The sequence below is a fragment of the Mesorhizobium sp. M8A.F.Ca.ET.218.01.1.1 genome (assembly GCF_004791165.1).
GTDB lineage: Bacteria > Pseudomonadota > Alphaproteobacteria > Rhizobiales > Rhizobiaceae > Mesorhizobium.
Genome location: NZ_SRUZ01000002.1, coordinates 657,866 through 715,536 on the forward strand (window position 1 = coordinate 657,866; position 57,671 = coordinate 715,536).

40 protein-coding genes, 9 pseudogenes and 1 riboswitch (1 of these 50 cut by a window edge) are annotated in these 57,671 nt (G+C 60.4%); of the genes and pseudogenes, 29 read left to right on the forward strand and 20 right to left on the reverse strand.

Going from position 1 to position 57,671, the window contains the following annotated elements; genetic code table 11:
• Window positions 1-294: 294 nt before the first annotated feature.
• Window positions 295-423, forward strand: a pseudogene (locus tag EN861_RS36210) (LysR family transcriptional regulator); the annotation flags it as partial.
• Between the two features lie 104 nt (window positions 424-527).
• Here EN861_RS36210 and EN861_RS09495 read toward each other — a convergent pair.
• Window positions 528-674, reverse strand: a pseudogene (locus EN861_RS09495) (multicopper oxidase domain-containing protein); the annotation flags it as partial.
• Window positions 675-1,667: 993 nt separating this feature from the next.
• On the opposite strand from EN861_RS09495, the gene EN861_RS35365 reads away from it, so the two are divergent.
• Complete coding sequence (locus tag EN861_RS35365; RefSeq protein WP_024504272.1) at window positions 1,668-1,937, forward strand: hypothetical protein; 270 nt, start codon at window positions 1,668-1,670, stop codon at window positions 1,935-1,937.
• Between the two features lie 594 nt (window positions 1,938-2,531).
• Here the strand turns inward: EN861_RS35365 and EN861_RS09505 are convergent.
• The gene (locus EN861_RS09505; protein WP_024504271.1) at window positions 2,532-3,485 is read right to left on the reverse strand and encodes a TauD/TfdA family dioxygenase; all 954 of its coding nucleotides are present in this window, start codon (window positions 3,483-3,485) and stop codon (window positions 2,532-2,534) included.
• Here EN861_RS09505 and EN861_RS36215 point away from each other — a divergent pair.
• The 3 genes and pseudogenes from EN861_RS36215 to EN861_RS09520 all read left to right on the forward strand — a co-directional run.
• Window positions 3,400-3,585, forward strand: a pseudogene (locus EN861_RS36215) (pyridoxal-phosphate dependent enzyme); the annotation flags it as partial. The gene EN861_RS09505 and the pseudogene EN861_RS36215 overlap by 86 nt on opposite strands.
• A 275-nt stretch (window positions 3,586-3,860) precedes the next feature.
• Window positions 3,861-4,024 (forward strand): annotated as a pseudogene (locus tag EN861_RS09515) (thioredoxin domain-containing protein); the annotation flags it as partial.
• 41 nt (window positions 4,025-4,065) lie between these two features.
• A complete protein-coding gene (locus EN861_RS09520; protein ID WP_024504270.1) occupies window positions 4,066-5,520 on the forward strand; it encodes a glutamate synthase subunit beta in 1,455 nt (484 codons plus the stop codon).
• 464 nt (window positions 5,521-5,984) lie between these two features.
• Here the strand turns inward: EN861_RS09520 and EN861_RS36220 are convergent, their stop codons facing one another.
• Window positions 5,985-6,350, reverse strand: coding sequence for an extracellular solute-binding protein (locus EN861_RS36220; RefSeq protein WP_245454714.1), 366 nt, complete (start codon window positions 6,348-6,350; stop codon window positions 5,985-5,987).
• A gap of 1,054 nt (window positions 6,351-7,404) precedes the next feature.
• On the opposite strand from EN861_RS36220, the pseudogene EN861_RS09530 reads away from it, so the two are divergent.
• Window positions 7,405-7,625, forward strand: a pseudogene (locus tag EN861_RS09530) (insulinase family protein); the annotation flags it as partial.
• A 57-nt stretch (window positions 7,626-7,682) separates the two neighbouring features.
• Window positions 7,683-8,741, forward strand: coding sequence for a class I SAM-dependent methyltransferase (locus EN861_RS09535; RefSeq protein WP_024504268.1), 1,059 nt, complete (start codon window positions 7,683-7,685; stop codon window positions 8,739-8,741).
• Between the two features lie 606 nt (window positions 8,742-9,347).
• Here EN861_RS09535 and EN861_RS09540 read toward each other — a convergent pair.
• From EN861_RS09540 to EN861_RS09550, 3 genes are read right to left on the reverse strand one after another with little or no spacing between them, the layout of a single operon-like run.
• A complete protein-coding gene (locus tag EN861_RS09540) occupies window positions 9,348-10,403 on the reverse strand; it encodes a hypothetical protein (RefSeq protein WP_126057630.1) in 1,056 nt (351 codons plus the stop codon).
• Window positions 10,400-12,466 carry a hypothetical protein gene (locus EN861_RS09545; protein WP_126057629.1) on the reverse strand — a complete coding sequence of 689 codons (2,067 nt, stop codon included), beginning with the start codon at window positions 12,464-12,466 and terminating at the stop codon, window positions 10,400-10,402. The genes EN861_RS09540 and EN861_RS09545 overlap by 4 nt, the downstream gene beginning before the upstream one ends.
• 2 nt (window positions 12,467-12,468) lie before the next feature.
• Complete coding sequence (locus tag EN861_RS09550) at window positions 12,469-13,926, reverse strand: metallophosphoesterase (protein ID WP_126057628.1); 1,458 nt, start codon at window positions 13,924-13,926, stop codon at window positions 12,469-12,471.
• A 59-nt stretch (window positions 13,927-13,985) separates the two neighbouring features.
• On the opposite strand from EN861_RS09550, the gene EN861_RS09555 reads away from it, so the two are divergent.
• The gene (locus tag EN861_RS09555; RefSeq protein ID WP_186815491.1) at window positions 13,986-14,315 is read left to right on the forward strand and encodes a hypothetical protein; all 330 of its coding nucleotides are present in this window, start codon (window positions 13,986-13,988) and stop codon (window positions 14,313-14,315) included.
• A gap of 21 nt (window positions 14,316-14,336) precedes the next feature.
• On the opposite strand, the gene EN861_RS09560 is transcribed toward EN861_RS09555, so the two are convergent.
• Window positions 14,337-17,021, reverse strand: a complete 2,685-nt coding sequence (locus EN861_RS09560; RefSeq protein ID WP_126063811.1) for an AAA family ATPase — start codon at window positions 17,019-17,021, stop codon at window positions 14,337-14,339.
• A gap of 671 nt (window positions 17,022-17,692) precedes the next feature.
• Between EN861_RS09560 and EN861_RS09565 the strand changes: the two genes are divergently transcribed.
• From EN861_RS09565 to EN861_RS09575, 3 genes are read left to right on the forward strand one after another with little or no spacing between them, the layout of a single operon-like run.
• Complete coding sequence (locus EN861_RS09565) at window positions 17,693-23,656, forward strand: DUF3320 domain-containing protein (RefSeq protein ID WP_126057627.1); 5,964 nt, start codon at window positions 17,693-17,695, stop codon at window positions 23,654-23,656.
• 13 nt (window positions 23,657-23,669) lie between these two features.
• Window positions 23,670-24,794 (forward strand): DNA repair exonuclease, encoded by a 1,125-nt coding sequence (locus tag EN861_RS09570; protein ID WP_126057626.1) that lies wholly within the window; start codon window positions 23,670-23,672, stop codon window positions 24,792-24,794.
• Entirely contained in the window at window positions 24,791-27,424 is a 2,634-nt protein-coding gene (locus tag EN861_RS09575) for an ATP-binding protein (RefSeq protein WP_126063810.1), read from the forward strand. The genes EN861_RS09570 and EN861_RS09575 overlap by 4 nt, the downstream gene beginning before the upstream one ends.
• A 21-nt stretch (window positions 27,425-27,445) precedes the next feature.
• On the opposite strand, the gene EN861_RS09580 is transcribed toward EN861_RS09575, so the two are convergent.
• From EN861_RS09580 to EN861_RS36225, 3 genes and pseudogenes are all read right to left on the reverse strand, one after another.
• Window positions 27,446-27,823 carry a DUF5615 family PIN-like protein gene (locus EN861_RS09580; protein WP_126057625.1) on the reverse strand — a complete coding sequence of 126 codons (378 nt, stop codon included), beginning with the start codon at window positions 27,821-27,823 and terminating at the stop codon, window positions 27,446-27,448.
• Between the two features lie 4 nt (window positions 27,824-27,827).
• Window positions 27,828-28,478, reverse strand: a complete 651-nt coding sequence (locus EN861_RS09585; RefSeq protein ID WP_126057624.1) for a DUF433 domain-containing protein — start codon at window positions 28,476-28,478, stop codon at window positions 27,828-27,830.
• Between the two features lie 533 nt (window positions 28,479-29,011).
• Window positions 29,012-29,534: pseudogene (locus EN861_RS36225) on the reverse strand (SMC-Scp complex subunit ScpB).
• Window positions 29,535-30,432: 898 nt separating this feature from the next.
• On the opposite strand from EN861_RS36225, the gene EN861_RS36775 reads away from it, so the two are divergent.
• The 11 genes and pseudogenes from EN861_RS36775 to EN861_RS09650 all read left to right on the forward strand — a co-directional run.
• Entirely contained in the window at window positions 30,433-30,894 is a 462-nt protein-coding gene (locus EN861_RS36775; protein ID WP_306283303.1) for a hypothetical protein, read from the forward strand.
• Between the two features lie 662 nt (window positions 30,895-31,556).
• A complete protein-coding gene (locus EN861_RS09600) occupies window positions 31,557-31,784 on the forward strand; it encodes a hypothetical protein (protein WP_245454713.1) in 228 nt (75 codons plus the stop codon).
• A gap of 121 nt (window positions 31,785-31,905) precedes the next feature.
• A riboswitch (TPP riboswitch) is annotated at window positions 31,906-32,022 on the forward strand.
• 103 nt (window positions 32,023-32,125) lie between these two features.
• Entirely contained in the window at window positions 32,126-33,961 is a 1,836-nt protein-coding gene (gene thiC, locus EN861_RS09605) for a phosphomethylpyrimidine synthase ThiC (protein WP_126063809.1), read from the forward strand.
• Complete coding sequence (gene thiO, locus EN861_RS09610) at window positions 33,958-34,959, forward strand: glycine oxidase ThiO (RefSeq protein ID WP_126057621.1); 1,002 nt, start codon at window positions 33,958-33,960, stop codon at window positions 34,957-34,959. Before thiC ends, thiO begins: the two co-directional genes overlap by 4 nt.
• On the forward strand, window positions 34,928-35,125 hold the full coding sequence (gene thiS / locus EN861_RS09615) for a sulfur carrier protein ThiS (RefSeq protein ID WP_126057620.1): 198 nt from the start codon (window positions 34,928-34,930) through the stop codon (window positions 35,123-35,125). The genes thiO and thiS overlap by 32 nt, the downstream gene beginning before the upstream one ends.
• A gap of 1 nt (window position 35,126) precedes the next feature.
• Entirely contained in the window at window positions 35,127-35,900 is a 774-nt protein-coding gene (locus EN861_RS09620) for a thiazole synthase (protein WP_126057619.1), read from the forward strand.
• Entirely contained in the window at window positions 35,897-36,502 is a 606-nt protein-coding gene (locus EN861_RS09625) for a thiamine phosphate synthase (protein ID WP_126057618.1), read from the forward strand. The genes EN861_RS09620 and EN861_RS09625 overlap by 4 nt, the downstream gene beginning before the upstream one ends.
• Window positions 36,493-37,308: a hydroxymethylpyrimidine/phosphomethylpyrimidine kinase gene (locus tag EN861_RS09630; RefSeq protein WP_126057617.1), complete on the forward strand. Its 816-nt coding sequence runs from the start codon at window positions 36,493-36,495 to the stop codon at window positions 37,306-37,308. Before EN861_RS09625 ends, EN861_RS09630 begins: the two co-directional genes overlap by 10 nt.
• 627 nt (window positions 37,309-37,935) lie before the next feature.
• Complete coding sequence (locus tag EN861_RS09640) at window positions 37,936-38,160, forward strand: DUF982 domain-containing protein (RefSeq protein WP_245454712.1); 225 nt, start codon at window positions 37,936-37,938, stop codon at window positions 38,158-38,160.
• A gap of 531 nt (window positions 38,161-38,691) precedes the next feature.
• Window positions 38,692-39,324: an Hsp20/alpha crystallin family protein gene (locus EN861_RS09645; RefSeq protein ID WP_126057616.1), complete on the forward strand. Its 633-nt coding sequence runs from the start codon at window positions 38,692-38,694 to the stop codon at window positions 39,322-39,324.
• Window positions 39,325-39,353: 29 nt separating this feature from the next.
• A pseudogene (locus EN861_RS09650) lies at window positions 39,354-40,136 on the forward strand (sensor histidine kinase); the annotation flags it as partial.
• Between the two features lie 298 nt (window positions 40,137-40,434).
• On the opposite strand, the pseudogene EN861_RS09655 reads toward EN861_RS09650, so the two are convergent.
• A pseudogene (locus tag EN861_RS09655) lies at window positions 40,435-40,717 on the reverse strand (transposase); the annotation flags it as partial.
• Complete coding sequence (locus tag EN861_RS09660; protein ID WP_126057615.1) at window positions 40,617-40,829, reverse strand: hypothetical protein; 213 nt, start codon at window positions 40,827-40,829, stop codon at window positions 40,617-40,619. The gene EN861_RS09660 and the pseudogene EN861_RS09655, both read right to left, overlap by 101 nt.
• Window positions 40,830-40,951: 122 nt before the next feature.
• Here EN861_RS09660 and EN861_RS35375 point away from each other — a divergent pair.
• Window positions 40,952-41,465 (forward strand): annotated as a pseudogene (locus tag EN861_RS35375) (transposase); the annotation flags it as partial.
• Between the two features lie 314 nt (window positions 41,466-41,779).
• On the opposite strand, the gene EN861_RS09670 reads toward EN861_RS35375, so the two are convergent.
• Window positions 41,780-44,362 carry an EAL domain-containing protein gene (locus EN861_RS09670; protein WP_126057614.1) on the reverse strand — a complete coding sequence of 861 codons (2,583 nt, stop codon included), beginning with the start codon at window positions 44,360-44,362 and terminating at the stop codon, window positions 41,780-41,782.
• A 422-nt stretch (window positions 44,363-44,784) separates the two neighbouring features.
• Between EN861_RS09670 and EN861_RS09675 the strand changes: the two genes are divergently transcribed.
• The 5 genes from EN861_RS09675 (at window position 44,785) to EN861_RS09680 (ending at window position 49,827) form a co-directional block, all read left to right on the forward strand.
• Window positions 44,785-47,256: a hypothetical protein gene (locus EN861_RS09675; RefSeq protein WP_245455307.1), complete on the forward strand. Its 2,472-nt coding sequence runs from the start codon at window positions 44,785-44,787 to the stop codon at window positions 47,254-47,256.
• Window positions 47,237-48,148 carry a shikimate kinase gene (locus tag EN861_RS36630; protein WP_281041211.1) on the forward strand — a complete coding sequence of 304 codons (912 nt, stop codon included), beginning with the start codon at window positions 47,237-47,239 and terminating at the stop codon, window positions 48,146-48,148. Before EN861_RS09675 ends, EN861_RS36630 begins: the two co-directional genes overlap by 20 nt.
• A complete protein-coding gene (locus EN861_RS36235; protein WP_245454879.1) occupies window positions 48,117-48,578 on the forward strand; it encodes a hypothetical protein in 462 nt (153 codons plus the stop codon). The genes EN861_RS36630 and EN861_RS36235 overlap by 32 nt, the downstream gene beginning before the upstream one ends.
• Window positions 48,579-49,233: 655 nt before the next feature.
• Window positions 49,234-49,389, forward strand: a complete 156-nt coding sequence (locus tag EN861_RS35380; protein ID WP_189343589.1) for a hypothetical protein — start codon at window positions 49,234-49,236, stop codon at window positions 49,387-49,389.
• A gap of 15 nt (window positions 49,390-49,404) precedes the next feature.
• The gene (locus EN861_RS09680; RefSeq protein ID WP_135863279.1) at window positions 49,405-49,827 is read left to right on the forward strand and encodes a hypothetical protein; all 423 of its coding nucleotides are present in this window, start codon (window positions 49,405-49,407) and stop codon (window positions 49,825-49,827) included.
• A gap of 622 nt (window positions 49,828-50,449) precedes the next feature.
• Here EN861_RS09680 and recQ read toward each other — a convergent pair.
• Both recQ and EN861_RS09690 read right to left on the reverse strand, forming a co-directional pair.
• A complete protein-coding gene (recQ, locus tag EN861_RS09685) occupies window positions 50,450-52,294 on the reverse strand; it encodes a DNA helicase RecQ (protein WP_127275628.1) in 1,845 nt (614 codons plus the stop codon).
• Between the two features lie 204 nt (window positions 52,295-52,498).
• Window positions 52,499-53,041: a hypothetical protein gene (locus tag EN861_RS09690; RefSeq protein WP_135863281.1), complete on the reverse strand. Its 543-nt coding sequence runs from the start codon at window positions 53,039-53,041 to the stop codon at window positions 52,499-52,501.
• Window positions 53,042-53,155: 114 nt separating this feature from the next.
• On the opposite strand from EN861_RS09690, the gene EN861_RS09695 reads away from it, so the two are divergent.
• On the forward strand, window positions 53,156-54,577 hold the full coding sequence (locus EN861_RS09695) for a coniferyl aldehyde dehydrogenase (protein WP_127275630.1): 1,422 nt from the start codon (window positions 53,156-53,158) through the stop codon (window positions 54,575-54,577).
• 153 nt (window positions 54,578-54,730) lie between these two features.
• Here the strand turns inward: EN861_RS09695 and EN861_RS09700 are convergent, their stop codons facing one another.
• The 5 genes in view from EN861_RS09700 to EN861_RS09720 are tightly spaced (at most 22 nt apart) and all read right to left on the reverse strand, a layout consistent with a single transcriptional unit that may run on beyond the window.
• A complete protein-coding gene (locus EN861_RS09700; RefSeq protein WP_127275631.1) occupies window positions 54,731-55,069 on the reverse strand; it encodes a cupin domain-containing protein in 339 nt (112 codons plus the stop codon).
• Window positions 55,070-55,079: 10 nt separating this feature from the next.
• Entirely contained in the window at window positions 55,080-55,844 is a 765-nt protein-coding gene (kduD, locus tag EN861_RS09705; RefSeq protein WP_127275632.1) for a 2-dehydro-3-deoxy-D-gluconate 5-dehydrogenase KduD, read from the reverse strand.
• Window positions 55,841-56,692, reverse strand: a complete 852-nt coding sequence (gene kduI, locus EN861_RS09710) for a 5-dehydro-4-deoxy-D-glucuronate isomerase (protein WP_127275633.1) — start codon at window positions 56,690-56,692, stop codon at window positions 55,841-55,843. The genes kduD and kduI overlap by 4 nt, the downstream gene beginning before the upstream one ends.
• A 22-nt stretch (window positions 56,693-56,714) precedes the next feature.
• Entirely contained in the window at window positions 56,715-57,488 is a 774-nt protein-coding gene (locus EN861_RS09715) for a FadR/GntR family transcriptional regulator (protein ID WP_127275634.1), read from the reverse strand.
• A gap of 11 nt (window positions 57,489-57,499) precedes the next feature.
• A protein-coding gene (locus EN861_RS09720) for a TRAP transporter large permease (protein ID WP_127275635.1) crosses the window boundary here: on the reverse strand, window positions 57,500-57,671 show its final stretch. Its footprint extends 1,109 nt past the window's final position; 172 of the gene's 1,281 nt are visible here — the last part of the coding sequence; the start codon falls outside the window, past its right edge — the gene reads right to left on this strand; it ends in the stop codon at window positions 57,500-57,502.

Here is a 57,671-nt window from a genome sequence, read left to right on the forward strand (position 1 = left end):
CATCACGCTTGGGCAACTGACAAAGCCCAATGCTCATAAAGCCGGATCAGGTCCGGCCGGTGTGTGGCGTAGGTGCAGTATGACGATGTGAGCCGCTACACCGTGCGCGTCTCCCAGTCTGTCCATAGACTCGGAAGAAGTCGGACCCGGTCAGTTGCAACTCCCTTTCCCAGCACTCCACTGCCCGGTAGAGCGCATGAAAAATCTCCTTTCGGGCGGTTTCTGTTCTGCCCATGCAGGATTCCAGAACATTGATGAAATCGTTTGTTTCGATGAAAGGCATCCACACTTTGGATGGTTGACACGCGTTTCAAAGATCGTGAACTACATCTCGTCGTTGTGCTCGACGCACTCCCGACAGAGCGCAACCTCATGGGCGCGGCATGCAGGATTAACCGAGCCCAGCCGGTCATGAGTGCGGCCGGCCGGGTCGGGCGATAGGCAGTCATGCCCTGCCCTTCCTGCGGGTCAAGCACTCCGAAAAAACATTTCCCCCATAAATGCTAGATCTTCCGTTGCCTTTTCGCGGGCTTCTGCGTGAGGTGAGGCACGCCATCCATGGCATGTGGCACACGCACGCGATGCCAGTGCACGGTCGTTTTCTCGGCAAGGCCGTTCTCTACCTCGACCCGCACGCGCTCGCCCTGACGGACCCGGATTTCCGGGCCTGGAACGGGCCTTCGGCGCGCAATCGAGCCCGGTTCACCCGGCCCAATGGCGTCCACTTTGGGGGCGCATGCACTGCAGACCCGCTGGACCTGATCCGGGAGAGGATGGGCGCGGCGATTGGAATAGCTATGAAAGCGCATCGGACCGTGGAACTGCGCGCGCAGACTTTCGGAGGAAGGCTCGCTTTTAAACGTTATCGTGCAACTCTGACCGTTCTTCGCCTTGGCGGGTGCCGCGGAAGAATCCCGGGTTCTGCGAGCGCTGCGAGAACACCTGCGGTCGATCCTGTACCACAATCTCGCGAAGCTCGATGCTCTCTACAAACGATGTCTTGGATTCTCACGCCCTTATTTCAGCACTTCGCTCGCTTGCCCGACTCGGCCGCGGTCAGCCTTCACCGCCAATTTTATTGGCGCAGCGACGTTCCTATCGGTTCAGGCGAAGCTTCTTGAACCTGCCGCTCTCTCGTTGCCCTGGCACGATTAATCGTCCTCTCAGTCTGTCATTGGCGGAGTCGCTCCTGAGGCGCGCGCCGGCGAGTTCGAGGAGCGCGTGGCTATCTCCTCGGTCCAGCCGGATTCCGCTGCGCGCTCAGCCAATTCCTGGAAGGCCGATTCCAAGGCGAGCTGGCATTGAAGGCCGCGGTCCGGATGGTCGACTAGCTTGGTTCCACGATCGCAATGCTTGATCGCTTCATTGCAGGCCATGGGCTCTCGCCCTCTCCTTTTGCCACACGAGGCGCCAGCTCACGTGTTGTGCGCCCCGGCAACCGCTTTCACCAGCCGCTCCAGCGATCCCGCGCGCTCCAGCTCCGCAAAGAATGATGCGGCGTGACGCTACCCAGCCGGTGCTTCTCGGCCATTTGCACACATAGGGATAGTCGACCATGAAATCGGACCGAGGCGAGGCGTTGGACGTTTCAGTCTTGGTCTGAATGCGCCGCCCACGAGCCGATCGGCCTTCTCGATGATTTGGCGCACCCTCGTTGTCGACAAGCCATGTTCCTGAGCCAGGTCGGCGAAACTCTTGCCCTTCAGAAAGCCGTCGACCAGGGCTATGTTCCTATCGACGGTCGGCTAAATCCCAGCAGGCGCGCGCAGTTTTCCGGCATCATTCCGTTTGTTCATCCGCTTGTCCGCGCCCCCTGCAAATCCTACCGGGCCAAATCGGTGCTTGGAAGACCCACTCATGTCATGGCCTCGGGAAAGTACAAGGCCGACGGTTATGTGAATACGAAAGATGCTGGCGATCACCATGATCGTTGGTGACCGCTGACCTCCCCAATGTCGGCTTCGACGGCACACCGGGAGCTCTCGGCAATGTTGAATAATTCCGTTTGAAGATGGTTGACTTCGTCGTCGAGGCTCGATCCATCAGGATCGGTATCGACGATTCTATATTTGAGAAACCCAAATTCGTTTGACTCGCGCAATTCGCTGTACGGCGTATCATCGCAAGCGCGGGATTCCGACATCCTGCGAAGTGCCCGCGTTGCTGGAATCGATTTTGCGGAAGTAAAAAGGCCCCGGCGCTGGGTCGGCGCGCAGGGCCTTCAGGCATGTACGAGCTACCAGCATGTCCAGTTATGATCGTGCGCTATCATAATGAACAAACGGTGAATGATCGCTATCCGAGGTGCAGGGCGGGCGAGATGGTGGGGCGGTGGGGGACCTGTACCGCTGCAGCGGGGCCACGAGCAGCGACTCGAGCCATGCGCCACGCTGCAGGACCTCGATTTCGGGCCAAGCCTCGAGCCCGCAACTCGCCTTGCTTCTCGGAAATCATAAGGCTTTGTGGGGCGGTTAAGCAGCGCGATATGGCCGCGGCGATACGAAGTTTTCATCTTTACCCTGTTCAGACGGTCAGGCTGCCTTCGCCGCCGGCTTGGCTGCCTTGACATGGGTTATACTGCGGCGACCGTCGACGCCGATCGGAACGTCACCGTCAACCGTAGCGCGACGCACAACCCGGTGCTGGTCGCCATAGTCGTTGACCGCATAATGCTGGTTAGCACGGTTGTCCCAGATAGCGACGTCGCCTACTTGCCAGCGCCACCGCACGGTATTTTCCGGGGCAGTGACGTAGGACTGGAACACCTCGTAGAGTTTGGCGGAATCGCTCTTGGAAAGGCCGACGAGGCGCTGCACGAAATTGCCGAGCAGCAGCGACTTCTCCCCGGTTTCCGGATGGACGCGCACGACCGGATGCTCGGTCTCGTAGATCGTCGATGTGAAAACTTCCTCGAAGTGCTTCTTCTCTTCGGCTGTGGCGCGCGGGCGCACGGCTGCGTAGTCGTAGGCATTGCTATGAATAGCCCACAGATTGTCCGCCAATATTTTGAGCGGCGCCGGCAGATTCTCGTACGCGGCGTGCGTGTTGGACCAGATCGTGTCGCCCCCCGCCGCCGGAATGACGACGCCACGTAGGACCGAGAATTTCGGATAGGCATCGACGAAAGTCACATCGGTATGCCACTGGTCTGCCCTGCCACCGCCACGGCCGGAATCGAGATTGAGGATTGAGGCCGTGCCGGCTGCCGGCCCCTGCGTGGGATGAGGTACAAGGTTACCCAGACGCCGCGCGAACAATTCCTGCTCCGCATCGTCGAGATGCTCCTGGCCGCGGAAGAAGATCACCTTGTGTTTTAGAAGAAGCTGGTTGATGGCTGCTATCGCTGCGTCCGAAAGGTCTCCACCAAGGCGAACTCCTCTGATTTCAGCTCCAACACGGCTGGTCAGCGGTACAACGTCGGAGTCAGGAATTCTCTTCGTCAAGCTCGAAAGCCAAAATCCCGGCGGATCGATCAAGGATCGCATTGCGTTGTCGATGATCGTTAATGCCGAACAGCGTGGCCAGCTCGCGCCGGGCGGTACAATCATCGAAGCGACCGCTGGCAACACAGGGCTCGGCCTGGCCTGGCGGCACGAAGCGCGTGATCGCGTGTCCAAAAGCTGACAGCGTCAGACAAATGTCAGGTTCATTACAACCAACATCTGGGCACTGACGAGGTTTTTCGAAGCAATGGGCGCTAACTGCGCGCTGAGCGCGTTGGCATGGCTTTTGAGACTGAGTGACTGTGACTGCACTTAATGGGGCAAGACGAGCGATGCGCTCCTCCCTGAACCCGTGTGCCGTCTCTGAGAGGAAACCAGCTCGTGCAGAAACCTTTGGAAATAGCTTTGGACCGCAACGTGGTATTGCAGATGGAGTCCCCGGCTCCTTCGATTAGAGTCGAGAACTGGCTGCATGGCGAGCCCCTCACGAGCTTTGAGCCCGGCAAGTGTACATAGTCGAATTTTGGGCAACTTGGTGCGGCCCATGTGTGGACGGGATGCCCCATCTGATCCAGCTGCAGGGCGTCGCCAGGCGCGCCATCTGGACAGCAGGAGCTGGACTATGGGCAAGGTAACAGGCTTTCTCGAAATCGACCGGCAGGTGCACAAGTACCAGCCGGCCTCCGACCGCATCCGGCATTTCCGTGAATTCACGCTGCCGATGTCGGACAAGGAGGTCGAGAAACAGGCCGCGCGCTGCATGGATTGCGGCATTCCGTTCTGCCACGGGCCAACGGGCTGTCCCATCCACAACCAGATCCCGGACTGGAACGACCTCGTCTACAATGGCGACTGGGACAATGCGATCCGCAACCTGCATTCGACCAACAATTTCCCGGAATTCACCGGCCGCATCTGCCCCGCACCTTGCGAGGAAGCCTGCACGCTGAACCTCGAGGACATTCCCGTCGCCATCAAGACGGTCGAGCAGGCGATCGCCGACAAGGCTTACGAGACCGGCCATATCAGGCCCTATCCGCCGGAGAAGAAGACCGGCAAGCGCGTCGCCGTCATCGGCTCCGGCCCGGCCGGCATGTCGGCTGCCCAGCAGCTCGGCCGCGCCGGCCACGACGTCCATGTCTATGAGCGCGAGAGCCGGCCCGGCGGGCTGATGCGTTACGGCATTCCCGACTTCAAGATCGAGAAGCACTATATCGACCGGCGCATCGAGCAGATGCAGGGCGAGGGCGTCACCTTCCATTGCGGCGTCAATGTCGGCGTCGACAAGCCGGTTGCCGAGCTGCTCGCCGAACATGACGCGGTGCTTTATTGCGGCGGTTCCGAAACGCCGCGCGCGGCCGGCATTCCCGGCGACGATCTCGGCGGCGTGCATGACGCGATGCCCTATCTGGTGCAGCAGAACAGGCGTGTCGGCGGCGAACCGATCCAGTCGGTGGCGTGGCCGTCGCATCCGATCCTCGCCGGCGGCCAGCATGTGGTCGTCGTCGGCGGCGGCGATACCGCGTCCGACTGCGTCGGCACCGCCTTCCGCCAGGGCGCGGTCCGCGTCACCCAGCTCGACATCCGTCCGCAGCCGCCGGAAAAGGAAGACAAGCTTTCGGTCTGGCCCTACTGGGCGACCAAGATGCGCACCTCGTCCTCGCAGGCCGAAGGCGCCGAGCGCGAGTTTCAGGTGGCGACGCTCGAGTTCATCGGCGAAGACGGCCAGCTGACCGGGGTCAAATGCTGCGAGGTCGACGAAAAGCGCAAGCCGATCGCCGGCAGCGAATTCGTCATTCGTGCCGATCTCGCGTTCATCGCCATCGGCTTTGCCGGGCCAGCCGCTCGCGGGCCGGTGTCGGAACTGGCCGGCCAGATGAAGATCGCCATTGACAGCCGCCGCTCGAAGAATGTCGAGGCCAATGACCGGGACTACAGGACCAGCGTCGAAAAGCTCTATGCGGCGGGCGACGTGCGGCGCGGCCAGTCGCTGGTCGTCTGGGCGATCCGCGAGGGCCGCCAGGCGGCGCGCGCCATCGATGAGGCGCTGATGGGATCGAGCGTGCTGCCGCGCTGAGTCCGTCTCGAGACCCTACTTGTGCGGCCACCTGAAGGCGCTTTCCGCCCTTCCGCTGCCCCGGGCAGCTTACGGACTGATCGCCGTGGTCGTTTCGGTTGTGGCCCCGGCCGCAGGCTGCCGCCTTGGCGGCCAAGAAAAATCGTCGGCGCGGCCGGGCGAAGCAGCGCTGGGTTTAAGTGCTTGGGGTGACACGGCGTGATCTCCGCCGTTGGCGGGAACAGGGCAGTGCAATAGTACTGCCCTGTTCCTTTTGATCAGAGGCCAGTGCGGATTTCTTCGGCAAGCGCCCTCAACGTCGTCTCGACGTCATCGCCGTTTGCCATCTTCTGCATCGCCACGGCCCATGCGTTCATGGCTTCGCCGAAGCCGACACGCGGTGTGAAAGCCAGCGCGGCTTGATCCTGTATCTTTTTGAAGCTGTCAACGAAGTTGTTGAACTCGGGCTGCGAAGCGTACTTAGTCTAGGTATCGTCCTGCCAGGTCGACGTGCGCGGCGGATTGACGAGCTGGCCAGCAAGGGCACCCTTGAGCGCCACCTGCTTGGAGGTGGCCCACGGGATGAACAGCCAGGCCGTGCCCTTCTTTTCGGAAGCCGCGTTCATGGCGAGAGCCCAGATCCAGATGTCAGAATCCAAGCTCGTGGCGCTCGGTGCGTGCAGCGGCGGAGCGAAGGCGATCTTGCCGGATGCCGGCTTCCCCGCAACATCGTTCCAGAAGCCGAACATTTTTGAGTCGATCGTCATCGCGGTGCGGCCGGACGAGATGCCGTCCACGACCTGGTTCCAGTTATCATTGGCGAAGGAAGGAGCCGCGCACTTCTTGATCATGTCCGAATGTAGTCGTATCCAGCATCGGTAAGCTTCGGATCACTCAGGTATTTGTCCAGCAGGCGCCACTCGGAGCGAGGTCCTACGCGGGCTGAATGCCAGTGCCGAACACATCCCATGCTGGCGACTTCGTCGTCAGTTGGATCGTCATCTTGTTCCAGTAAGAATCGTCTGGGTAGAGTTCCGGCGTGACCTTGATGCCGGGTCAGCTTCTCGAACTCCGGAAAGTTGCGCAGCGAGAGCATCCGCATAGGGGTGGATGTCGTAGGCCCAAGTTATGCTGGTCCCTTCGAATTGACGCCAGTTCACGGTGTCGGCAGCGGCCGAATTAGTGAGCGATGCCGAAACGGCAAGAAACGCCAAGTCAAAAGCAAGCTGTTTGCGTAGCGACGCGCACCTGTAACGAGTACGGGGAATGAGCGACCCATGTAATCCTCCCTGGGGCATTTTGCCAATTTTTGGGTCCACTCCTCCATCCCGAGTTTGCTCATAGCCACAATAAGCGGTTTCCAACGACCTCGCTCTGAATGCACCAGGCCAACTGGGTAAAAACGGGTAACCGGCACTTAAAGGCGATGTAGTATCGCCACCAGAAATACTGCTCCGTGGTGCTGGCCTTTGCCTGGGGGCGCAACACGGCAACTACCCGCTCAAAACGGTTGGTCCTCTACCTCTTATTCACCGTCGCTTTCCTCGCGGCCTAACCCGGCCGGAATATCCGTTGCCAGAAAAAGGCCTCGCGGCCGGTTCGAGGCGCATCCCTCCTCCGAAGCAGCACGCTCAAGTATCGTCACAAGCCCCGAGCGCTTCGCGTTCGGCGATGTCCAAATTCCGACAATGTCGGATACAGTCAGATCTACTGGATTGCGTTTGAATGGTTTTCTCATTTGGCACAGTACATGCGGGTCATCCGCAAAACACGTGACCGACCAACAAGAGTTCGCATGATCACCTTACCACAACATACAGCCGCCGCGGAACAATCACTTGGCCCCTGATCGCCCGCCCCGGCACCACAACCGGAGTCATCGATGTTCTGACAGGCTGCCCAAGGATACCTGCTGCAACAGGGCTTGCCCTGGTGACGACCACTCCGGCTCCGCCGGTTACCGACGAGGGCAAAGTGACGGATTTCCTGCTTTTCAACGGCATGGAGGTGGCTGTCATTCCCGACCACCGCGCCGCTCGTCACCGATATGGTCTGGTGCAGGATCGGCAGCGCGGATGAGCCGCCGGGGATATCTGCATGTCTTCGAGCATCTGATGCTCAAGGCGCCTCATGACGAGCACGGCTCCGTCGCCTGGAGAGATTGAACCCAAAGGGAGATTCAGATGTCTGAAGCGAATCAGGAAAAGTTGGACGCATTCTTGGGGAAAATGGTCGGCGATCTCGGTGCGATCGCAACGGGCGCGGGAGTCCTGCTGGGGGACAGACTCGGCCTGTTTAAGGCATTGCGCGAAGGCGGCAAGATGACGGCCGCCGAACTTTCGACACGCACCGGCACCCAGGAACGCCTCGTAAGGGAATGGCTTTCCGGGCAGGCGGCGGCGGGTTACGTCGACTACGATGAAGCGAGCGACAAATTCTATCTCAACGCCGAGCAAGAGCTGGTGTTCGCTGATGAAGACAGCCCGGCCTTCATGGCAGGCGCATTCGAGTTCCTGTCCGCGCTGTGGCTCGATGAAGAAAAGGTGAGGCAGGCATTCCAGTCCGGCAAGGGCGTCGGGTGGCACGATCATAGCGCGTGTCTGTTTCGCGGTACGGAACGGTTCTTCCGTCCAGGCTACAATGCCAATCTGATCGACTCCTGGCTGCCGGCCTTGGAGGGCGTCGTCGAGAAGCTCGAACGCGGCGTGGACGTCGCGGATGTTGGATGCGGTCATGGTGCATCGACCGTGCTCATGGCACAGGCCTTCCCCAATTCGCGCTTCGTCGGCTTCGACTATCATGCCCCCTCGATTGAGCGCGCCCGCAAGGCGGCCGAGGTAGCCGGCGTCGGCGTTAACACGCGGTTCGACGTGGCGGCCGCCAAGAGCTATCCCGGAACGTATGACCTCGTCACATTCTTCGATTGCCTTCACGACATGGGCGACCCGACGGGCGCCGCCACCCATGTCCACGGATCGCTCAAGCCGGACGGCACGTGGATGATCGTCGAGCCGTTCGCGCATGATCATCTGGCGGCGAACCTCAATCCCGTCGGCCGCGTTTACTATGCCGCTTCCACTTTCGTGTGCACGCCCGCATCCGTGTCGCAGGAAGTCGGGCTCGCGCTTGGAGCCCAGGCCGGTGAGGCGAGGCTGCGCAAGGTTGTGACCGGCGGCGGCTTCAAGCGATTGCGTCGCGCCGCGGAGACACCGTTCAACATGGTGCTGGAGGCCCGCCCTTAGCGTGGCCGTCGCCAGAAATTGCAGCTCATCGCATTTGATTGAAGATCACCGCCAAAAATCCGGACGCATCGGGGACATTTTCAAGGCGCCTGGGTTCACGCAGAGGTCGCTGCCGAGTTGTGTGCCAAGAGTCCCATACGTTGCGGCTCAGAAAGGACCCGACGCACGGCTACGAACATGCCCATAGTGATGGCCGCTATAATCACATATGCCCACCATGGCGCGTTCACAAAGCTGGTAAGCCACGTCGCACCGAACGCGCTTACGACAAAAACGAGAGCCTCGATAAAATGACTGAGCCTGTACACATTCAGTCGTCTCATCCTCATACCACCCATCCAAAGACTGAGCTTGTTGCGCTACTGCGACAGAGCCTAACATATTGGAGAGCGCTCACTATTTCTATGCTAAACAGTCTCGCCTGAGTATATGTTTTGAGTCGCTAATTATGGAATTCTGCCAGTCTGCATTTCCCCTGATCTGATGTAGAGCAGCTTCTAAGTGGGAATTAGTCCCCCATCGACCGGATCGGGCGACACGAACATGCGCTGAAGGCTTGGCGGAACGGCTACTGGGACCATGATGCTACTCGAATGCAAGATCGTGTCAGAACGTCCCGGGAAGGCTGCAGGCAGGGGATGTCAGGTCAATCAGCCTATAGATATGATACCGCCCATTCGCTGAGACTTCACGATGGGCATAGGAGGTGGGAATTCGTGCCTTGAGATGGACGCGGCTGTCGGAGCAGGCGAGCACGGCAGCAGCGATGGCCTGAACCTTCGGGCCGCTGACAAAAACGTTCACCACCGCACGCGAGCCGAACCCGTCGAGATACGTCTCGAAAGCATCGAGGTGGGCCATCAGCCCGAAAGCCTGGATGTCGCGAACTTCGCCATCTTCGAGCCGGTGGGTTTCACGTACCTTGGCCACCTGTTGATCGAGCAAAGCATCGATATGCGCATTCTTCTCGCTTCTTGGGACGAGGAGCGAGATCCGTTCCGGACTGACGATATCGATCAATCCGTAGAATACGTCGGCATCTCCTCCGATCCCCACGAGCAGGACTTTCTCTTCGCCCATTCCTCCGCTGCCTTGAAGATGAGGGACGGTGACGTATCGGTCCAAGCCGCTGGAAAAATCCTCTTTGCCGATCGCGTTCCCGTAGATACCTTCGGCGTACCCGAATTCGAGAGACTGAATCGACATTTTCTTGAATGCCACCGCAATCAGCCATTGGATGTAGATTCGCGGCATCGTCGAGCACTCGACGAAAACCTTCCGCAGGCTTCCTTCGTATGAGCCACATGAAGCGGCCATCTGAGTGAGCAGGTGATCGAGGAGATTGATGTTCTTCTGATACTCGATGGAAGGCTCGAGGGTGATCGCAGTCACTTCGACGCCCCATCGGGTACCCATAGCGATGAGCTTTCGCCGGTTTTCTTCGACGGCTGGGACGTTCGCTTCCTTCAGAGCAAAGTCCAGAACCACGATTTTGCCGACCTTCAGGTCAAGATGGTTTTCGAACGCGGCGAAACGCGTTTCCCATCCAAGCGCGACGATCGCGATATCTGCCTCCATCGTTTCGCAGGTACCTGCATCTCTCGCCTTCTCAGTGACGGCCAGATGGCCGAAGACTCGATACTCGACAGTTGAAGCGGTCATTCGAGATCGCTCTCGAAAAGCGAGTGCTGGAATTCGGTCTTGAGTGCGGGCCGCGCGACGAGCTCCTTAAACACCGAGTCGGCCCAGTCTTCTGGGAGCCGATGCCTGGTAAAAAGCAGGTCGACCATCTGCGCCGCAGGGATTGTGTTGATTTCGTACGGGCCGCGATAGGAGAACCCGAAGTAAGGTGCAAATCGCCGATGCAATCTGATCAGCATCTCCTTCGATGCGGGGTCGGCGCGGTCCACCTCAAAGTTGCCGGCGGCGGAGACCTCCCGGATAAACCCATCCCTTTCCGCCCGACGCAGGACCTCGTCCAGTTTTCCGCTGGGTTGCTCCAGTCGGTTCACCAGCGAGCGCATTTCCTTTAGATCAACCCTGAAAATGCCTCTCTCTGTCGTTCCTAGAGCATTTTCTTCGGCAAACTCTGTCTGGAGGCGAGCGGTCAGGTAACCCAACGCCCGCACCATGCGCACGCTCTCTTCTTCGTACGGATGTGAAAGCGCCTGAAGTCCATCAAGCTTCCGTTGAGAGGCGGCGTTCACAGCCTGTCTCTGCTGTTCGAGATGAATCTGTAAATCCGAGTTGATGAATTCCACCAGTTTTCGTGGATCACTGGAACTCGGAACACTGCGGCGGAAGATCTCTCCCATTATATCAAGGAAATCGCGTATACAGACGTCGCTCAATGATGTGATGATCTGGTGCCCTACGTACGGGTAGTCATGCAGACGCAGCATCTGGCACGCTTTCAGAAAAGCCCATCCCTGTTTCCGGGCGATCGACCTCTTCAGATTTGAAGCATCCGCCTTGCTCATGGGCCGGCGCTTGATTTCCGGGTTCATGAGCGCGAGCGCCAGCCCTTCGGCATAAGGGCGCGCTTTTCGATCAAGAAGGAATTGCTGCTGATCCGCCGTCCTCAAATTCACGGAGAGGAATTCACGTGCTGCATCAGCGAGTGCCACAAGCTCTTCTCTGCCCTCGGAATGACCCGATATGATAACCCGCTCGATGATGTCATTGACGGAAAGCCGCCCCAGCCGGTTTTTGAGCGAAAACGCGCTGAGCGCATCGTTGCGCTTGAGATCACTCCGCAGATGGTCAGGAAGCGCATAGTAGAGCCGAAGCGACGACACGTTCTCGCACAGCGTGGCGAACTCCCTCGGATCGACTGAATCAAGATTCTCGACGTCCCGGTCAGCATTCGAGAGCGACTGGCCGGGTATGATCGTCCGGATCGTGTCGTAAAGGCCGCCGATGTAGGCGAGGACCCATTTCACATTGCCGCGCGTCTTCCTCACCAAGGTGTTCAGGAACTGCTGTTGGAGCGGTGTCAGTGCCTCACAGTCGTCAATCAGGATCTTGAAGAAGGGCGCCCTGTCACCGGCGAAAGATGGGCCATTTAAAAGTGGGGTGATCGCGGTCGCGACCTTGTTAATGATCGCGCCAGGGTCTGTCGCTCTGAAGCCGGTCGCTCCCTCATCGGCGGCAAAGAAGAACGCGTTGAAGCATTCGTCGACGTACCGGGTTATCCCACCCCGCAGCTCATCTATGCTGAAGAAGTCGAGACGGGCAGGTTGGGGTATGAAGTGCAGCACTTCGCGATGCAGTGCCAAGGCGACGTCCCTATCTTCAGAGGCCCGGTATTTCAAGTGGCTGTCGCGTCTGAGCTGGCTGATGCTCTCGAGCAGGCGTTCGACTATCTTCAGCTCCAGATAGTGAGAGAAGATTACGAATTGCCGCGGGATCACGGCGGCCGTGTCGAAGCGTATCCGCTCCGGAATGAGGTTCAGAACCGCGTTGTCGATTAGGGGCGAAAATGTCTCATTGAGCTGGAAGAAGACGCCATACCAGCCGAGCTTGCCGACTTGGTCCGCGAGACTTTTGTCTTCGAGGATATGAACTGTGGAAAGCGAGCGAAGAATACTGGTCTTGCCGCTGCCTCTCGTCCCTGCGACGAAGACCGGCTTGGCGGCGGCAGAAATCAAGGCCGACTTCTGACTGAACCACAGTATCGGGCGACTTTCGTACTCGATCCTGTTGGGGCCGAACGGATTCTCCATCTCTATTCGTCCCTTACCTTAATGCGCCAAGCCGAGTTTGCCTTCGTGAGGCCGTCTATCTCGACGAAGCGCGCCGCTTGGAGCATCAGAAGAGAGTCTTCCAAATCTAGCCCGAGCTCGGCGGAGGCGGCAATCTCAGTGATCTCGTCCCAGAAGAGTAACCCATTCCCGCGCCTGGTGGCATGGTCGCGCAGTCGGCGCATCAGGTCAAACGTGTCGTTGTTCAGAAAGGCCTTGCCGTTGGACATAGTCGAGATGAAGCAATGTTCGCCTTCCATGACCGTCCCGTCGGCGACATTGGTGCGGTAGGGTATAAGTCGGATGCCGACGAGCTCTCCCTGATCGGTCGTGAAGAAGACGAGCTCATTGAAACCTGACTGTATCTCTGGTGCTGAGATGCAGATCAATTTGCCGTCCGGAAACCTTGGATCGTTGACGATCTCGACCGGATCGGCATGTATGTGTCCATGCAGGTAGACGATAGGCTTGTTGCCCTGCAGCAGCTGAGTTCTGACAAATCCGCTGTTGAGCATCTCCGCGTATGGCGTAATGCGCGGAGTCTTTTGTGGCAGCAGATTGTGATGGCCGATCATGATGCCGTAACGCATGTCGGGCTGCTGGAGCAATTCCTGTAGGCCTGCAAGCATCTCACGCGAGATGTATGGCGTGTCCATCTGACCGTAATACTCGTCGTCGGACGCCTCCTTGTCTGGATCGCTGGGAGGTGTCGCGGGCGAATGTCCCGAGGTGTCCGGCGAGCCGAGATCTACAGGTTCTGTAGAAGGACCGAGTGCCTCGAGACGATCACGAAGGAACGCGGGAAGGTTCTGAAGCTCCCAACTGCCTATCGCTGTGTTGACGAGGATGAAGTTTGCGCCTGCGGATCCTGTCGGAAGTCTGAAGTGCACGGGTTGGTCCACGGGAACGGTCTGCCAACCCAAGCGGGCGGCTAAACTCGCCATTTCGCTGAATTTCTCAGTCGGTCCAAGTTCGCGCGCGTCATCACGGTTCACATCGTGATTTCCCGGTACGAATATCAACGGAAGCGCCTTTGAACTGCGCCCCTGTGCGCGGCAGAGCAACGTGAAATGCTGGAATGCCGAAGCAATGAAAGTCTTGTCGCCACGGCTCGTGAAATCCCCCATGAAGGCGATCGAATCCAAGGGCTTCGAAGTCGTCAGCCGCCGAAGCTTCGTCAAGACGGCACGCAGCGAAGACGCGCGTAGCTTCTGCGTTATTTTCGGAGCGAACTTGCTATCCTTGGCATCGATGTTGCTAGAGGAAGGATGCCAATCCGGATAGTGAATATCGCCTACTTGAAGGATTCGCACCCGTCGCATAACTCGCCCCCCCGCCGAGAGCCATAGACTAATCCGTTCGCTTTTGCCAAGCGCGAAACGATCATCCGACCGCATCGCCTGGAAAGCGCGTTTATCTTTTTGTTGGTAATGGAGAGGCACGACGCAATTGTGCCCCCGGTTGCTTGTCTGCCCACCAAATGGGCACTCAATCTGGGCGCATGGCTTATGATTTCTCGAGTTTGTCCCATAACGAGTTTGAGGATTTGGCCCGCGACCTCGTAGGTCGCGAGATCGACAAGCGTTTCGAGGCCTTTCCCGAGGGACCGGACGACGCGATGGATGGTCGACATGCCCTTGCCGGCGGCGACATTGTGCAGGCGAAGCACTACCAGCGGTCAGGCTTCTCGGCGCTGAAATCCAAGATGAAGAGCGAGCGCACAGCCATTGATGGCTTGGCGCCCTCGCGATACTTCCTCGTCACGTCGGCTTCGCCCGCGGCAGGCGGACACCGGCATGCGCAGCAGGATGAAGCCAGTGAGGGCCAGTAATACACGACAATAGTCATTAGGCTAGAGTACAGTCGCCTTGGGAGGCTGTTCGAATTCAATCCGGCGCTTTTCGGCATCCTTTTTTCGTTTGGTGGTGTCGATACGATATTGGTCAATTCCATCAAGATCGCTCTTCATATCGTTTGGTGTTGGAACTGGAATGGCCTTGGCGGACGCCATGTCATGTCCAGAACGCTCCGAAACTCGCTTCATGGCCCAATAGATTCGCTTGTGGTCTTCGTCCTCGACCACCACACCCTTCAGGCTCTGTGTCTTGACATCGCTGTTAAATCGCTCGACGACTTTACCGAGCAGGATTTCTTCAACGAGCCTCTCCCAGGTTTCCCGAAGATCGCTGTAGAAATCCTTCGCTGACCTTCGCCAAGCATCGGTGGTGAAATCAGTGGCGCCGTCGAAGCTCTTCAGGCGCGTCTTGAGAGTCTCGATGCGCTTCGTGACAGACTGTGCGATCCACGGCTCGTCAGTTTCGCTAATCAAGCCAAAACCGGCAGATTCGGACTTGTTGATGTAGTTTCGAACAAGGGGAATCGGCGGATTGGCCTGCGCAGCTGCGTCAACCACCTCGTTGAAGAACAGAAGATTATGGGTGAAAATAATAATCTGACGTCCTGTGGCCGCTTCTTTTACGAGCCTTGCCGCGACCCGCCTGATCCGAACATGGTCGAGAGATGACACGGGGTCGTCGATGATCATGCCTTGACGCGATGTGTCTCCTCCGACCTCGGCTAAGAAACAGGCCAGGGCAAGCGCGCGCTGCTCTCCTTCGCTTAAGACCTTGCTGTTTGAGATCGCTTTTGCCGCGTTGAGCCCGACCTCGAAATAGCTCTGCCCATCTTGACTACGATCATTAACTGCGAACGGGATGTGCGTTAACGCCAGAGTCTCAATCTCGGCGACGACGCGCTTTTCGAGATCCTGCATGACGAGGCTTCGTCGAAGCGACGTCATCTGCCGTGACACCGAGCCTGTTTCGACAGCATCGCAGCATGAGAGAAGCTTGCGCCGCTCTTCGAGATTCGCCAAGCGCGCGAGAACGATGGTGAGATCGTCGCCCAGTTTTTTCCGATCCTTGAGTGTATCGCGACGAGCTCGATCGGTAGCGCGGTTCCCGTCGTCGGCCGCTGCCTTGTCGTCCGTCAGCGCTTCGGCCTCTAGCGCCTCCGCCTCCGTTCGGAGTTTCGATGCAACTGGCGCCGCAAGTTGCGGGAACGCAGCGTACTCGGACAGCGCAGCCGCAACGACAATTGCATCACGCCTTTTACCTGCCTCGACATAATATGCCGAGATCAGGGCCACCATCGCCTTGCGTGCGGCGGACAGATCGCCAAACTCTCCGAGAGCCGCCTCAACCGCCTCCCCGGTCGCAATGGTGAGTCCTTTGATTTGGCGCAGGGCCTCTTCATGGGCAATAGATGCGACTTGCGCCGCCTTATTTGCGGCGCCCGTTACGAAGTCATTGAAGGATTGGATCCGCCCCGCGGCGTCCGCCGTCATCGGCTCCTGGCAGAGCATGCAACGATCGCCTTCCTGATCTGGCAAGTGCTGATGATCGATGCCAGTGACGCTCGCTAAATAGGCTCGTGCATGGTCGAACATATACCGCCAGGGAGAAAGCCCAACGCCGCTCAACGGCATAGTCGCGAACGCTCCTGAGGCGGCAAGTTGTGCAGCCTGCGCTGTAGAATCGGCTGTTGCATATAGATTGCGATAAATCTCGAGGGCCGCCGCTGAGAGAGCCGCGTCGATCTGTTCAGATGCAGTCAGCAGTTTTTCCAAGGCCGCCTTGGCACGCCGACGCTTTGTCGCCATCGTTGAAGGGTCGCTTGCCAGAGCCTGTTCGAGGCCAGCGAGATCAGCCATGTCCTGCTCTGAGAGGGCAGCGAGGTTTTTGATTTCGGCTGCGGAAGGCATCACGTCCTTTGACTTGATTTCGAGACGAGCCAGCAGCTTTACGACCGCGCCGGCAGCTGTGTACCCACTCGGCAATGGTGTCTTTAGGTTCTTTTCGATCGCTTTGATTTCTTCCCGGAAGTCGGCTTCGAGCTCGGTGCGGTGACGTCCATGGCTTTCGAGAAGCGCGATGGCTGCGGGCAGAAAACCGATACGGTTTTGCTTATCGACGTAGAGGCGAGCGTTCGCGGAGTCGAAAACGGAGATCCGTGCAATTGACGCGGGGGGCAGCGTTCCGTCCTTCCAGGTTATGGGGGTCGGTTCCGTAGCACCCTCTTCGAGAAACCGGACAAGCACTTCGGCTGGCGGTTTGGTGCCGATCTCGAACACGTTGCCAAGAAGATCATCCGCCGTCAGACTACGGCAAAGCTTCTTCGCGATCCGGCAATAGCCGCTCTTTCCGCTTCCATTGTCGCCGTAGATAATGGTGATGCCATCGGTGGCGAAACGCAGTTGCTGCTCTTCGGCGAGGCGGTTCAAATGCTTGACGGGGCCGAGTGAGCAAAGCACCGCGCGCGGCTCGTTCGAACTGTTGGCCCTCAAATGCTCCGCCGAGAGCGGAGAGCATTCGGGCAGATCAGCGGTAAATCCACCGACGTGGCGGACCCGAGCTGTTACACCGGCCTTATCCTCCTGCTCGAGGTTGAAGCCCGGCCGCGCGGCGTGTCTTCTTAAGGCATCCCTAATCCAGTCGGGCTGCTTATCCGCCCATTCCAAAAGTCCAACCTCGGCCATTCCTGCCCCCCGAATCTTACCATCATTATACTTATTGATTAGTCCAGATTCGATGAATTCGCTTGTCTGGACAAATTTTCCTCGCGATCGCACATAGAGTGCTGGAGATGTACCCAATAAATGACCTCCCCCCGCGCCGCTAGGTCAGCAAACAAATGCTTCAGCGATCAAACGTCTCCACAACGACATCAGCAATCAAAGGCATTGGACCGCGCGCACGAATTTAGGTAGCCGGCAACGCGTACGAGGAGATAGAGCTGGAAGTGCGTGCCTTTCGATAGTCTATGGGCGGAATTCGACCGCCTCACCGATAGGCCGATCGAGGTTCGCCGTCACTGTCGGGCTGGGTCCGAGTCCGCGATAGGCGCCACGACAGCGCTCGCGATAGGCGCGCAACGCTTGGTCCATGGCGCCCGGACCGCCACACATTTGCGGATGACGTCCTGCCCGTCTTGGGTTTCAGCAGCGTGCGCCGGCGCTCCGATTTCCGCGACTTTTGGATCCCCTCCAATCGTGACGACCGATTATCGCCTGTCTCCATTTCGACCGTTATCTGGGCGGTAACACTTTTAGAAATCTATGCTGCTGGACATAAGCGGCGACCATACCGAGAATTTACTTTCAAATTCTGGCGGCAAAGTTCTATCGTAAATGAAAATAGGGGATGGGGTATGGAAACGAGTTCGGAGACTGGCGATGCTGCCGGTATATCAGCCGCGCCCGTAATAGAAGTCGTGGCGGACATCGCCGCCAGCTTTACATATGCGTCCTTCCAAAATGCTATTCCGGTGATCCGGTCTATCGCGCTCAACAACCCGACCCAGCAGGGTTTCGAAAAATGCACTCTCGAGCTGACATCGAACCCCCCTTTTTTGCGCGCCAAAAGCTGGACAATTGATCGGATCGTTGCTGGCGACCGGCTTCCCTTAAGCGATCGAAAAATCGATCTCGACGCCGGCTATCTGGCCGGTCTCAACGAGGCTGAGCGCGGGGAGATAACGTTGCGCCTAACCTCAGGAGGCGCAGTGCTGGCCGAGCAGCGCGTTGCGGTGCGCCTGCTTGCCCGCGACGAATGGGGTGGCGTCGTCGATATGGCGCAATTGCTCGCCGCATTCGTCATGCCGAACGACCCGGCGATCGCAGGACTGCTGCGTTCCGCAGCGGAGCTGCTCGCAGCGCATGGTCATCCTTCCAGCCTCGATGGCTATCAAAGCGGCAATCCGCAACGCGCATTCATGCTGGCGGCCGCAATTTATTCGGCCATTGCTGGCCTATCGCTGCATTATGCAGAGCCACCTGCGAGCTTCGAAAGCCGCGGCCAAAAAATTCGACGTCCCTCAATTATTACGGCAGAAAAGCTGGCAACCTGTCTCGATACCAGTCTGTTATTCGCGTCCGCCCTGGAGGCGACGGGCTTGCATCCCGTCGTTTTGATGTTTCAGGGACACGCGGCCGTCGGCGTCTGGATGACACAAAGGACGCTCGCCAACGCCATTGAACCCGATGCCATGGAGGTCCGCAAGGCGCTGGCATCGCGCGAACTCATCGTGTTTGAGACGACAGGCGTGACGCATCGGCCGGCGATGACGTTGGAGGCTGCCCAACACGCAATCGAACAGCGGCTCGACGAAACGCAGGTAGCCACCTTTGTCGCAGCCATCGATATACGCCGCTCGCGCAGCGGCGGCATCACACCGCTTGCTTCGCACGAACCGACGCGCCGCAGCGTGGATGCAGAGGCGGCAACCGAAATCGCGTTGCCGTTGCCAGCCGCACCGGCCGTGGTAGCCCTGCCGGTCGAGATCGTCGAGGTAAAGCCGACGACAGCGGCCGGACGGATCGACCGCTGGCAGAAAAAGCTCCTCGATTTGACACTGCGGAACCGCCTGCTCAATTTTCCGGACTCCAAGAAGACAATTCCGTTTCTTTGTACTGACGTCGGCTACCTCGAGGACCGTCTGATGGCAGGCGCTTCGATCCGGCTGATTTCGCTCCCCGAACAGAATCCACTGGGCGAGCGGGATGCTGTCCTCTATCGCGAGGTGCACGGACGTGACCTCCAGCGTGGCTTTGCCGCGGAAGCGCTTCTGCGCGACGAGCTCCCGTCGACGCTCGATGGGCGTCAATTGGAATCCCGGCTGATCGATCTTTACCGGCAAGTGCGCAACGATTTTGCCGAGGGCGGCGCGAATACGCTCTTCCTGGCGGTCGGCTTCCTGCGCTGGAAGAAGAAGGCCGAGGACGAGCGCAGCTATCGCGCGCCATTGCTGCTCGTACCGGTCAAAATCGAGCGCCGCAGCGCAACATCGCATTTTACCTTGCGCTTCCATGAAGATGAACCGCGATTCAACGCAACCTTGTTGCAGTTTCTCGAACGCGACTTCGAGCTCAAACTGCCACAGTTTTCCGGTGAGCTGCCCGAGGACGAAAGCGGCGTTGATGTGCCGAGGCTGCTCGGTCTTATGCGCCAGGCAGTGCGCGACGTCCCCGGCATGGAGGTGGTGGACGAGACGGCGCTGTCGACCTTTTCCTTCGCCAAGTTTCTCATGTGGAAGGATCTGGTCGAGCGTACCGATGCGCTGCGCGAAAACCGTGTCGTGCGCCATCTGATCGACACGCCGGAGATAGCTTTCGAGGGCAATGGCGCATCATTCCGCGACGAGCGCGAACTCGACCGGCACTATGCCCCGTCCGACATGGTTTTGCTGCTGCCGGCCGACTCCTCACAGACCGCCGCAAGTCTTGCCGCCGCTGAGGGTCGCGATTTTGTCATCATCGGTCCTCCCGGCACTGGCAAGAGCCAGACCATTGCCAACATGATTGCCAACTGTCTTTCAGTTGGCAAAACCGTGCTGTTTGTGGCCGAGAAGACGGCGGCGCTCGATGTGGTGTATCGCCGCCTGCGCGAACATGGCCTGGGCGCGCATTGTCTCGAACTCCATTCCAGCAAGGCGGACCGACGCAACTTTCTCACCCAGCTCAGGATCAGCTGGGAAAGCGGCGTGCGCGTGGACGCAGCGGAGTGGATTGCGATCAACGAGCGGCTTCGCGTCCGTCGCGACGAACTGAATGCCTATGTCGAAGCGCTGCATCGGCACCATGTCAATGGTCTGACGCCTTATCTGGCGCTCGGCATCGCTCTCAAGAACAAGCGGCAGCACGCTCCGAGATTGTCCTGGCCATCGCGCGATTCCCATGACGAGGCAAACCGGCTGGCGCTGGAGCATATTGCCGCCGAAACAGGTCTCGCATTTCAGTCGGTGGAGATGCGGTCGGTCTTGCGTCTTATAGATGTCACCGAGTGGACGTCAGGCTGGCAGGACAATTTGCTCGAAGGGGCAAAGACCCTCAAGAATGCGTCCGAGGTTCTAGCGACCGCACTCGACGCCTTCCTGGTGAGCATCGGCCTGCGCGCCAAAGGCGACGCGTCAAAAGCGGAGCTCGAAGCGCTGCGAAAACTAGCAGCGGCACTCCAGGACAGTGCCGGCTATGACGTCAGCATTGTCTTTGATCGAGATTTCGCCCAGTTGCGGGGAGCCCTCGCCACTCTCAATGAGGCAATCGGAGACTATCGCAAGTCTCGCAAGGACCTGTCGGCCCGCTATGACGAGGCTGCCGTTGCGCGCATACGGGTGGAGGACATAGAGCAGCAATGGCAGCAGGCCGCTTCTGCATTCTGGCCAAACAGTCAGTTGGGCAAACGCAAAGTCCAGAAGCTGCTTCAAGGCTATGTCACAGAGGGGGTAGCCGATCCTCAGCACGACTTGCTGCTGTTGCGCCTGATGCAGGACCGCCGGGCCACTGTCGAAGCCAACATCCTATCTGGGAAGCCGATCGGATTTGCCGCACTTGATACCGACACCCACCGTATCGATCAGATACTCTCGATGGCCGAAAGGCTTCGACAGACGCTACGCCTGCCCGGCCTCGGCACGGAGGATTTCAAAGCGCTCCTGCAAGCAACCGCCCCGAGCCTGCGAAGCGGTGCAGCAGATAGCACGATGCGCTATGGGGCAGCCCGCTTCCTTGCGGCTTCTGCAGCATTCGAGGCTGCCAAGACCCAATTTGCGATCCCTGCTGGAAAGACGCCTTCTTGGGCAGAACATGATAACCCGCTGACCGAATTGACGACTGCGATGGGAGACTTGCTCGACGCCCGTCATCTTCTCCGGGACTGGACTTCGTGGTGCGGCATTCGTCGCAGGGCTGTCAGTCACAATCTGGGAGCGTTGGTCGACGATATCGAGGCGGGTCTAGTGCGACCAGCTGAAGCTCAATCCGCGTTCCGCCTGGCCTATGTACGCTGGTGGCTGCCGGCCACGCTGGATGCCGATCCGGTGCTGCGGAATTTCCGTCGCTTCCAGCACGAGCACGCCATCGAAGATTTCCGGGAAATCGACGATCTTGTCCGCGCTCAAGCAAGCCTTCGCGTCATCAGTGCCATCGCTCATGGTTTGCCGGCTGTGCAAGGCGTCCCGCGCAATTCCGAGTTGGGCCTGTTGCGCCATCAGATGGAATTGCAGCGGCCCAGCCGGTCAATCCGCGAGATGATTGGCGCGATGCCGACGAGCTTTGCCAAGCTCGCGCCGTGCATGCTGATGTCCCCTCTTTCAATCGCTCAATATCTACCGCCCGACCAAGCCCTGTTCGACGTGGTGATTTTCGACGAAGCATCGCAGATCACCACCTGGGACGCCGTCGGTGCCATCGCGCGAGCCCATCAAACCATAATCGTAGGCGATCCCAAGCAGTTGCCGCCCACCAATTTCTTTGGCCGCAACGAGGAGGACGAGGAAGTCGTCGAACACGAAAAGGATCTTGAGAGCATTCTCGACGAAGCCAAAGCGGCCGGCATCCCGGTACGTGACCTGCGCTGGCATTATCGTAGCCGCAATGAGTCGCTGATCGCCTTTTCCAACCATCACTACTATCAGAACCGGCTCATCACATTCCCTTCGCCAACGGTGGAAGATCGGGCAGTTCAGCTGCGAAAAATCACGACCGGCATCTATGACCGTGGCAAAAGCCGCACCAATCGAATCGAAGCCCAAGCGGTAACCGACGAGGCGGTCAGCAGGATGCGGCGTTGGCTGGCCCTACCGGAAAAGGACCGACCCACGCTCGGAGTCATCACTTTCAACGCGCAACAGCAGTCGCTCATCCTCGACCTTTTCGACAAGGCACGCCAGACAGAGCCGGAGCTTGAATGGTTCTTTGCCGACGAGCGTATTGAGCCCGCCATCGTCAAGAATCTGGAAAATGTCCAAGGGGACGAGCGTGACATAATCCTGTTTTCGATCACCTTTTCGCAAGATAATGCCGGCAAGCGCAGCATGGATTTCGGCGCGCTGAATCGGGACGGCGGCGAACGCCGGCTGAATGTCGCGGTGACGCGTGCGCGGCAGGAACTGATCGTATTTTCAGGTTTTGCCGCCGACCAGATCGACCCCAACCGAACCAAAGCGATCGGCGTACAGCATCTCAAAGCCTTTCTCGATTTTGCCGAACGCGGCGCTGTGGCATTGCCAGCGCAGGAACGCGGATCGGTCGGAGCCCTGGAATCCCCTTTCGAGGAGGCCGTCGCTGCCGAGCTTGAGAAGCGCGGATGGACCATCGTTCCTCAAGTCGGCATTTCGGGCTTTCGAGTGGATATAGGGATCCGGCATCCCGATCTCGCCGGCGCCTATCTGGCTGGGGTCGAATGCGACGGCGCGACCTATCACAGTTCTGCCACGGCGCGAGATCGAGACAAGGTCCGCGAGCAGGTCCTGCGCGGCCTCGGGTGGAACATTGTCCGGGTATGGTCAACCGATTGGTGGTTTGATCTCGAAGGTTGCACCGAGAGGCTTCATGCCAGCCTGGCCGCGCTGCTCGAGGAAAGCCGTCGCAAACAGGCTGAACAACAGGAAAGTGAAGCCGCGATCCATTGGGACATGGGACATAAGGTCGACCCCATGGACCCATTGCCAGCCGAAGACCTAGCATCGGCCGGCGAACCGGAACATCCGTCGATAAAATCAGAGCCAGAACTTGTCGCCGCTCCCCTCGCGACGGGAGAGCGCCCATCGGCATCTGCAGGAATTTTGCCTGCGGCCGCGCATTCGACGCATGATACCGTACCGACGGGCGGCCGTTATCGCCTGACTGATCTAACCGGATTTTCCACCAGCCCGGATCAGTTTTATGACTTCGTCTACCGAGGCACGCTGCGGTCCATGGTCGACGCGGTGATCGAGCAGGAAGGACCTCTGCGAGATGACGTCCTTGCGCAGCGCATCGCACGGGCGCATGGCTGGCTCAGAACGGGCAACAAGATTCGGGAGCGGATCGACCTGCATCTGCGCGAGTTCGATAGAACTGAAGAATCCAGCGGCAGCTTCCTATGGAAGAGAGGGACGGTGGTCGACCTGCTTGATTATCGCATGCCGTTCGATGCCGATGCCCGCCGGTCCATTGCCGACATTCCAATCGCCGAGCTGGCCGCTGTCGTCGTTGCGAACGAGGACATTCTGGAACAGTCCGACCCCGCTCTCGACCTTGCACGTCTGCTCGGTGTCGAGCGACTTGCGGCGATTTCACGCTCCCGGCTGGATGAAGCCATCGATCGCGCCCAGCGCAACCTGGCATCGACATAGTCTCGGAGACTCCATGTTTCGATTCATCCACAGCTCCGATCTTCATATCGGCAAGCGGTTCGGCAACATGCCAGAGGATCTGCGCGGGCGGCTCCGTGAAGCGCGCCATGGCGCGATCAGCCGGCTGGCAGAGCAGGCACGCGTCCATGGTGCATCCACCATACTTCTGGCCGGCGATACGTTCGATACCGAAACGCCCACTCCAGCGATGTTGCGGCAGGCCATGGCCGAGATGAGCCAGAGCGCGCCTCTGCGCTGGATATTGCTGCCTGGCAACCATGATTCCCTGTTGGCTGATCAATTGTGGAGTGCAGCGGACAGCGTTGTGCCGGACAATGTCCTGCTGGCGACGCGGCCCGAAACCCTGACCATTGGCGCGGACGTGGCGCTGCTGCCTGCACCTTGCACCACCCGCAGACCCGGTCGCGACCTTACCGAGTGGATGAACAGCGCCGCGACGCCGCAAGGCGCCATCCGGCTCGGCCTTGCTCATGGCGCTATTCAGAACTTTTCCGAAGATTCAGCAGCGTCCGATGTCATTGCACCAGATCGCGCGACTAAGGCCGGCCTCGATTATCTGGCACTTGGCGACTGGCACGGACCCGTCACCATCAATGAGCGCAGCCGTTATAGCGGTGCGCCCGAACCTGACCGTTTCAAGCATGATACACCCGGTCAGGCCCTTGTCGTTTCCATTGCCGGGCCTGGCGCCGTGCCCGAGATCGTGGCCGTTGAAACAGCTAGCTTTTCCTGGAAAACCGCTCCCCTGCATCTGCTGTCTGGCGACGACAGCGCCGCGGCATTTGAAGCGTTGCTTCCACCGGCTCATCTGCGGCGTCAGACTTTGCTGCGAATTGCCGCGTCTGGCCGGGTGCGGTTAAGTGGGCGAACGATCCTTCAAGCGGCGATCGCGGTAGCCGCGCCCGACTTCGCCTATCTGGAACTGGACGGGGACGGGCTCGCGACCGACTGCGAAAGTGGCGATTTGGATCGGATCGACCGCTCTGGTGCCCTTCGCGAGGCAGCGCAGGCACTGTTGGATGAAAGCAGCGACGAAACCCGGTCGGCTGTCGAACGCGACATATCGCGAGAAGCACTGGTTCGGTTGTTCAGCTATTGCGAGGCGATGGGATCATGAAACTTACGGCCCTTCGGCTCCACAACGTCAAACGGTTCGCCGGGCAAGGCGTCGCCATCGAAAACATCGGCGACGGCGTCAACGTGCTTTGCGCGGTCAATGAGTTCGGCAAATCAACCTTCTTCGAAGCGCTGCACGCACTCTTTTTCCAGCCTCACACGGGCACACCCGAAGGCGTGCGACTGTTGCGGCCTTACAGTGGGGGCAATCCGGTGGTGGAGGCCGACATCACCACTTCAGAAGGACGCTATCGACTTGCCAAGCAGTTTTATGGCGGCAGGCTGGCCAGCGTTATTGACCTCGACGGCGGGCGACTGTTGGCTCAAGCCGATGAGGCCGAAGCCTTTATCGGCAAACTAATCCATGGCGGAAGCGCAGGACCGGCAGGATTGCTCTGGGTTCGCCAAGGGGTCACCGGCATCGAAAGGCGCAGCAAAAGCGAGGAGGACGGCGAAAAACGCGTGCGCGAAAGCCTACTGTCCTCGGTTCAGGGGGAAGTTGAAGCCCTGACCGGCGGGCGACGCATGGCCGAAATCGCCGCGGCATGTGAAGAAGAACTCTATAGCCTGGTTACGTCAACGCTGCGTCCCAAGAGCGGCGGTCTCTATGCGGCAGCGCTCGACGAGCGTGACAAGCTGGTGAAAGACGAGCAGCGTCTCAGCGCCGAAGTCACCGGTCTGCGCGATTCGCTCGACAAGCGGCGCATGGCGTTGGCGCGTCTGTCTGAGCTTGAAAACCCCGAAGAAGGCGCCACTCGGCGGGAAGCCATCTCGGCCGCGGAAGCCGCAGTCGAGGCCGCCAAATCGCACAGCGAAGCCTTGAAAGCCGCCGAGGCGGAAGCTGCCCTTGCCGCAATTCACCACGACGCGGCGCAGCAGGCCCTCGATAGTTTTCGGACCGCGCTCAAACGAGCCACGGATTTGCGCCAGCAGTCGACGATTGCGCAGCTTCGCCGCAGTGAGGTTCTCGATCGGCGCGCTTCTGCCATTGCCGAAAACGAACAAGCGATGGGCGAAGTTCAAGCAGCCGAACTGGAAGAGCGCGAAGCACGCGAATTGCTCGCGCGGCTGGATGCGACTCTTTTGGCGCGTGACGCTGCCGAACAACTGGCCGGCTCGGACAACCGGTTGAAACAAGCCGAAGTCGCCAGAACCCAGATCGAAGATGGAGAGGCAGCACTGGCGATGCTGGCGGTGCCGGAACAAGCTGTCGAGCAACTCCAGGCGCTCGAAATCGAGATCGCCAGCCTTCGTGCAGCTCACCTGGCAACCCTGCCGACGCTATGCATGGAATACCGGGACGGCGCCGCCGATTTGGTGACCATCGATGCCAAGCCCTTGCCCCATGCAGAAGACCAAAGCTTTGCTGGCACCGTACGCCTGGATATTGCCGGCATCGGAGCCTTGACCCTGCGATCGAATCGGCCGCAGCAGGCCGACCGGACCATCGAAGACGCCGAAGCGAAGCACCGCAGCCTGCTTGCGTCCCTCGGTGTCGATAGCCTCAGGACGGCACGCCAGCGCCTAGTGGAAGCGCGCGACAAAGCTACCGAACTGGGCTTGGCGCGTCAGCGACTTGCCGATCTCGCGCCCAAGGGGATACAGCAATTACACGAGGAGCTTGCTCGTCTGAGTGCCCTCGGGGCCGGGGACCTCGAACTCAAAGTCGATCCAGAACAGATCCGGCAACATCATGCCGCAGCCGAGCAGCGTGTGGCGACAACACGCAACAGCGTGCGCGAGGCCTTGCCTTTGCGCAGCCATGCCGACGAGGCTGTCATGGCTGCGGAGACGGCTTATGTCACCATCCAGGCGGAACTGACCAGCCTCGAGGTCATATTGGGACCCGATGCAGCGCGCGAGGAAAAGGGGCGCTTGCTGCTCACCGAGGCCACCGCACGACAAAAGCTGCGCGAAGCGGCCGAAATGCGCGCTGCTCCCCTGCGCGACGGCGCTCGCGATCTCACCAGCGCTGAAGCCGTTCTGCGCCGCGCCCGTTCGGTTCAGGATGCCGCCACACAGGAAGCAAGTCAGTTGCGTGTAACCCTGGCCGATCTCAATGGCCATATTCGCACTCGGTCCGACGACGCGGTGGAAGAAGCTTTGCGCGAGGCCACAGAAAAATTGGAAATCGCTGGAGAGCGAGCGAGACGCTTCGAATTCGAAAAAGCCGTCCTCGACCGGCTGCGCACGACGCTGGTCGCTGCGCGCTCGACGGCACGCGATCTTTATCTGAAGCCGGTCATGTCCGAGCTGCGACCGCTGCTTGGATTGCTATTCGATGACATCTCCATAGTGTTCGACGAGAACACACTGTTGCCACAGACCGTTCGCCGCAATGGTCAGGATGAGGATGTCGATAGGTTGAGTGGCGGCATGCGAGAACAGCTTTCGGTTCTGACACGTCTGGCCTTCGCCCGTTTGCTTGCCCGCGACGGCCGACCCACACCGGTTATCCTGGATGACGCTTTGGTTTATTCCGATGACGACCGCATCGAGCGCATGTTCGACGCTTTGCATCGTCAATCACACGATCAGCAGATTCTCGTTTTCTCCTGCCGCCAACGCGCGTTTGCAAAACTCGGCGGTAACATTTTGCAGATGAGCGACTGGCAACCGGGTCGGTCATAAGCGGAGATCGCGCAGCCTCAGCTAGGGCGACGGCAGATCGTATCGTGTTACGATTGCAATGCCGTTTTCGATCTCGATTTCGATAACTTCATTAATCAGGAATTCCTCTGGGCCAAGATCCTCGAGGAGAGCATCGAAGAGCTCTCTCTGTTTTTCAGGCCCGACCTGAGGGACGACGATAATCAGGCCGGCGTGAACCGGTTCTTTGGCATAGAGCTTCCTGAAGTCCTTAGCATTGTTGGTGACGAAGGTGAAATCCTCATCGATAATGAGCGGCATGAGGTCCCAGTCGGTTTCGCCGCTTAGCCCAAGCCAGTTGACGTGGTTTGCTTCATGTCCGCGTTCTTGGGCTACCGCAACCAGAGACGTGTGCAGGCACTCATCGATCAGAAACCTCACGAGGTCACACGCGTCTCGACCTGGCCGACGGACCTGGGTCGCCCTTCAAAACCACGCGCTTCGACGACTTTATTTTCACGCCCTGCTCGACCAGCTTCTTAGGCCGCCCACGAACCGGGTGCGCGGCGACCCACATTCTGGCGAGCTCAATCACGCGCGGCGTTAGCTTCGGATATCCCTCCAGAACCTCCGCTTCATCTGCGCCCTGCGCTAGCATCGTCGTGATCATACGAACAGGGATGCGGGTTCCTTTGAAGACAGGCTCTCCGCCCATCACCCCTTTAACGCGGCCGATGGCGGCCTCCGCTTCATCAAGATCCACGATGCGCGCTTTGAGCTGTTTACGTGCCTCGGCGACGTCGACGATCAGCAGGTCGTCGGCCCTTACGGTCTTGGCCCTTGGGGCAGCTTTGATTTCCTCGAACAGGCGGTAGCGACGATCAGCGGGCAATGTCGCACCCACGCCATACCAAAGCTTGAGCCGCAGCAAATCCTCGCCGGTCAATGCCCGTCGGACGACCCCACCGATGCGCCGAGCAGTGCTTGGCACAGTATCGACAATGCGTTTGTCGATCGCATTGTGCACGGCCTTGATTCCTATCCCGCTGACGGCGGCTGCCTCTGCGGGGGTGTAGATGCGAGCAAGTGTGCCCATTATTCTTCTCCTTATAAAGAATAATATAGGCCGTTTGACCCCCTCCGTAAAGGCACGCGTCTTTGGAATCACGGCGGTTAGCAAAGGCGGTGGTGAGCCGAGAGGCCTCACAAACCCTTGGGGCTCGAGATGGCAGACTCGGCGCAGTATAATTGCGCTAACTATCGAATTTGCAGTTGGCGACAAACGACACACGAGTTCGTCGCGGACTTTTAACTCTGCGAAGGCGCGTCTTCGAGCGCTTTGAAACCCTACACCCATCTGCAGGCCATCTGTATCAAGCTTTGGACCAAAACCGTTTCCATCGCTCACGAGCGTTCTCTCTGGGGGTCTCAAGTGGGGCTTGCCCATGGCCACGAATTTTTGGGCGACAGCGGTGCAGAGGCCGCATACCGCTGCCTGCTTGACGTCGCTGACCGTGTCCATGTCCGAAATTTGCCTACAAATTTCGGACGCCCTTGGGCGCGCTAGATTCGCTATGGAAAGCTGGAAGCACTCGCAAGCCCGGTGGCCACAGCGTCTGCAGCGCCAAGCTATTCCTCCGTATCCAAACCCGCATCCTCATGGCCACTAGCCAACTCTGGCATAATTTCACCAGCAAGCAGCTCATCTCTGCTCAGCAGCCCGGCATCCTCGAGCGCCTCGCAGTCCGGGAGATCGCGAAGCGTGTCGAGGCCGAACTCGAGCAGGACGCTTTTGTCGTCACATAGGTGTAGGGAGCGCCGGGCGTCGGACTGCGCGGGTTCGACGCGATCAGGCCGGTGCCGCAGATGGCCGATCAGGTCGCGACTGATTACTTCCCGAAAACCGACGACAATTCGGCGCGGGTAATCGGCTGGAAGTGCCGATGCACATCAGCATCAGCACGTCCGACCACGTCAGGTCCACGGCACGCCCGCTGCTTCCGCAGGCGCGGATGGCATCGGCATAGGCCGGCCGTGTCAGGTGCTTCCAGCCGCCGGCGACAGCGACGAGGTCATAGGGCCGTCCGCGCAGCTCTCGGATGTCGTCGATGAGAAGGTCACGGGCGAGCTCGCGGGAGAGACTGCACCGCAAGCGCGTCCCGCGCGCGCGAACTGCTCGATCAACTGATCTCAGACGACGACGAATCTCGTCCAGATTCCAAAAGCGGTGGCCGCAGCGGCGCTTTGCGGGCTCGCGTTACCACAGATCGCAGAACTGTGATCTCGCCTTGTGCCCGAGACCGCAATCTGGGCTCGCGACGAAGCATATCGCTTGCGATCATCAAAGGACGCGTCGACGCCGTCGGTTGCCTTTTCCACCGCCGCCTCACACATCGTGTTGGGGCTGAAGAGCTACCTGCAAATCCTCGCAACGGGCGCGGCCGCATCCTTGATTTTACAAATTGACACGTCTTGGTTTTTAGAAAATGCCACGTGCGATGATGGCGCCAAAAAAAAATGTCACGCGAGATGATCATGCCTGAGGTAAATGGTCCGCCAAAGTTGGGAAAGGTATACCGGTTGAATGGTGGATAGGTACGCCGGATAAAAAGGGCTTCGGGTTCCGGAAGACGAACTAATCGACGGATAGGCGCTGCTCGTGAGGGAAACTGCATGCGCATTACGGTTATGACCATCCAGGGATGTCGGATATGATCTTGAATAGTGACATTGCAGGCCAAAGAGCGGCCGAGAAGCTAGCAGAGGGCCTGAAATCGCAGGGCAAGCAGCAATACGAAGAAAGGTCGAGGGAACGCGAACGAGATGTGTCTCGTTAGGTCGCACGTTGCACCAGGGGTGCGTCGGAAGGCACTCCGCCGTGTCCTGAAGAGGTAGCCTGCACTTGAGAATAGCCACGGTGGTACCTTATTTTCGGCTGTGAAGCACACGAGACCCGCGACGTGAGACCCAGTTGCTCAATACCCAGTTGCTGGGTGAGCGTGCATGACTGCCAACGGAAGGTCTTGCACGCACCCTCGCGATCTTGAGCAATGGTCGCCATGACTTTCTTCTTGCAGGCTTTTGAGTGGCCCAGCCTGCAATCACCAGACCCCACCGACTCTAAAGAGCGTGGCAGACGGGATAGTCGAGGTTGCCCGGCACAATTACGCTCAAGGCTTGCGCCGCCCAGAGGACACGCTGAAAAGGCAGCATGGGCGCGCAAGCACGCCATTCACGAGAGGTTCGACATGAAGACTATGCAAGAAAAAGACATTCCGGCATTCGTGCAAGCAGTTGTGGAGGCCGGCTGCAACATTTGCGCGATTGGCAACTTGGGATATGTCTTTGGCGATGCTGATTTGACGCCGGCGCAACGGAGGTCCGTCGAGCCACAGCTGCGCAGGATTGCTGAGATCTACGGCGAACGCGATCATCTCATGGACGAGATAGCTGTATATCTGCGGTCGATCGGACGCCATGTCGAGGTTGAGCCGAAGACAGGTGTTTCCTGATGGCCGCGATCGATCGCGTTCCGTAGTCGCCATTTCTATTGGGTAACGAGCAGCCGTCTTCCAACCTCTGAAACAAAAAAGAGGTGACCCCCAAAGGCCGCTCTCGAGACCGCAAGTCTGAGCCGCTAACGCATTGCGATAACCAGGCTGTCCGAACTGGGCGTCGATGCCTTCCTCGACCAGGTCGCGGTAGGCGGCGATCTCATCTACCGCATGCATAGCCAAGCCAGAGAAGTTTTCGGCAGCGGAATTCTCGGTCGCTTCCCCTTTTATGACTAGAGGGTGCGGCCGATCCGGCCGCGACGATCTCGCAGGGATTGCCATATACGGCAACACGAACACCGGCGGATCAATACTCGGATAATGGCGGCCGGCTATGTAGCGATCGATCGCGCACCAACATATCAATGCAATAGCTTAGTTGCTTTCAAAGGCGGGTCTCTACGAACTGCAAGCAAGCTAAACGATTGCGTCAACTCTTCCTCGCAGAGCGAAAACTCCGCGCCCACGCGATTTCTCTGCTGGAACAGCGGCACATCCTCAGCGCCAGGACACGGCCGCCGCCGTCGGGTTTTACGAAGCCGGTGATTGCATAAGTTGCCCGCAAGATATCATTGGTATCGGGAACGCCGCCGATGCCGCATCCTGAATAGAGCGGCCGCTTGCACCTGCCAGCCCGACGACCAGATCATATCTGCAACTCCATCTACCTGGACGTGGTGCAAATCACCTCGCTGAAGCCGCAAATCGTCGCCTTCGACCAGGATAACCACATCCGTGACCGCCTGAGCTACTCGGTCGATCTCGACGCACATGGCCGATACAGTTTTTCCATCCTTCACGAAGCGAATGAGACTTTGGCCATTCCAGCCCTGGTCTACGGGGCGTGACTTGTCCCCGATGCATGCGCGAGCTCTCCGCTCGGCCGGCCGCCGGACGTCGCCACCGGCCGAAGGCGCCCGAAGGCGCCCGAAGGCGCTTGACAAAGCAGCACCGGCCCATTCAACTTGAGGCATTCACCAGGGGAGTCCCGGTAAGGGGCTGAGATACTGCTGGCTTTCGCGGCGCAGTGACCCGTTGAACCTGATCCAGTTCATACTGGCGTAGGGACGGTGCAAGCGCTTTGCGGGAGTTTACGCCCGAGGTCCTGCTGCAGCAGGTCTACAGAAGCGTCTTTTCATCCTTCCGGCACAGAACTGGGTCTCCAATGCATGAGCAAAGGAGCCTCACGATGAATGCCCTCACCCCCGCCGTGTCGACGGGACCACTGCCCGCCTCGCGGAAAATCCACAAGCCCGGCGTCCTCTACCCGCAGATCAGGGTGCCGATGCGCGAGATTTCCGTCCATCCGACGGCCGGCGAACCGCCCGTCACCGTCTACGATCCGTCCGGCCCCTACACCGATCCATCAGTCCAAACCAGCATCGAAAAAGGCCTTGCCCGGCTTCGCCACGAATGGGTCACGGCGCGTTGCGATGTCGAAGCCTATGACGGCCGCCACGTCCGGCCGGAAGACAATGGATTCGCCACCGGCGAGCGCCTGACACCGGAATTTCCGATACGCAATCGGCCGCTCAAGGCCAAGCAGGGCAAGGCGGTGACCCAACTTGCCTATGCGCGCGCCGGCATCATCACGCCAGAAATGGAGTTCGTAGCCATCCGCGAGAATCTCGGCCGCGAGGTGATGCGCGGCAAGCTGCAACGCGACGGCGAAGCCTTCGGCGCGGCGATCCCAGATTTCGTCACACCCGAATTCGTGCGCGACGAGGTGGCGCGCGGACGCGCAATCATTCCCGCCAACATCAATCATCCCGAGAGCGAACCGATGATCATCGGGCGAAATTTCCTGGTGAAGATCAACGCCAACATCGGTAACTCGGCTGTCACATCGTCGATGGCCGAAGAGGTCGAAAAGATGGTGTGGGCGATCCGCTGGGGCGCCGATACGGTGATGGACCTGTCGACCGGCCGCAACATCCACAACATCCGCGACTGGATCGTGCGCAATGCACCGGTGCCGATCGGCACGGTGCCGCTCTATCAGGCGCTCGAAAAGGTCGGCGGCATCGCCGAGGACCTCAACTGGGAGGTCTATCGCGACACGCTGATCGAGCAGGCCGAGCAAGGCGTCGACTATTTCACCATCCACGCCGGCGTGCGGCTGCACTACATACCGCTGACCGTCGACCGGGTCACGGGCATCGTCTCGCGCGGCGGCTCGATCATGGCCAAATGGTGCCTGCACCATCACCGGGAGAGCTTCCTCTACGAGCATTTCGAGGAGATCTGCGACATCGCCAGAGCCTATGACGTTTCCTTCTCGCTCGGCGACGGCCTTCGTCCCGGTTCAATCGCCGATGCGAACGACGCGGCGCAATTCGCCGAACTGGAAACACTTGGAGAACTCACCAAGATTGCCTGGGCAAAGGACTGCCAGGTGATGATCGAAGGCCCGGGCCATGTCCCCATGCACAAGATCAGGCAGAACATGGACAAGCAGCTCGCAGTGTGCGGTGAGGCGCCGTTCTACACGTTGGGGCCGCTGACGACCGACATCGCGCCGGGCTATGACCACATCACCTCAGGGATAGGTGCCGCCATGATAGGCTGGTTCGGCACCGCAATGCTTTGCTACGTCACGCCGAAAGAGCATCTCGGCCTTCCCGACCGCAACGACGTCAAGATTGGGGTGATCACTTACAAGATAGCCGCCCATGCAGCCGATCTGGCGAAGGGCCATCCGGCAGCGAAAACCAGGGATGATGCCCTTTCGCGCGCGCGCTTCGAGTTCCGCTGGGAGGACCAGTTCAACCTGTCGCTCGACCCCGAAACCGCACGGTCCTTCCACGACCAGACCTTGCCCAAGGAGGCGCACAAGCTGGCACATTTCTGTTCGATGTGCGGGCCGAAATTCTGCTCCATGCGCATTTCCCACGACATCCGTGCCGAGGCTCAGAAGGAAGGCATGGCGGCAATGGCGGCAAAATACCGGGAGGGCGGCGATCTCTACATGCCGGCGGACGAGACTGGCGTACCGGTCGTGCCGGAGGCTCCCAAACCATCATGAGGGTGCTCGTCAAAGGGGCCGGCGTTGCCGGCCTCACCGTCGCTTTCGAACTCGCCGCCCGCGGCGCGACGGTCACAGTCGCCGAGATGCGGCATGGCCTTGGCGGCAACGCGTCGTGGTTCGCCGGCGGCATGCTGGCGCCATGGTGCGAGCGCGAAAGCGCGGAGCAGCCGGTGCTGGATCTCGGACGCGACGCTGCCGACTGGTGGGATGCGGTGCTGTCGGGTCAGGTGACACGGGCCGGGACATTGGTCGTGGCCGCGCCGCGTGATGCCGGTGAGCTTGACCGGTTCGCCAGTCGCACGTCAGGGCATAGGCGCGTCGATGAAAACGAAATTGCGCTCCTGGAACCCGACCTCGCCGGCCGCTTCCGGCGTGGATTGCTCTTCCCCAACGAGGCTCACCTCGACCCACGCCAGGCGATGGCGGCACTTCATGACAACCTTGCGACCATGGGTGTCAAATTCCACTTCGGCTGCGACGCCCGGCCTGTTTCGGGTTTCGCCCGTCAGATAGACTGCATGGGAATGGCAGCGGCCGATGACAGGCTGCGCGGTGTTCGCGGCGAAATGCTGATCCTTCGCACGCCTGATGTCTCGCTGTCGCGGCCGGTCCGTTTGCTTCATCCACGCTTTCCGCTTTATGCCGTGCCGCGCACCGATCACCGTTTCATGATCGGAGCGACGATGATTGAAAGCCAGAGCGCCGGACCGGTGACGGCGCGTTCCATGATGGAGCTGCTGGGCGCCGCCCATGCCCTCCATCCGGCCTTTGGTGAGGCCGAGATCGTTGAAACCGGTGTGGGTGTCCGTCCGGCATTTCCCGACAATTTGCCACGCGTCGAAACAGACGGTGAGATCATCGCGATCAACGGTCTTTATCGTCACGGTTTTCTCCTCGCCCCCGCCATGGCGCGCCAGGCTGCCGGCCTGGTTTTCAGTCAAGACAGAACCAAGGAGCATGCTCATGAAACTGATGGTCAACGGCGAGGCGCGTGAGATTGCCGCCACCACGCTGGCCGAGTTGCTTGCCGCGCTCGACTATGAGGGCGATTGGCTCGCCACCGCCGTCAACGGCGACCTCGTGCACAAAGCCAACCGCACGGAGTTCCAGTTGAGCGACGGCGACCGGATCGAAATCCTCTCGCCCATGCAGGGCGGCTAGCATGTTGGAGCTTTATGGAACCGAGCTTTCGTCGCGCCTGCTTCTCGGCACCGCTCAATATCCTTCGCCGGCCATCCTTGCCGATGCAGTCAAGGCGTCGGGCACGTCGGTGGTGACCGTCTCGTTGCGGCGTGAGATGGCGGGCGGTAGAGCCGGCGAACAATTCTGGTCGTTGATCCGCTCGCTGGGCGCCAGAATCCTGCCCAATACCGCCGGCTGCCTCTCCGTCAAGGAAGCCGTCACCACCGCGAAAATGGCGCGCGAGGTCTTCGGCACCAACTGGATCAAGCTCGAAGTGATCGGCAATCACGACACGCTACAGCCGGATGTGTTCGGTCTGGTTGAAGCCGCCCGCATCCTGTGCGAGGACGGCTTTGCGGTATTCCCCTATACCACCGACGATCTCGTTGTCGCCGAGCGGCTGCTGGAAACGGGCTGCAAGGTCCTGATGCCGTGGTGCGCACCGATCGGTTCCGCCTTGGGACCGGTCAACATGACGGCGCTGCGCTCGATGCGCGGATATTTCCCTGGCGTCCCGCTGATTGTGGATGCGGGGCTCGGACGGCCGTCGCACGCGGCCACCGTCATGGAACTCGGCTTTGACGCCGTGCTCCTGAACACAGCGGTCGCCAAGGCGGCATATCCGGTCGGCATGGCGCGTGCTTTCGGTAAGGCGGTCGACGCCGGTCGTGAGGCGTTCAGTTCGGGAATGCTCGAACCGCGCGACGTCGCCGTGCCATCGACACCGATGGTCGGCAGGGCCGTTTTTTCATGAAGCTCGATCCCTTTTATCTGATCGTCGACAGCGCTGCCTGGATCGAACGGCTGGTCCCACTCGGAGTCCGGCTTCTGCAACTGCGCATCAAGACCGTGGATGAGGCTGGGTTGCGCGCGGAGATCCGCACCGCGAAGGCCTTGTGTGCTCGATACCAGTGCCAACTCATCGTCAACGACCACTGGCGCCTGGCAATCGAGGAAGGCTGCGACTTCATACATCTCGGCCAGGAGGATTTGCAGACCGCTGACCTCTTGGCGATACGGGCAGCCGGCGTAAGGCTCGGACTGAGCACACATGATCATCAGGAGCTGGAAACGGCGATGGCCGCCGAGCCTGACTACATAGCGCTTGGACCCATCTATCCGACCATCCTGAAGAAGATGAAATGGGCGCCGCAAGGGGTCGAACGGATCAGCGAATGGAAGCGCCAGGTCGCGCCGTTTCAATTGGTCGCCATTGGTGGCCTCAACCCTGAGCGGCTCGACGGTGTCTTTGCGGCTGGCGCGGACAGCGCGGCGGTGGTGACCGACATCACGCTCAACGACGACCCCGAGGCGCGCACGCGAGAATGGATCGAAAAGACGGACCAATGGCGCTGAGGCGAGAACCACATGTGCTTGTCGTCGGTGGATCGGACTCCAGTGGCGGTGCTGGAATTGCACGCGATATCGAGACGATCTCTGCCATTGGCGTGCGCACCTGTCTCGCCGTCACAGCGCTAACGGTGCAAACGCATGACGCCGTGATCGAAATCTATTATTCGCCACCTAGCCTGGTGGCCAATCAGATGTGCGCCGCGCTGCAGGCCAACGACGTGGCCACAATCAAGATCGGCATGCTGGCGACTGCCAAGATCATTGTTGCCGTTGCCGCAGTGCTGCGCAAATTTCCGCATGTCCCCGCAGTACTCGACCCTGTGCTGGCCTCCACCTCAGGCCGCGCACTTCTGCAAGCAGGCGCTATCGCTGCCATGAAGCGCGATCTTATGCCGCTTTGCTGCATTGTCACGCCCAACCTCCCTGAACTGGCGCTCCTTAGTGGCTCCGAACTGGCAGTGGATGAGGACGGAGCGCTCCAACAAGGAAAAAGACTGCTGGCCGCCGGCCCTCAAGCCCTGCTGATCAAGGGTGGGCATGCGTCGGGAACCCGGTCGACCGATATTCTGTTACGCTCCGGGCACGAACCCATCCGCTTCGATGCACCGCGCCTTGCCACATCGATGCGCGGGACAGGTTGCATGCTGGCCAGCGCGATTGCGGCGCATCTGGCGAAGCCGAAGCCGCTCGAAGACAGCGTGCGCGAAGGCAAGCTGTTTGTCTTGGAGAGGCTTCAGAAATGCCGGCTGAATAACCACAGCGTTCTGCGTCCAGCCAAGCAGACCCATTTTCCAGAATTTTTCCCGTAGCGAGACTAGAGAAGGGGCTACTGCTTCTCTATGCCATCCTCACAACGCGTTGAGTTTCTCACTGCCAATTATGCGACTTTCGAGGTGCAAATAGCGAATATCGAGTTCTTAGTGACAGAAACGACCGGAATTGGTTGCGTGGATCACCAGGTCGCTACCGATTGGGTCAGCGACTCAATAGAACGTCACATCTCTGTCCACACTCGAGCTTATTTGCCGCAAACGCGTCGAGCCCCGCGTCAATCGGTCTTATAATAGTATCCGGGGCAGCTCCAAAGCTGTGGCATCGGCTACCCGCCGGCCGTGGCGCTTGCTGTTCGAGCGTCGGACGCCGCCTGCCATTGAACATCTGATGGGCTATTGGGTGGCGGCGACACACTCATCCAGGTGCAACTGGCTTTTTCAACTCGGGAACCAGCAGAAGCCTTCGCTGCGTCGCAACATTTGGATTATGTCGTACAGCCCGATCTTCCAGAGAAAACAAGACCTAACGTTCGAAACCTGTCACGCAACCAACCACCGAATGAAAGATCCAGCGTGCGATCGCAGGGAGGTAAGAATAACCGGTCTGGCTTTCCTATCGCCGGTCCAGGTTAAGACCAACGACGTCGTCACGACATCAACACAGTGCGCGAAGCGCTCGTATTCCTGAATCAGTGGCCAAAAGCGCGTCGGGGACCGGTATTCAGTTGCGCGGTGAGAAGCAGCAACGCAGCGATCGCCGGACAGATGACACCCGAGCAGGCGCGGCAAGCATTGTGGGATTTGCCAGGATTGCCGGCGTGCTGGCCAAATCTGATTTCGTCGTTGGTGGCGACTGATTTAAAGCTGCAGGAAGATCACCGCCGGTAACGCGTTGGCCCGCTGCTCGCCAAGACGGAAAGAACGCCGCCTTGTGAGTTCCAATAATGGGCGATGCGGGAATTGCACATGTCTGTGCCCATCTGTCCGGCCGAAATGCAAATGGCGTCACTGGCGAAGGTCAGCGAACGCGGCACGCAGGGCTGGATTCTTTTGACTTGCGGCAAGCCGACATAGGTGCTGGCTTGATGTCTCGGTCACTGCGACGTGTCATGCCGATTCATTCGTCAGCTACCATGACGATGCGGCGCGTCGCCTGCGATCAGTTGATCGAACCGCGGTGCAATTCGGGACGCTTCGTCGATCCCGACAGTTGCGCAAAGGGAAGCCAAATCAGCGACTAGAGGCAACGTGGCTACGGATTCGAAGGGACCCCGCTGTTGCCGAAGAGGTGACTGGTGGAATGTCAAAGATCACCTCGTGAAAGGCCATTTGGGGCCACCTAATGATAAAGCCGGATGCCGCTATCGGGTCCTGGCACGGGAATGACGGTCCGGCCCTACGGTGGATCGAGTTCGGTTCATGTCGCTTCGCAAGGAGGATGTGTTCCGGCGTCTGCCCGAACCCCTCTTTCTCGCATTCTGCGAGGTTGCGCGATCGGGCCGCTCGGTCTCTGTGCTGATCGCCCCTCCTGTTGCCATCGATCGATTCCGCTTCCGGTGCGCACGCACGTGTCGCGCGTGGCAATCATGCAAGGTCGTGAATCATAGGAGGATGTACATGCTTTTGTCGGATTTCGGCCGCATCGGGTTCGATCCGTTTGTGGAAATGCGGCGCATGCAACAGGAAGTAAACCAGCGTTTGGCCGGGCTGACCGCCAGCGCCGCTCAGGAGTTTCCGCCGATCAATCTTTGGACTGGCGAGGACAGCGTGGCGGTGGCCGCGGAACTGCCGGGGATATCACCTGACGAAATCGGCCTCACGGTGCGCGAGAACATTCTGACATTGAAGGGAACGCGCGAGCCTCGAACGGAGGACGAGAAATCCGTCTGGCACCGCCGTGAGCGCGCCTATGGGACCTTCTCCCGGACAGTGCAATTGCCATTCCGCGTCGACCCGGAACGGGTCGAGGCGCGTTTCGCCAACGGGCTGCTCGAAGTCGAGTTGCACCGGCCGGAGGCGGATCGGCCGAAGAAGATCCAGATCAAGGGATAGAGGGAGGCAAGCATGGCTCAGGAACGCGGATCGGCCGTCGCACCATGCTGCTCAATGCCCGCAAGGTGCTTTACGACCATAGTTCGGCCATCACCATCCTTCTCGCCTTCAATGACATAACGGCCCGTCGTATCATCGAGCGGGAGAAGGAAGAACTGCTCGGTCGCACCGAAGACCTGCTTCGGCAGAAAGACGTCCTGCTGCGCGAGATGGAGCATCGGGTTGCCAACAGCCTGCAGATCATTGCCTCGATCCTGTTGCTGAAGGCACGCTCGGTGACGTCGGAAGAGACGCGCCAGCATCTCAAGGACGCCCATCAGCGCGTTCTGTCCGTGGCCGAGGTGCAACGCCATCTCCACACCTCCGCCGGCGTCGACGAGATCGATGTCGGCTCTTACCTACCGAAATTGTGCAGCAGCCTCGCCTCGTCGATGGTCGGCGAAGCCCAGCCGATCACGGTCACCGTAATGGCCGAAGGCGGCAGGATAGATTCGCAAAGGGCAGTCAGTCTGGGACTAATTGTCACCGAACTCGTGCTCAACGCCATCAAATATGCTTTCCCCAAGAAGAGAACCGGCGCTCGCATCCAGGTGAGCTACGAGACCGCGGGCAGTGACTGGAAACTGACGGTTTCGGACAATGGCGTCGGCAAGATCGCCAACGACGTACCGGCTACCGGACTTGGAACAGCCATCGTCGAAGCACTGGTGAAACAACTGGAGGCCAGGGTGGAGATTATCAGCGATATTGACGGCACCAGCGTGTCGGTCACCCGGGCGACGTTCACCTCGCGCGTGCCGCGAGCGGCGTAAAAACCGTTACTACGATGCTGCCTTCCGGACATCGCCTGATGTCCAGGGGATCTTCTGCCGCCACGGCCTTGTCCCCGGAGCGCAGGACTGCCAGTCGCATCGCATAAGCCGAAACCTCTCAGTCGGTTGAGGGCGCTTCCGATGGCCAAGATCCGCTTTTTTGGCGTTCAGCCGGTGGGACCAAGCTCTGAAGCTGACGCTGCGCAGGTCTTTGCGTGGATGACTCGGTGCGGTCGGTAAACTCGAAGTGGCGGTTGTGTGCGTCAAGTTCTGCAAAATGGGGCGGCCACGATGCTGGTCATGCGGCTTGGCGTAGAGCGAGCTTCTTGTGCTCGCGCAGGTCGTCAATGTTGATGTAGGGCCTCCATCCAGTTTTCGTTGGTTTCGACAGCCGGCGCCCTGACGAGGCGCAGGCAGCTTTCGGCGTTGGGGAAGATGCGCACGACATAGGTGCGCCGGCGGATTTCCTCATTGAGCCGTTCAAGCATGTTGGTGCTCTTGAGATGCTTGTGATGCTGGCGCGGCAGGCAAAAGAAGGTCAGCGTGCGCTCGATGGTCTCCTCCACCGTCGTCCATCTCGGCCTCGAGCACCTCCTGCATCACCGCACGGATCATTTCGTGAAGTCCGTCCGGGTCTGAAAGCAGAATGTCTTTGACGGCAGCGCTGGCGGTCTTACTTTCAATCTTGGTCATGGTGGCGTTCCTTCGCGGGAATCGGCGACATGAACAATCACCAGATCCCATGGCGACGGATGGATAGCGGCGCGTGCTCTGGCAGAGTGACGCTGCTAACAAACACCCCGCGGAGGAACACCATGCATGTAGTGGCCGACCGATCCGAAACTCTGACTGCTATCCGGACTGGTCTGGGCGCAATCTTCGTATCGCTGGAGCTCAGCCGTTCAACCTGGCTGATCTCGTCGTTGTCGCCAGGTGGCGGCGAGAAGTTGTCGAAACACAGTGTCCCCAGTGGTGATTTATCCGCCTTGTTCCGTCGCTTCGATAGCGTGCGAGAGAAGGCAAGAGCACGCATGGGGCCAGACTTCCCCGTCGTCGCTATCCAGGAAGCCGGGCTCGATGGCTCCTGGATCCATCGGGTTCTGAGCAAGGCGGGGATCGAGAGCTACGTCGTTGATCCCGCTTCTATCGCAGTGTCTCGTCGCAGTCGCCGAGCCAAAACCGATAAGATCGATGGTGAAACGCTCGTCTCTCCTTGCCTTCAAGCGAGGCGAACCGCGCATATGTGCAATGGTCAAAGAGCCAACACCGGAGCAGGAGGATCGCCGGCGTATCTGTCGTGAACGCAAGGTACTGACGACCGAACGGGTATATAAAACGCCGCTCACTCAGAATGGTCTCGTCGCCCGAGCCCAGCGGCCGTAGGCGGGATGTTGGTGCAGCCGTGAAGAGCAGCGACCGAATGTGAGGTTGATCTGCTCGGTTACGAGCAGAGTCCTGCAAGTCGGGTTCAACCTGGATCCCATAATCGATATGACAAGCTAATCCCACTTTGACCGGCGCTCAGCACACCTAATTTCGAGCCGCGCCGACCTACACACCCGCTATCGACATGATCCGAGTGGCGGCCTGAACTAGGCCGGCAAACTCATGTTCGTTGGCACTGTTTTTCGCTTGCATCCCGGTTAGGCGGGGACAGACGCCCTACTGCGACGCCTGCCCGGCTTGTCCGTGTCTCGCTCGCCTGACGTTTCGGGTTCGGTCTCAATGATCTCGCCCGCCACCACGGCGCGGGTCCGCTCCAGCATCGCGGGGATGTCCCGCGCGGGCAGCGGGCGGCTGAGCAGGAAGCCCTGCGCCTCGGTGCAGCCTTCTCTTCGGACCCGTTCCAGCTGCTCCACGGTCTCGACGCCCTCGGCGGTGGTCTGCATCCCGAGGCTGTTGCCGAGGCTCGTGACCGCTCGAATGATGGCGACGGAACTGTCGATATCTCCGGCGTCCGTGATGAAGGATTGATCGATCTTGATCTTGTCGAATGGGAACGAGCGCAGATAGCTCAAGCTCGAATATCCGGTTCCGAAGTCGTCCATCGCGATATGAACGCCGAGCATGTGGATATGTTGCAGCATCGAGAGAGTCGCCTGGCTGTTGGCCAGCAGCACTGTCTCGGTGATCTCAAGCTCAAGCCGGCTGGGGGGCAGTCCCGAGATATCCAATGCCTCGACGATGGTGGAGAGCAAGCGCGCGTTGCGAAATTGCGCCGGGCACAGATTGACGGCGACCTTGATGCTACCGGGCCAGCTTGCCGCGTCGAGACAGGCTTGCTTGATAACCCATTCACCGATCGGGACGATGAGGCCGATGTCCTCGGCCAGCGGGATGAATTCTCCCGGGGATACGATGCCGCGCGTCGGGTGATGCCAGCGCAGCAGCGCCTCGAAGCAGCTGACCTCGCCGCGGTCGAGATTGAGGAGCGGTTGGTAGTAGATTTCGAACTGCTGCCGCACCACCGCTTCGCGCAGGTCGAGTTCGAGAAACCGCCGCGCCTGCATGCGCGCATCCATTTCCGGTTCGAAGAACCTGTAGGTTCCGCGGCCTTCCGCCTTCGCCCGGTAGAGCGCCATGTCGCCGGTCTTGAGAAGTTGGTCGGCGTCAATGCCATCGTCCGGCGCGATCGAGATGCCGATGCTGGCGCTGATCATAACCCCGTGGCCATCGACGACATAAGGTGCGCTCAGCCCATCAATGACCCGTTGGGCAAGAGCTGTCGCCTCGACCGGCTGATCAACCGCGGTTTGAATGATCACGAACTCATCGCCGCCGAGCCTTGCCACGGTGTCGCCTTCACGGGCCACCTGTTTCAGTCTGGCGGCGACCTCCTTCAGCAAGGCGTCGCCAACCGGGTGCCCCAGCGTGTCGTTGACCATCTTGAAATGATCGAGATCGAGGCAGTGGAAAGCAATCTTGCTACCATCACGCCGCATCTCGACCAAAGCCTCCTCGGCGCGTTCGCGGAACAATATGCGATTTGGAAGCTCGGTAAGTCCGTCGTGGCGCGCCATGTATGAAATCTTGGCTTCGCTCCGCCGCAAGTCGGTCACGTCATGGTGAGTGGCAAGCCACCCGCCGCCCGGCAGTGGCTGATGGATGAGGTCGATGGTGCGTCCGTCCCTGAGTTCCACCAGGCTCACCGTCCGCTCTGCGCGATCGATGGTCTCCGTCAGCTGCTGCACATACTTTTCCGGGTCATGGCCGGCATAGAGGCCCGCCGCGATCCGGAACCGCATCAAATCGATCCACGGCGTGCCGGGACGAGTCAGGGGCTCCGGCACATGGTAGAGATCGGCGTAGCTTTGGTTGCACAGAACCAGCCGCCTCTCCGCATCGAACATGCAAAGCCCTACGGGCATATTGGCGGCGGCCGCGGCCAATTGCTGCCGCTCCAGCTCGGCTTCTCGGGCCAAGGCATCGCTGCGCTCCAGGCTGGCCCGGTAGCCGGCAAAGGCCGAGAACAGCACTCCAACCTCGTCCTGCCGATCCCTTTTCAGCGCAATGAGACTCGAACGGCGCTCGCCCTGCGCCAAGCAACGCATCGCCTCGGTCACGGCGAGGATCGGCTTGCTGACATTGTGGCGTATCCAGGCGACAAGCCCACCAAGACACCCGGCGGCAAAAAGAACTGCCAGCCAAGTCAATCTTTGCGCAACGGTGTAGGTCCTGTCCGCCATCACCGCCGCGGCCGTGCTGCGCTCGTTGGTGAGGGCCAGCAGGTCGTCCAATCGCTGCGTGGCGGCGGCAACGGTCGGGAGCGATACCGTCTCGAACTCCTTGACAGCCATTGTTCGCCCTCCTGTTTCGAGGAGCGGGAAAATCGATGTCAGGGAATCTTCGTAGGCCGTCCATAGGTTGACGAACTGGTCGAACAGCTGCTGCTCGGCCAGCGATCCGGCACTCCGGCGATAGGCGCGCCGACCTTGCAGTATTTCGTCGCTTTCCCTCGCCATCTCCTTCTCAATGCCGGCTATCTGCGCAGCCTCGGCAGTGCGCACGCGCAACGTCGCATAGAGCTGGTGTTCCGCGAGGTTGCGCTTCATCTCGCCGACGATCTGGACCTGGGGCAACCAAACGCTGGTGATCTCGCTCGTGACCTTGTTGAGTGATCGCAGTTGCGCGACCCCAAATACTCCCACGGCCACGACGCACAGCAGCGCCAGCCCAAAGCCCAACGAGAGCTTGGTCCCGACGCTAATGTCCTTTAGCCCTCTCATCTAGAAAACTGCAAACGCAAGACCAGTCCTCGTCAAATAGCATCGAGCTTTAGCGAATAGTAAAAGTATTCCTAGTGTCGCGTCTAAGGTATTAATGCTGGCTTAAGACTGCGTAATCCCCTAGAGGATCGACCAAACCACGTTGTAAAAGGCCGGCGGATGAAGCTCACCGATTTCCATATGATCCGATGACGGGCCTACAATGAGATCGAGGTGCTCGCACCTAGTCTTGGAAGCCGCTTGCAGCTTCTTTCACCGCACCGTGGGATCGGCCTTCGATCCCCTTCGAATGTAGCGAGGCCAGCCCATATTATGCACGACGATGGGGCTTTGAGGCTGGCAGTCGAATCTATGATCGGCAGTGTTCATCAGCCGAGGAAGGAGCGCCGCGGCGCGCGCCGAGGCGGTGCGCGAACTCGAGCGTGATCGCCGAGATCGAGGCGAAGGAGCCGCTCGAAGCGCTCGACACCTTCATGGCGCAGAACGCATCGATGATCCAGGCCCAGCATGCAGCCTCCAGCTTCGATGTCCATCGGGTCCTTCAGGCCATGGACCACGAGCCGAGACCGCCGCAAGGCGATGCCGGACTGATGCGGCTGCCGGTGGTCGACATGCAAGGCCGGCCGCTGGCCAGCGAAGCCGAGTTGCGCTATTCCATTTTCCACCGCTTGACCTCGGGCGCGGTGAAGGTGGTGGCGGTGCAGCTAAAGGGAACTCCGACTGGAGCCATGCTGACACGCACGTTCACCGTGGAGGGCGTGCCCTACCGCATGGACCTGTTCGGCGGCAGCAAACTGAAGCCGCCGCAAAAGAGCCTGAACCAGCTTGCCTCTCACCTGCCTTTCACGGCCGCAGAGGCCCCAAGCGGCAAGCTTTTGGCGATCCCCTATGCCGAGACGGCTCCGGGTACGGCCTTTGAGCAGCTGTCGCGGGCCTGGGCGCCGTTCAAGGAAGCCTATTACTATACCCAGCGCCGCGGATTTGCCGCGCCGCCGGGCATCCCCGACATTGGCCCCCATGATTATGCGCTGGAAGGGTGCTTCAAGCTGTCCCTTCTGCCCGACCATCCCGCAGGCGCAGTGCATCCCTTCCGGTTCGAGGGGCGAGACGGCGAGATCGCCTTGCGGCCGCATGACGGCTGCGGCTTCATTAGGGCCTCACTGGCCGAGCGCATGCCGTCCATTGCCCGGGCTCGCCACGACGCTCCCGAGCGGATGCCTGCCTATGCCGATAAAAGGCAATCGGCGGTACCGCCCTCGGCGCTGCAACATTATCCGCGTAGCGTCGAGGTAGCACAGGAGACCCGCGAGAAGGCTCAGGCTTGGCTCGAAACCCATCAAAGCCTCACCGCCGAGGAGCTGTTCCGGACGGTCACGGGCGGGCATATCGAGGGTTCGAGCGCTATCGCCGTGCCGTCCAGCGACGAATGCCTGCATGTGCCGACGGGCAAGAGCAAGACCTTGACCCGTGACGCTGGCGTGCTTGTCGGACGCTCCCCCTATGACAAGCCCAACCTGCGCCCGTTCGCCGCCGACCGGGTCAGGTCGGCGCGCGATGGCGACCGGACCGCGGCGTTCCTGGATCGGTGCGTGGCCTTCCAATATAGCTTCAACTTCGCGCACAGGTCGGGGGCTGGGCTTGCCGCCGACGATCCGACCTTCTTTGCCAAAGGCATCTTGATCGTTGTGCCCGACGAAATGTGGCCGGCGGACTTCGCCGAGCGCGGGGTCGTGATGTCTGCCGAGGACGTAAAGTGCCATTCGTACTGGCTGGAGGAAAAGGACCGGGTCAAGGCCGACACCGCGCTCGAGTGCGTCGGCATCCTGCAGGCGACGGAGGTGTTCGCGCCCGGCTCTTTGGTTGCGGTTCCAAGCGTCGAACAAAAAATGCTCGACGGCGATTTTGATGGCGACACCGTCGTCATCATTGGCGACCAGCCTCGCCTTTACGAGCATGTGCGCCAGTTCGACGCGCAGCTGCAGGCGCGCGGCATCGCCTCGATGAAGCCGCCGAAGTCGCACACGCCGGCCATTGAGAAAAGCGGCTACCAGTTCACCCGGTCCAAGCAGATCCTGTCGGCCACCGGGCTGGTGCTGGAGACCTACAGCTGCCTGCAGCGCAACGTGCTGGCGCAGCCGCTGGAGGCGCAACGCTGGTTTGCCGAGCGTGCCATCTTCGGCACCTACGAGGGCATTCATAATGAGCTCAAGGCCGACATCCGCGCACTGTTGCAGGAAGATCGGCCGGATGGCCAGGCCCTCCATGAGCTCATCGCCAGGGCGAGGGAAGACAGCAAGGCCGCCAGGCATCCGGTGGCCTGCGAACTGGCCGCGTTGTTAGTGGCCGAGCTCCAGGACTGGAACCTGCAGCTCAATAGCGAGCCGGCTCATGAGCAGTCGGAAGTCAAGCTGCATGAAAGCGCCATCAATCTGTTGAGCGTCGGCATCAAGGTCGGCACTGACGCCTACAAGTCCGATACCGGTGCGCGGGTGTTCATGCAAAAAACCACCGAATTGCAGCGGCTCTTGGAGCAGAGGCCGGGCTTCAAGTCGGCGCCATATGTCAAGGCGCAGGCGGCAAAGCTCCACCAGGGCCGGTTCGACGTCGATGGCAGCCTGGCGGATCTGAAGGACAACCCCACGCTGGCGGCATCGGTCATGGAGGCCTCGATCAGACTCGCCGTCGAAAAGCGCATTCTGCTCAGCGCCTTAGCAATCTCGGCCGAAGACGACCGCGCCAGCACGATAACGCTGAGCAGCGAACAGGCCCTTGAGCGGGCCAGGCTCGAAGCCGCCCCCGCCGAAGCGCAAGAAAGCGCGATTACCAAAAATTGTGCATGCGGTTGCCGAGCTTTTGCGGCAGGACGGCATCGAGGTGAAGGTGCCGCATCTTGACCAACGGTCGGGCGGGCAGGTCTGGATAGCCGACGAGTTGACCGGCCAGAGCGTGAGCACGGCGCCGGAGGCCCAACTGGTCACCAATGCCGTGCGCCATGTCTTCGAGATCCCGGACGAGGCTTTTACGCGCGCCTTCAGGAAGGCGGCACTGGCCTTCGAGGAGCGGGACTGCAGCGAGGTCGAGACCACCAACTGGGTCATCAGGATGGACAGGCCGCGGTTACGCGGCGTTCACACGACGTTCAGAACCGCGCAGAACTATCGCTTCGAGGTCGAGTTCCCTACGCCGGCCAGTTATCGGGCCGAGCTCGCGCACCGCGCGCAGAGCTCACAGCTAGTCCCCATTCCCCGTGGTGCCTGGGAGATATTACACTGGGACTCGTCAGGAGAAAGCAGGTCGAGGGCGGCAGGGACCTCCAGGTCGCCCATCGTCGCAAGACAACAGATTGCGGTCGCTCGCTCGCCGCAAGCCGGCGAGATCCTCGCGGCCCTCGGTACGCGGCCGGTCGTGCTCGTCGGCATGCCGGCGAGCGGCAAGTCGACCATCGGCGCCCAGCTTGCCAAGGAGTTGGGGGTGGAGTTTGTCGACATCGATAAGCATATCGTCGCCGATCACGGCAATCTGATGGAGATGTTCGCCGACCCTGGCCGTGGCGAGGCGCACTTCAGGGACCTGGAGACCAAAGAGCTCGCCAAGCAGCTGGAGAGAGGCCCCATCGTCATCGCAACCGGCGGCGGCTGCTTTGGCAAGGAGTCCAATCAAGCCCTGATTCTTAATAAGGCGAGGTCGATCTGGCTCGACACCCGAGCTGAAAGAGCTCCGCAGGCGCCTCGAGAGGGACACCAGCCGGCCGCTGCTGCAAGGCGCCGACATCGAGCAGAAGGTTGACCAGCTGTACGAAGAGCGCAGTCCGTTCTACCAAAAGGCCGATATCAGGTTGCCCCTCGTCCCGCCCTTTCAAAAAGACAAGAAGGACGCCCGCATTTGCGTGAAGGAACTCTACGCTTTCCTGTGCAGCGACAGAGAAGCCGCTCTGCCCGCTGCCGAGATATCACATGTCTCCGGTGCTTCCGGCACCGCCATCAGCATGTCCCCAACAGCTCAGCGCATGCACGATGATCATCACAACGGCTACGATTGCGGGGGCGGCGTCGTGGAAACCATCCAGGCGCCGGCGGCACTATTGAGTGAAAGGGAACGGCCGCCGCTCCTCGACACCCTCACCGCCGACCCGCAGCCTTTGCTGGCCGGCAATAACGCACGAGCGAATTTAGCGTCTTCCACGAGAAGCAGGGAACGCTCAAGTCGAGGACGATAGCTTAGGCGTCGCAGGTTTGGTGCAGGGTGCGGGTTCGCACCGAATGCTAATAAAAGTGGGAAACGCATGCATAAGTCGTGAGAAGCCTGATGGCCGAGTTGATCCGGCCTGGATGACACAAACGTACAAAGACGAACCGCCGGTGCCGGGTCGCGCGCCAAATCCTGGTGATCGACCGGAAAGGATCAGCTCCGAGTCTAAACGGCATCGTCAACTTAATGAAGCGCGGATACTATGACAGAGTGACCCAATCCACCGCCGCGCCATTGCGTCGGTTTCGACAGATAAGATGGATTGGGCAGGCGAGCTCAAAAGAGCGATTGTAAATCGCAGTTGTAGCAGTGTAACAAACTGCGTAACAAAAAGCGCGAAAAGATTAGCATTTTCAGCAGGATAGGCGTGAAACCGAATCCCTCCCTCTCCGCCACAACATCAATAACAACCGTCGCATGCCCACAAAAAGTCCGGAAGCCGAGGCCGCCGGGCTAATTCGTTTCGCTTGCATAATGATATTACTTCGCTTAACCGGATTTTGATTAACCAGTTGTGGTCCGCGAGATCACTGCTAAAACCGTCTTGACCGCCCCCGTCCGGGTTCGATGACGCCATATCGAGGGGATTCATAGATTCCCGGTTTCGATCTATGTTGCTCGGCATGGAACGCACTTTCGACATTCCTGCTGTCCTGAGAGCCCCGCCAGCGTGTTTGCGCGAGCGCTACGGCGCCTTTGTCATCCGCATTGCCGAAAGCCTCGCCGCGGGCCTTGCGATCGGCGTGGGCTTCGCCATCGTGCGCGCCTTGGCGGGTTAGAAAGTGGTGCGGGTATTGCCGGTCTACACCCCAGAAGATTACCCACTTATCCGGCAACTTCCTGGTGCCGATGATATGCCCCCGACTTGGGAAGAGTGGCACGCGAATTTCGATGCGACGCATATGGAGAGCTTGGAGGGGCTAAGCTACGCTACCATGCGCATCAAGCCCGACTTGTTCAAAGTTTGGTTGGACACCAATTCGCAGGTCGCTTCGGAAGACTCCAGACAACTCTACGCCCAAGAGTTGCTTGATGCGTGCAAGGCGAAATCTGAAACTCGCCAAGAGGACGAACGTGCCCGACGGTTGATCGCTCGCATGGCGAACGACCCGCTCCCCACTGACCCCCTGATGTATAAATTGGCTGAGGTCGGTGCGCTGTTCATGATCGTGATGGCGATCGTTTCAGCCGCGTTGATCATACTGGCGAGGCGCTGACGTGGTCGCGCTAAGGATACCTCCTATTTCATTCATTCGGATAACTTCGCTTCTATTGGAGGAAGGCGCATGATCATCCTGGCCAGCGGGATGCCGTGCCCCCTACCAGTCTCTCGCCGGTTAGGCTCGGCGCCATCAGGCAACTCTTGCAAGGACGCCGAGCCGCTGCATCGCTATCGGGCCGGCGCTGCTCTGGTGGACGAGGCCACGTAGCCGTTCGCGCCTTCATAATCCTCTGCCGGACTAACCTGAGCATCCAATTTAGCCGATACCTGCGCTCGCGCCTTGATTACGCGATGCTGAGTTGGCGCAATAATGAGGGGCGGGTTTTGCGTAGATTCCGACACGTCGCTGCGGCGGCGCATGATCACTAACCTATTGGCGTCGCCGCCTTGGCAATCCTCATCCCGCTCTACATCGTCCTCAAATGACAATCCCATAGAAACGCCTCAGATCCCGTCTGCCGAAGACGCATGTCGTCGTCTGGGAGAAGAGAGCGGGTGGGTAAGTTCGATCCGCAAACAATCGGTACACCGTCGGAAGTATGGCGGTGGCCGTCGTTTCGGCGGAGGCGGGGTAGCCTAACAGCAGCTGAAGGCAGTCCCATCGCCAAGCCTGATCCTCAGCCTGCCCCGTCGGGCCGATGCGCCGCGATCGCGGCCAGAAAAACCGCCCCAAACTCGTTGAGCTTCGCCCCGCCCACGCCATTCACCTCGGCGAAGGCGTCGAGGTCGCGCGGGCGGCGGGCGGCCATGTCGATCAGCGTGCGGTCGGAAAACACCACATAGGCCGGCACCTGGCGCTCCTTGGCGAGCCGCAGCCGCAGCGCCTTGAGCGCCGCCAGCAGCGAGGCATCCACGCCCTCGGCGTCGGCGGCGGAGCCTTCGCCGGAACGCTTCCTGCCGCGCGTGAGAGGGTCGCGGTTCTCGACGCGATACCGGAATTCAACCTCGCCGCGGCCGAGCGCGCGGCCGCTTTCGGAGATGGCGAGACCGCCATGGCCCTCGGGATCCGGCATCAGGAACCCGCCGGCGACCAATTGCCGGATCAGTGACAGCCACACAGTCTTCCTGTGCGCGGCGCCGGTGCCAAAACTGCTCAGCGATTGATGGCCCCGCGCCAGCACCTTCTCGGTCTCATGGCCAAGCAGGATGTCGATGACATGGGCCGCGCCGAAGCGCTCGCCGCTCTGCGCGACCGCCGCGAGGATTTTCCGCGCCTCGGCACTGCCGTCGGCGCGCGGCGCCTGATCGAGGCAGTTGTCGCAATTGCCGCAGGCTTGAGCCTCTTCGCCGAAATAGCCGAGCAGCACCTGGCGGCGGCATTGCGCCGTTTCGCAATAACCGATCAGCGTGTCGAGCCGGCGATGCGACCGTCTCTTGTGCTCGGGCGAGGCGTCCTCGTCATCGATGAACAGCCGCCGCATGCGGATGTCGCCAAGACCGTAGAGCATGTGCGCCTCGGCCTCGCGTCCGTCGCGGCCGGCACGACCGATTTCCTGATAATAGGCCTCCAGGCTGCCCGGCATATCGGTGTGGAAGACATAGGCGACATCGGGCTTGTCGATGCCCATGCCGAAGGCGATGGTCGCCACCATGACGACGCCAGACAAGGTCATGAAGGCGTTTTGATTCGCCTCGCGCGCCTCCTTGCTCATGCCGGCGTGATAGGCAAGCGCTCTCACGCCGTTCTTCTCGAGGAAGGCCGCCATCTCCTCGGTCTTCTTGCGCGACAGGCAATAGATGATGCCGCTCTTGCCCGCATGGCGCTCGATGAACCGCAGCAATTGCCGCTTGCTGTCCTGCTTGGCCTCGATGGCCAGCTTGATGTTGGGCCGGTCGAAACCCAGCACCAGCGTCTCGACCCGCTCGGCGAACAGCCGGGCGGCGATGTCGGTGCGCGTGCTCTCGTCGGCCGTCGCCGTCACCGCGATGATCGGCACATTGGCAAAGATGCCGCGCAACCGAGACAGATCTTCATATTCGGGCCGGAATGCCGGCCCCCATTGCGAGATGCAGTGCGCCTCGTCTATGGCGATCAGGCTGACGTCGAGCCTGGAGAGCGCCTCGAGCATGCGCTCGGTCATCAGCCGCTCCGGCGCCAGATAGAGCAGCCGCGTCTGGCCCGAAGCGACGCGACGCCAGGCCGCGACATTGGCCTCGCGATCGAGCGAGGAATTGATCGTATCGGCCGCTACCCCGGCAAGCCGCAGCGCCGCCACCTGATCCTGCATCAGCGCCACCAGCGGCGAGACGACGAGGGTGAGCCCGCCCAGCACCAGCGCCGGAACCTGGTAGCAGAGCGATTTTCCGGCCCCCGTGGGCATGACAGCCAGCACATGGCGCCCGCCGAGCAGCGCGTCCATCACGTCGGCCTGGCCGGGGCGGAAATCGTCGAAGCCGAACACGTCCTTCAGCACGCGCCGCTTGGGATCCTCGGCGCGGATGCTCGCTGCCATTACCTGCATCAGGCGGCCGCCGGACTGGGAACGGCTTTTCGTGGATTGGAGAGGATAGGCAAACCGGTCAAAGCGACCTCCGGGTGAGGGCCTGGAGTAGCGCAGCCTTCATCCGATCACAACGGTCGATATCGCCGATCTGCACCAGTGCCGCGCACGACCGCCTGACAGGTCAGACTAAGGTGATACAGAGATATAGCTCCCTCCCAGGCATCACTCGCCGCTGCCGCCTTGCTCCAATTCGTCATAATAGCGCTGGGCGGCCTTGCCCTTCTCCAACCGATATGTCTCGGACCGGCGATCGAATTCGGCCTTGAGAGCCTTCGACAGTTGCAGCGCATGGAAGCAATAGCCGGTAAGGACCGCCAGCAGCATGATAAACAGGCCTATCGGCAATTGGCCATCGCTCAGCATGAGGATGCCGATGACGGCTTCCAGCAGCGTGGCGAGAGCCGCCATGACCGTCAGGAAAATCTTCGCCGGCCTTGACCCTTTCAGGAAGTAGTAGCCACCGATGACGTAGGCCACGCTTGAGGCGGAACCCACAATATTCGGCGAATGTCCAAAGGCCAGCAGGACGATCGCGGACAGGATGCCGATCGCGCCGGTTACTAAGAAAATGCCGGCCACTGCCAGCATGTGGTGTTTTCCGCTCATTCGAACCCCCTTGGTGTCGAACTCTTGCCCGTCCAGCATTGCAGCATGCAACCAAGGATTGCACAAGGCCTGCCGCACCACCTTCTGCAAAATCGCCAACGCCGCTTATGGCATCGGGGCATCGTCGCGCCTCCTTCCCCAACGACACCATCGCTCCCGCTGGATTCCTTCGCTCTGCGATGTAAACTTGGCCAATCAGGCCGGGAGGGCACGATGCTGCAGGTAAGACAGGATGCTCTCGACGAGCGGTTCCGGCTACAGCGCGCCGCTTTCGAGAAGCAACCCTTTGCGGACCTTGGCCCGAGGAAAGACCGTCTCAAACGCCTGCTGGCGCTGACCGAGCGGCATGAGAGCGAAATCTGCGCCACGATCGACGCTGACTTCGGCGGCCGCTCGGCGCATGAGACCCGTCTTGCGGAACTGTTCGTCGTGCGCGCCGGCATTCGCCATGCCCTTGCGCATGTCGGCGGCTGGATGCGGGAGCGTCGTGTCGCCACCACCTTGCCCTTCTTGCCGGGCAAAAACCGCCTTCTGCCGCAGCCACTTGGGGTGGTCGGCGTCGTATCGCCCTGGAACTACCCCTTTCAGCTCGCCGTGGCGCCGGTCACGGCGGCCCTCGCCGCCGGCAACCGCGTCCTGGTAAAGCCTTCCGAATTGACGCCTGCTTTCTCCGAACTGCTGGCCAGACTGGCCGGCGAGCACTTCGCCCCGGATGAACTCAGCGTCATCACCGGCGATGCCGAGATGGGCAAGGCCTTCGTCTCGATGCCCTTCGACCACCTGCTGTTCACCGGCTCGACCGCGGTCGGACGCCAGGTCGCCATCGCCGCCGCCGCCAACCTGACCCCGGTCACGCTCGAACTCGGCGGCAAGTCGCCGGCGATCCTCGACCCTTCCTGCGATCTCGACGCGGCAACAGCCAGCGTCGCCTATGGCAAGCTGCTGAATGCCGGGCAGACCTGCATCGCGCCGGATTATCTGCTGGTGCCCAAGGGACAGGCAGCCACGGTCGCTGCCAAGCTCGCAATCGCGGTGGCGCGGCTCTATCCCTCGCTGCGCGACAACCCCGACTATACCGCCATCATCAGCGACCGGCATTACCAGCGCCTGCGCGCCATGATCACGGAAGCCCGCGAGGCCGGCGCCGATATCACCGAGATCAACCCGGCCGGCGAAGATCTCGGCAATACGGGCCGGAAGCTTTTGCCGACCCTGGTCAGCAACGCCGGGCCGGACCTGCGGCTGATGCGCGAGGAGATTTTCGGCCCGGTGCTGCCGATCGTCGAATACGCCACGGTCGACGACGCCATCGACTATGTGAACCGGGCCGACCGGCCGCTGGCGCTCTACTGGTTCGGGCGCGACAGCGGCAACCGCCGGCGAATCCTGCGCGAGACCGTCGCCGGCGGCGTCACGATCAACGACTGCATGCTGCATCTGGTGCAGGAGAACCAGCCCTTCGGCGGTGTCGGCGCCAGCGGCATGGGTGCCTATCACGGCGAGTGGGGCTTCCGCACCTTCAGCAAGGAGAAGCCGGTCTTCCAGCAGTCGCGCTTGAGCGCGGGAGCCCTTCTGCGCCCGCCCTATGGCAGGACGTTCGAACGGCTTTTCGGCCTGCTCAGGCGCATCACCTGACACGCATTAAGTTTATATTCACCATGATCCGGCAGGTTTCCGGTTCTGCGGTGATGTTTTGAGTACCGCGGCGCCATTGGCGCCCAGGCAACAAACCCGCGCTTCCTTGGAAGTGCGGGTTTTTTCATTGGCCGGGAAATCTCGCCGGCCCGGTCAGGCGAGAAAATCGGCGCGGTGTGGCGTGAAACTGTCGACCAGCCGTCCCGCCTCCAGCGCCCTGACGCCGTGCACCAGGCCGGACGGCACGATGAAGCTGCCGCCGGTCTCGAGGATTGCGGTCCGTCCGTCGATGGTCACCTCGAAACGGCCTTCGGCGACATAGCTTGCCTGGACGTGGGGGTGCGAATGCAGCGCGCCGACGCCACCCTTGTCGAAGCCGAATTCGACCATCATCAATTCGTCGGTGGACAGCAGCACGCGACGGCGATTCCCGTCCAGGGTCGGCGTCCAGGCACCCTCGCCGGCTTGCGCGAAGATTTTCGGATCGGTCATCGTCATCTCCTCACCGCGCCAGCCAGCCGCCGTCCACCGGCACCACCGCGCCATGCATGTAGTTCGAGGCCGGTGCCAGCAGGAAGACGGCGGCATCGCCAATGTCTCCCGGCTCGCCCCAGCGCCCGGCGGGAATGCGCCCGAGGATGGCGGCACTGCGGTCGGGATCGGCACGCAGCGCCTGCGTGTTGTTGGTCTCGATATAGCCCGGCGCTATGCCGTTGACGTTGATGCCTTTCGCCGCCCACTCGCAGGCGAGCAGACGGGTGATGCCGAGCACGCCATGCTTTGACGCCGTGTAGGACGCGACGCGGATGCCGCCCTGGAAACTCAGCACCGAGGCGATGTTGACGATCTTGCCCTGGCGCCCGTCTGCCAGGACGCGCCGGGCAAAGGACTGGCTGAGCAGGAAGACCATCTTCAAATTGACATCGATGACATCGTCCCAATCGGTCTCCGTCAGGTCGACGGCATCGGCGCGCCGGATGATGCCGGCATTGTTGACCAGCCCGTCGAGCGGCCCGCTTTCGTCCCAGACACGATCGAGCATCGGTCCGGCCGCTCCGGTGTTGGCAAGGTCGGCGGCGACCGCCTTGAATTCGCCGCCCAGAGCCGCGACCTTGCTCGCCGTATCGGCCATCGACGAGCGGCCGACGCCGATCACCGCGCCGCCGGCGCGCGCGATGGAGACCGCGATGCCTTGGCCGATCCCGGTGTTGGCGCCGGTGACCAGGATGCGTTTGCCGGCCAGGCTGAAGGCAGTGAGGTCGCTCACCGCAGCGCGTCCATGGCCACGGCATCGACATCGGTGTAGTCGACATTGTCGCCCGCCATCGCCCAGATGAAGGCGTAGTTGGACGTGCCGGCGCCCGAATGGATCGACCAGCCCGGCGACAGCACCACCTCTTCGTTGCGCATGACGATATGGCGCGTCTCGTCCGGCTCGCCCATGAAATGGAAAACGCGCGCCGCCTCGGGCAGGTCGAAATAAAGATAGGCCTCCATGCGGCGGTCATGCACATGGCACGGCATGGTGTTCCAGATAGAGCCCGGCGCCAGCTGCGTCATGCCGACGACGAGCTGGCAGGTCTTTGTTCCCCCGGCGTGGATGAACTGGAAGATCGAGCGCTCGTTGCAGGCCTCCTTGCTGCCGAGATCGAGGCGCTTGGCGTCATCGAGGCGGATCAGCCGGCTGGGATGAGCCTGATGCGCCGGGGCGCTGAGCAGATAGAACTTGGCGGGGTCGTCTTTATCTGCCGAAGCGAATGCCACATCGCTGGAGCCCATGCCGAGATAGAGCATGTCGCGCGCCCGCAGGTCGAAGGACTGGCCGCCGGCTTCGATCGAGCCGGCGCCGCCGATATTGACGGCGATCAATTCGCGCCGATCGAGAAAACCTTTGGTGCCGGTCGGCTTGATCGCTTCCAACGGCAATGCCGTCGCCACCGGCACGGCACCGCCGACGATCATCCGGTCGTAGTGGGTGTAGGTCAGGCTGATCCGGCCAAGCTGGAAGAGATCGTCGATATGGAAATTATGGCGCAGTTCGTCCGTTCCCATGGCGGCGGCGGCCGCCGGATCGATGGCGAAGCGCGATTTGTAGTCTGTGTGGTTCTGGCTCATCTCTGTCCTGACTTCCGGTGGATCATTCGCCGGCGGCGGCCCTGGTCGAACTGGCGTAATAGGCCTGCCGCGCCTGCAGGCGTTCGCGGTAGCGCTGCTGGCTGGCGCCGAGATGGGCACGCATCGCCTCGCGCGCGGCCTCGGCATCGCCCGCCGTGATCGCGTTCAGGATCACCAGATGCTCTCGCTGCAGCCCGCGCTGGTAGCTGTCGGACTGCACCAGCTCGGTCGACCAGGGCGAGGTCACGTCGCACGGAATGGCGCGCCGGCCGAGCACGTCGAGCATCTCGACATAGAACGGATTGTTGGTGGCGCTGGCGATGGCGCGATGGAAGGCGAGATCGGCGGGTCCGGTCGGCTGGCCGTCGAGTAGCAGCCGCTCGAACTCGAAGAAGGCTTCCTGGATCGCCGCTTCCTGCGCGGCGTTGCGGCGGATGGCGGCGAGCCCGGCCGATTCGATCTCGATCGCCAGCCGCACCTCGAGCACGTTGAGCGCGATCGAATCCTTGGCCCCCATGTCGGCAGCCAGCGCCCCGAACATGGTCGAGATGTGCTCGGTGACGAAGACACCCGCCCCCTGCCGCGGCTCGACAAGGCCGTCAGCGGCAAGCTTGGCCATCGCCTCGCGGATGACGGTGCGACTGACGCCGAAGGTCTCGGTCAGCTGGCCCTCGGTCGGCAGCTTGTGGCCGGGCAGGATTTCACCCGCATGCAACTGCTTGCGGATCGCCGCCACGACGGTTTCCGACAGTTTGGGTTTTCTCTCGACCCTGAGGTCGTTTGCGATATCGGACACCTGGTGATCTCCTAATGGAACAGGCTCGGCAGCCACAATGAGATTTCCGGTATGTAGGTGACAAGCATCAGCACCACGAAGGCGGCGCCATAGAATGGCCAGATCGAGCGCATCGCCGTCCAGATCGGAATGCGGCCAATGGCGCAGCTGACGAACAGGACCGCGCCAACCGGTGGCGTGCAA

What these genes read in the sequence shown, in the direction of transcription:
- EN861_RS35365 (WP_024504272.1), top strand. Translation starts at nt 1,668, where the DNA reads ATGTTCCTGAGCCAGGTCGGCGAAACTCTTGCCCTTCAGAAAGCCGTC.
- EN861_RS09505 (WP_024504271.1), bottom strand. Translation starts at nt 3,485, where the DNA reads ATGCGATCCTTGATCGATCCGCCGGGATTTTGGCTTTCGAGCTTGACG.
- EN861_RS09520 (WP_024504270.1), top strand. Translation starts at nt 4,066, where the DNA reads ATGGGCAAGGTAACAGGCTTTCTCGAAATCGACCGGCAGGTGCACAAG.
- EN861_RS36220 (WP_245454714.1), bottom strand. Translation starts at nt 6,350, where the DNA reads ATGATCAAGAAGTGCGCGGCTCCTTCCTTCGCCAATGATAACTGGAAC.
- EN861_RS09535 (WP_024504268.1), top strand. Translation starts at nt 7,683, where the DNA reads ATGTCTGAAGCGAATCAGGAAAAGTTGGACGCATTCTTGGGGAAAATG.
- EN861_RS09540 (WP_126057630.1), bottom strand. Translation starts at nt 10,403, where the DNA reads ATGACCGCTTCAACTGTCGAGTATCGAGTCTTCGGCCATCTGGCCGTC.
- EN861_RS09545 (WP_126057629.1), bottom strand. Translation starts at nt 12,466, where the DNA reads ATGGAGAATCCGTTCGGCCCCAACAGGATCGAGTACGAAAGTCGCCCG.
- EN861_RS09555 (WP_186815491.1), top strand. Translation starts at nt 13,986, where the DNA reads ATGGCTTATGATTTCTCGAGTTTGTCCCATAACGAGTTTGAGGATTTG.
- EN861_RS09560 (WP_126063811.1), bottom strand. Translation starts at nt 17,021, where the DNA reads ATGGCCGAGGTTGGACTTTTGGAATGGGCGGATAAGCAGCCCGACTGG.
- EN861_RS09565 (WP_126057627.1), top strand. Translation starts at nt 17,693, where the DNA reads ATGGAAACGAGTTCGGAGACTGGCGATGCTGCCGGTATATCAGCCGCG.
- EN861_RS09570 (WP_126057626.1), top strand. Translation starts at nt 23,670, where the DNA reads ATGTTTCGATTCATCCACAGCTCCGATCTTCATATCGGCAAGCGGTTC.
- EN861_RS09575 (WP_126063810.1), top strand. Translation starts at nt 24,791, where the DNA reads ATGAAACTTACGGCCCTTCGGCTCCACAACGTCAAACGGTTCGCCGGG.
- EN861_RS09585 (WP_126057624.1), bottom strand. Translation starts at nt 28,478, where the DNA reads ATGGGCACACTTGCTCGCATCTACACCCCCGCAGAGGCAGCCGCCGTC.
- EN861_RS36775 (WP_306283303.1), top strand. Translation starts at nt 30,433, where the DNA reads ATGGTCGCCATGACTTTCTTCTTGCAGGCTTTTGAGTGGCCCAGCCTG.
- thiC (WP_126063809.1), top strand. Translation starts at nt 32,126, where the DNA reads ATGAATGCCCTCACCCCCGCCGTGTCGACGGGACCACTGCCCGCCTCG.
- thiO (WP_126057621.1), top strand. Translation starts at nt 33,958, where the DNA reads ATGAGGGTGCTCGTCAAAGGGGCCGGCGTTGCCGGCCTCACCGTCGCT.
- thiS (WP_126057620.1), top strand. Translation starts at nt 34,928, where the DNA reads ATGAAACTGATGGTCAACGGCGAGGCGCGTGAGATTGCCGCCACCACG.
- EN861_RS09620 (WP_126057619.1), top strand. Translation starts at nt 35,127, where the DNA reads ATGTTGGAGCTTTATGGAACCGAGCTTTCGTCGCGCCTGCTTCTCGGC.
- EN861_RS09625 (WP_126057618.1), top strand. Translation starts at nt 35,897, where the DNA reads ATGAAGCTCGATCCCTTTTATCTGATCGTCGACAGCGCTGCCTGGATC.
- EN861_RS09630 (WP_126057617.1), top strand. Translation starts at nt 36,493, where the DNA reads ATGGCGCTGAGGCGAGAACCACATGTGCTTGTCGTCGGTGGATCGGAC.
- EN861_RS09645 (WP_126057616.1), top strand. Translation starts at nt 38,692, where the DNA reads ATGTCGCTTCGCAAGGAGGATGTGTTCCGGCGTCTGCCCGAACCCCTC.
- EN861_RS09660 (WP_126057615.1), bottom strand. Translation starts at nt 40,829, where the DNA reads ATGACCAAGATTGAAAGTAAGACCGCCAGCGCTGCCGTCAAAGACATT.
- EN861_RS09670 (WP_126057614.1), bottom strand. Translation starts at nt 44,362, where the DNA reads ATGAGAGGGCTAAAGGACATTAGCGTCGGGACCAAGCTCTCGTTGGGC.
- EN861_RS35380 (WP_189343589.1), top strand. Translation starts at nt 49,234, where the DNA reads ATGGAACGCACTTTCGACATTCCTGCTGTCCTGAGAGCCCCGCCAGCG.
- recQ (WP_127275628.1), bottom strand. Translation starts at nt 52,294, where the DNA reads ATGCAGGTAATGGCAGCGAGCATCCGCGCCGAGGATCCCAAGCGGCGC.
- EN861_RS09695 (WP_127275630.1), top strand. Translation starts at nt 53,156, where the DNA reads ATGCTGCAGGTAAGACAGGATGCTCTCGACGAGCGGTTCCGGCTACAG.
- EN861_RS09700 (WP_127275631.1), bottom strand. Translation starts at nt 55,069, where the DNA reads ATGACCGATCCGAAAATCTTCGCGCAAGCCGGCGAGGGTGCCTGGACG.
- kduI (WP_127275633.1), bottom strand. Translation starts at nt 56,692, where the DNA reads ATGAGCCAGAACCACACAGACTACAAATCGCGCTTCGCCATCGATCCG.